51 protein-coding genes, 1 tRNA gene and 5 pseudogenes (1 of these 57 cut by a window edge) are annotated in these 56,026 nt (G+C 70.5%); 30 read left to right on the top strand and 27 right to left on the bottom strand.

The features are described 5' to 3' along the window. Positions 1-95: 95 nt before the first annotated feature. From AB0I52_RS05455 to AB0I52_RS05465, 3 genes are all read right to left on the bottom strand, one after another. Positions 96-1,049, bottom strand: coding sequence for a DUF4429 domain-containing protein (locus AB0I52_RS05455; RefSeq protein ID WP_363069170.1), 954 nt, complete (start codon positions 1,047-1,049; stop codon positions 96-98). A gap of 85 nt (positions 1,050-1,134) precedes the next feature. After that, complete coding sequence (locus AB0I52_RS05460; RefSeq protein WP_363069172.1) at positions 1,135-2,346, bottom strand: alpha/beta hydrolase; 1,212 nt, start codon at positions 2,344-2,346, stop codon at positions 1,135-1,137. Positions 2,347-2,481: 135 nt separating this feature from the next. Continuing rightward, positions 2,482-3,222, bottom strand: coding sequence for a TetR family transcriptional regulator (locus AB0I52_RS05465; protein WP_363069174.1), 741 nt, complete (start codon positions 3,220-3,222; stop codon positions 2,482-2,484). A gap of 115 nt (positions 3,223-3,337) precedes the next feature. Between AB0I52_RS05465 and AB0I52_RS05470 the strand changes: the two genes are divergently transcribed. Together AB0I52_RS05470 and AB0I52_RS05475 are read left to right on the top strand one after the other, a co-directional pair. Further along, entirely contained in the window at positions 3,338-4,948 is a 1,611-nt protein-coding gene (locus AB0I52_RS05470; RefSeq protein ID WP_363069176.1) for an MFS transporter, read from the top strand. Between the two features lie 179 nt (positions 4,949-5,127). Continuing rightward, complete coding sequence (locus AB0I52_RS05475) at positions 5,128-5,490, top strand: peptidase inhibitor family I36 protein (protein ID WP_363069178.1); 363 nt, start codon at positions 5,128-5,130, stop codon at positions 5,488-5,490. Positions 5,491-5,559: 69 nt separating this feature from the next. Here the strand turns inward: AB0I52_RS05475 and aceE are convergent, their stop codons facing one another. Next, complete coding sequence (gene aceE, locus AB0I52_RS05480) at positions 5,560-8,301, bottom strand: pyruvate dehydrogenase (acetyl-transferring), homodimeric type (RefSeq protein WP_363069180.1); 2,742 nt, start codon at positions 8,299-8,301, stop codon at positions 5,560-5,562. 529 nt (positions 8,302-8,830) lie between these two features. On the opposite strand from aceE, the gene AB0I52_RS05485 reads away from it, so the two are divergent. The 6 genes from AB0I52_RS05485 (at position 8,831) to AB0I52_RS05510 (ending at position 13,481) form a co-directional block, all read left to right on the top strand. Continuing rightward, positions 8,831-9,271, top strand: a complete 441-nt coding sequence (locus AB0I52_RS05485) for a DUF3052 domain-containing protein (RefSeq protein ID WP_362958640.1) — start codon at positions 8,831-8,833, stop codon at positions 9,269-9,271. 198 nt (positions 9,272-9,469) lie between these two features. Then, complete coding sequence (locus AB0I52_RS05490; protein ID WP_362958642.1) at positions 9,470-9,928, top strand: peroxiredoxin; 459 nt, start codon at positions 9,470-9,472, stop codon at positions 9,926-9,928. A 150-nt stretch (positions 9,929-10,078) separates the two neighbouring features. Next, the gene (locus AB0I52_RS05495) at positions 10,079-10,654 is read left to right on the top strand and encodes a TerD family protein (protein ID WP_363030743.1); all 576 of its coding nucleotides are present in this window, start codon (positions 10,079-10,081) and stop codon (positions 10,652-10,654) included. 133 nt (positions 10,655-10,787) lie between these two features. Next, positions 10,788-11,363, top strand: coding sequence for a TerD family protein (locus AB0I52_RS05500; RefSeq protein WP_123470656.1), 576 nt, complete (start codon positions 10,788-10,790; stop codon positions 11,361-11,363). Between the two features lie 70 nt (positions 11,364-11,433). Beyond that, positions 11,434-12,591 carry a DUF475 domain-containing protein gene (locus tag AB0I52_RS05505; RefSeq protein ID WP_363069183.1) on the top strand — a complete coding sequence of 386 codons (1,158 nt, stop codon included), beginning with the start codon at positions 11,434-11,436 and terminating at the stop codon, positions 12,589-12,591. Between the two features lie 155 nt (positions 12,592-12,746). Beyond that, positions 12,747-13,481 (top strand): Tellurium resistance, encoded by a 735-nt coding sequence (locus tag AB0I52_RS05510; protein WP_363069185.1) that lies wholly within the window; start codon positions 12,747-12,749, stop codon positions 13,479-13,481. Between the two features lie 79 nt (positions 13,482-13,560). On the opposite strand, the gene AB0I52_RS05515 is transcribed toward AB0I52_RS05510, so the two are convergent. Then, the gene (locus AB0I52_RS05515) at positions 13,561-14,397 is read right to left on the bottom strand and encodes a TerD family protein (protein ID WP_363069187.1); all 837 of its coding nucleotides are present in this window, start codon (positions 14,395-14,397) and stop codon (positions 13,561-13,563) included. Positions 14,398-14,617: 220 nt separating this feature from the next. On the opposite strand from AB0I52_RS05515, the gene AB0I52_RS05520 reads away from it, so the two are divergent. The 4 genes from AB0I52_RS05520 (at position 14,618) to AB0I52_RS05535 (ending at position 20,188) form a co-directional block, all read left to right on the top strand. Continuing rightward, entirely contained in the window at positions 14,618-15,781 is a 1,164-nt protein-coding gene (locus AB0I52_RS05520; protein WP_363069189.1) for an HpcH/HpaI aldolase/citrate lyase family protein, read from the top strand. A gap of 135 nt (positions 15,782-15,916) precedes the next feature. After that, positions 15,917-18,547 (top strand): phosphoribosyltransferase, encoded by a 2,631-nt coding sequence (locus tag AB0I52_RS05525; RefSeq protein ID WP_363069502.1) that lies wholly within the window; start codon positions 15,917-15,919, stop codon positions 18,545-18,547. Further along, the gene (locus AB0I52_RS05530) at positions 18,544-19,392 is read left to right on the top strand and encodes an HAD family hydrolase (RefSeq protein ID WP_363069191.1); all 849 of its coding nucleotides are present in this window, start codon (positions 18,544-18,546) and stop codon (positions 19,390-19,392) included. Before AB0I52_RS05525 ends, AB0I52_RS05530 begins: the two co-directional genes overlap by 4 nt. A 136-nt stretch (positions 19,393-19,528) precedes the next feature. Then, entirely contained in the window at positions 19,529-20,188 is a 660-nt protein-coding gene (locus tag AB0I52_RS05535; protein WP_363069193.1) for an O-methyltransferase, read from the top strand. A 50-nt stretch (positions 20,189-20,238) separates the two neighbouring features. Here the strand turns inward: AB0I52_RS05535 and AB0I52_RS05540 are convergent, their stop codons facing one another. The 4 genes from AB0I52_RS05540 to AB0I52_RS05555 all read right to left on the bottom strand — a co-directional run bounded on the left by AB0I52_RS05540 (position 20,239) and on the right by AB0I52_RS05555 (position 23,653). After that, positions 20,239-20,457, bottom strand: a complete 219-nt coding sequence (locus AB0I52_RS05540) for a zinc ribbon domain-containing protein (RefSeq protein WP_363069195.1) — start codon at positions 20,455-20,457, stop codon at positions 20,239-20,241. Between the two features lie 191 nt (positions 20,458-20,648). Next, positions 20,649-21,251, bottom strand: a complete 603-nt coding sequence (locus tag AB0I52_RS05545) for a DUF4383 domain-containing protein (RefSeq protein ID WP_363069197.1) — start codon at positions 21,249-21,251, stop codon at positions 20,649-20,651. A gap of 141 nt (positions 21,252-21,392) precedes the next feature. Then, positions 21,393-22,805 (bottom strand): hypothetical protein, encoded by a 1,413-nt coding sequence (locus AB0I52_RS05550; protein ID WP_363069199.1) that lies wholly within the window; start codon positions 22,803-22,805, stop codon positions 21,393-21,395. A gap of 71 nt (positions 22,806-22,876) precedes the next feature. Beyond that, positions 22,877-23,653: a DUF4097 family beta strand repeat-containing protein gene (locus AB0I52_RS05555; RefSeq protein WP_363069200.1), complete on the bottom strand. Its 777-nt coding sequence runs from the start codon at positions 23,651-23,653 to the stop codon at positions 22,877-22,879. 236 nt (positions 23,654-23,889) lie between these two features. On the opposite strand from AB0I52_RS05555, the gene AB0I52_RS05560 reads away from it, so the two are divergent. Then, a tRNA-Val gene (locus AB0I52_RS05560) sits at positions 23,890-23,964 on the top strand. A gap of 251 nt (positions 23,965-24,215) precedes the next feature. Further along, positions 24,216-25,019, top strand: a complete 804-nt coding sequence (locus AB0I52_RS05565; protein ID WP_363069202.1) for a hypothetical protein — start codon at positions 24,216-24,218, stop codon at positions 25,017-25,019. Here the strand turns inward: AB0I52_RS05565 and AB0I52_RS05570 are convergent. Continuing rightward, positions 24,994-25,298: pseudogene (locus AB0I52_RS05570) on the bottom strand (transposase family protein); the annotation flags it as partial. The gene AB0I52_RS05565 and the pseudogene AB0I52_RS05570 overlap by 26 nt on opposite strands. Positions 25,299-25,479: 181 nt before the next feature. Between AB0I52_RS05570 and AB0I52_RS05575 the strand changes: the two are divergent. Further along, a pseudogene (locus tag AB0I52_RS05575) lies at positions 25,480-26,520 on the top strand (MFS transporter); the annotation flags it as partial. An 80-nt stretch (positions 26,521-26,600) separates the two neighbouring features. Here the strand turns inward: AB0I52_RS05575 and AB0I52_RS05580 are convergent. Next, on the bottom strand, positions 26,601-27,011 hold the full coding sequence (locus AB0I52_RS05580) for a Rid family hydrolase (RefSeq protein ID WP_362958686.1): 411 nt from the start codon (positions 27,009-27,011) through the stop codon (positions 26,601-26,603). Between the two features lie 164 nt (positions 27,012-27,175). On the opposite strand from AB0I52_RS05580, the gene AB0I52_RS05585 reads away from it, so the two are divergent. Next, the gene (locus tag AB0I52_RS05585) at positions 27,176-27,580 is read left to right on the top strand and encodes a signal peptidase I (RefSeq protein WP_363069204.1); all 405 of its coding nucleotides are present in this window, start codon (positions 27,176-27,178) and stop codon (positions 27,578-27,580) included. Between the two features lie 201 nt (positions 27,581-27,781). On the opposite strand, the pseudogene AB0I52_RS05590 reads toward AB0I52_RS05585, so the two are convergent. After that, positions 27,782-28,040, bottom strand: a pseudogene (locus AB0I52_RS05590) (hypothetical protein); the annotation flags it as partial. 343 nt (positions 28,041-28,383) lie between these two features. On the opposite strand from AB0I52_RS05590, the gene AB0I52_RS05595 reads away from it, so the two are divergent. From AB0I52_RS05595 to AB0I52_RS05625, 7 genes are all read left to right on the top strand, one after another. After that, positions 28,384-29,301, top strand: coding sequence for a ribokinase (locus tag AB0I52_RS05595; RefSeq protein WP_363069206.1), 918 nt, complete (start codon positions 28,384-28,386; stop codon positions 29,299-29,301). Then, positions 29,298-30,335 (top strand): ABC transporter permease, encoded by a 1,038-nt coding sequence (locus tag AB0I52_RS05600; RefSeq protein WP_362958693.1) that lies wholly within the window; start codon positions 29,298-29,300, stop codon positions 30,333-30,335. The genes AB0I52_RS05595 and AB0I52_RS05600 overlap by 4 nt, the downstream gene beginning before the upstream one ends. Before the next feature lie 130 nt (positions 30,336-30,465). Then, complete coding sequence (locus tag AB0I52_RS05605) at positions 30,466-31,491, top strand: substrate-binding domain-containing protein (protein ID WP_363069208.1); 1,026 nt, start codon at positions 30,466-30,468, stop codon at positions 31,489-31,491. Beyond that, the gene (locus tag AB0I52_RS05610; protein ID WP_363069210.1) at positions 31,491-33,059 is read left to right on the top strand and encodes a sugar ABC transporter ATP-binding protein; all 1,569 of its coding nucleotides are present in this window, start codon (positions 31,491-31,493) and stop codon (positions 33,057-33,059) included. Before AB0I52_RS05605 ends, AB0I52_RS05610 begins: the two co-directional genes overlap by 1 nt. A gap of 95 nt (positions 33,060-33,154) precedes the next feature. Beyond that, on the top strand, positions 33,155-33,610 hold the full coding sequence (rbsD, locus tag AB0I52_RS05615; protein WP_362958702.1) for a D-ribose pyranase: 456 nt from the start codon (positions 33,155-33,157) through the stop codon (positions 33,608-33,610). Positions 33,611-33,734: 124 nt separating this feature from the next. After that, positions 33,735-34,448, top strand: coding sequence for a deoxyribose-phosphate aldolase (gene deoC / locus AB0I52_RS05620; RefSeq protein ID WP_363069212.1), 714 nt, complete (start codon positions 33,735-33,737; stop codon positions 34,446-34,448). A 103-nt stretch (positions 34,449-34,551) separates the two neighbouring features. Next, positions 34,552-35,310 (top strand): GntR family transcriptional regulator, encoded by a 759-nt coding sequence (locus AB0I52_RS05625; RefSeq protein ID WP_363069214.1) that lies wholly within the window; start codon positions 34,552-34,554, stop codon positions 35,308-35,310. 189 nt (positions 35,311-35,499) lie between these two features. On the opposite strand, the gene AB0I52_RS05630 is transcribed toward AB0I52_RS05625, so the two are convergent. After that, positions 35,500-35,634: a hypothetical protein gene (locus tag AB0I52_RS05630; RefSeq protein ID WP_363069216.1), complete on the bottom strand. Its 135-nt coding sequence runs from the start codon at positions 35,632-35,634 to the stop codon at positions 35,500-35,502. 535 nt (positions 35,635-36,169) lie between these two features. Between AB0I52_RS05630 and AB0I52_RS05635 the strand changes: the two genes are divergently transcribed. Beyond that, positions 36,170-37,399, top strand: coding sequence for an MFS transporter (locus tag AB0I52_RS05635; protein ID WP_363069217.1), 1,230 nt, complete (start codon positions 36,170-36,172; stop codon positions 37,397-37,399). Positions 37,400-37,463: 64 nt separating this feature from the next. On the opposite strand, the gene AB0I52_RS05640 is transcribed toward AB0I52_RS05635, so the two are convergent. From AB0I52_RS05640 to AB0I52_RS05655, 4 genes and pseudogenes are all read right to left on the bottom strand, one after another. After that, complete coding sequence (locus tag AB0I52_RS05640) at positions 37,464-38,789, bottom strand: MFS transporter (RefSeq protein ID WP_363069218.1); 1,326 nt, start codon at positions 38,787-38,789, stop codon at positions 37,464-37,466. Positions 38,790-38,947: 158 nt separating this feature from the next. Continuing rightward, positions 38,948-39,313 carry a methyltransferase domain-containing protein gene (locus AB0I52_RS05645; protein ID WP_363069504.1) on the bottom strand — a complete coding sequence of 122 codons (366 nt, stop codon included), beginning with the start codon at positions 39,311-39,313 and terminating at the stop codon, positions 38,948-38,950. A gap of 160 nt (positions 39,314-39,473) precedes the next feature. After that, positions 39,474-39,780, bottom strand: a pseudogene (locus AB0I52_RS05650) (dihydrofolate reductase family protein); the annotation flags it as partial. A 198-nt stretch (positions 39,781-39,978) separates the two neighbouring features. Further along, entirely contained in the window at positions 39,979-40,485 is a 507-nt protein-coding gene (locus AB0I52_RS05655; RefSeq protein WP_363069220.1) for a GNAT family N-acetyltransferase, read from the bottom strand. 220 nt (positions 40,486-40,705) lie between these two features. Between AB0I52_RS05655 and AB0I52_RS05660 the strand changes: the two genes are divergently transcribed. The 3 genes from AB0I52_RS05660 to AB0I52_RS05670 all read left to right on the top strand — a co-directional run bounded on the left by AB0I52_RS05660 (position 40,706) and on the right by AB0I52_RS05670 (position 42,083). Further along, entirely contained in the window at positions 40,706-41,146 is a 441-nt protein-coding gene (locus AB0I52_RS05660; RefSeq protein WP_363069222.1) for a hypothetical protein, read from the top strand. A 128-nt stretch (positions 41,147-41,274) separates the two neighbouring features. Continuing rightward, the gene (locus tag AB0I52_RS05665) at positions 41,275-41,820 is read left to right on the top strand and encodes a methyltransferase domain-containing protein (protein WP_363069224.1); all 546 of its coding nucleotides are present in this window, start codon (positions 41,275-41,277) and stop codon (positions 41,818-41,820) included. A 38-nt stretch (positions 41,821-41,858) separates the two neighbouring features. Continuing rightward, a complete protein-coding gene (locus AB0I52_RS05670; RefSeq protein WP_362958731.1) occupies positions 41,859-42,083 on the top strand; it encodes a DUF2277 domain-containing protein in 225 nt (74 codons plus the stop codon). Here the strand turns inward: AB0I52_RS05670 and AB0I52_RS05675 are convergent. The 4 genes and pseudogenes from AB0I52_RS05675 to AB0I52_RS05690 all read right to left on the bottom strand — a co-directional run bounded on the left by AB0I52_RS05675 (position 42,070) and on the right by AB0I52_RS05690 (position 45,240). Next, positions 42,070-42,753, bottom strand: coding sequence for a VTT domain-containing protein (locus AB0I52_RS05675; protein ID WP_363069226.1), 684 nt, complete (start codon positions 42,751-42,753; stop codon positions 42,070-42,072). The genes AB0I52_RS05670 and AB0I52_RS05675 overlap by 14 nt on opposite strands. 306 nt (positions 42,754-43,059) lie before the next feature. Beyond that, on the bottom strand, positions 43,060-43,536 hold the full coding sequence (locus tag AB0I52_RS05680; protein ID WP_363069228.1) for a DoxX family protein: 477 nt from the start codon (positions 43,534-43,536) through the stop codon (positions 43,060-43,062). Between the two features lie 82 nt (positions 43,537-43,618). Then, positions 43,619-44,432 (bottom strand): annotated as a pseudogene (locus AB0I52_RS05685) (alkaline phosphatase family protein); the annotation flags it as partial. 163 nt (positions 44,433-44,595) lie between these two features. Next, entirely contained in the window at positions 44,596-45,240 is a 645-nt protein-coding gene (locus AB0I52_RS05690; protein WP_363069230.1) for an HNH endonuclease family protein, read from the bottom strand. Positions 45,241-45,561: 321 nt separating this feature from the next. Here AB0I52_RS05690 and AB0I52_RS05695 point away from each other — a divergent pair, with 321 nt between their 5' ends. Continuing rightward, positions 45,562-46,323: an ABC transporter permease gene (locus AB0I52_RS05695; protein ID WP_363069232.1), complete on the top strand. Its 762-nt coding sequence runs from the start codon at positions 45,562-45,564 to the stop codon at positions 46,321-46,323. Here the strand turns inward: AB0I52_RS05695 and AB0I52_RS05700 are convergent. Both AB0I52_RS05700 and AB0I52_RS05705 read right to left on the bottom strand, forming a co-directional pair. Further along, on the bottom strand, positions 46,310-46,972 hold the full coding sequence (locus AB0I52_RS05700) for an HAD-IA family hydrolase (RefSeq protein ID WP_363069234.1): 663 nt from the start codon (positions 46,970-46,972) through the stop codon (positions 46,310-46,312). The two genes, AB0I52_RS05695 and AB0I52_RS05700, sit on opposite strands and share 14 nt — an antisense overlap. A 177-nt stretch (positions 46,973-47,149) precedes the next feature. Further along, positions 47,150-48,289, bottom strand: coding sequence for a peptidoglycan-binding domain-containing protein (locus AB0I52_RS05705; RefSeq protein ID WP_363069236.1), 1,140 nt, complete (start codon positions 48,287-48,289; stop codon positions 47,150-47,152). Positions 48,290-48,424: 135 nt separating this feature from the next. Here AB0I52_RS05705 and AB0I52_RS05710 point away from each other — a divergent pair, with 135 nt between their 5' ends. Beyond that, positions 48,425-50,470 carry an MDR family MFS transporter gene (locus AB0I52_RS05710; RefSeq protein ID WP_363069238.1) on the top strand — a complete coding sequence of 682 codons (2,046 nt, stop codon included), beginning with the start codon at positions 48,425-48,427 and terminating at the stop codon, positions 50,468-50,470. A gap of 36 nt (positions 50,471-50,506) precedes the next feature. On the opposite strand, the gene AB0I52_RS05715 is transcribed toward AB0I52_RS05710, so the two are convergent. Together AB0I52_RS05715 and AB0I52_RS05720 are read right to left on the bottom strand one after the other, a co-directional pair. Continuing rightward, positions 50,507-50,995 (bottom strand): GNAT family N-acetyltransferase, encoded by a 489-nt coding sequence (locus tag AB0I52_RS05715; protein ID WP_363069240.1) that lies wholly within the window; start codon positions 50,993-50,995, stop codon positions 50,507-50,509. A gap of 188 nt (positions 50,996-51,183) precedes the next feature. After that, a complete protein-coding gene (locus AB0I52_RS05720; RefSeq protein ID WP_363069506.1) occupies positions 51,184-52,242 on the bottom strand; it encodes a DUF2330 domain-containing protein in 1,059 nt (352 codons plus the stop codon). Positions 52,243-52,585: 343 nt separating this feature from the next. On the opposite strand from AB0I52_RS05720, the gene AB0I52_RS05725 reads away from it, so the two are divergent. After that, the gene (locus tag AB0I52_RS05725) at positions 52,586-54,628 is read left to right on the top strand and encodes a bifunctional glycosyltransferase 87/phosphatase PAP2 family protein (RefSeq protein WP_363069242.1); all 2,043 of its coding nucleotides are present in this window, start codon (positions 52,586-52,588) and stop codon (positions 54,626-54,628) included. A gap of 41 nt (positions 54,629-54,669) precedes the next feature. Here the strand turns inward: AB0I52_RS05725 and AB0I52_RS05730 are convergent, their stop codons facing one another. After that, positions 54,670-55,641: an AEC family transporter gene (locus tag AB0I52_RS05730; protein ID WP_363069244.1), complete on the bottom strand. Its 972-nt coding sequence runs from the start codon at positions 55,639-55,641 to the stop codon at positions 54,670-54,672. 115 nt (positions 55,642-55,756) lie between these two features. Further along, on the bottom strand, positions 55,757-56,026 hold the 3' portion of the coding sequence (locus AB0I52_RS05735) for a cytochrome P450 (RefSeq protein ID WP_363069246.1). 981 nt of this gene lie beyond the right edge of the window; the window shows 270 of its 1,251 coding nt (coding positions 982-1,251); the start codon falls outside the window, past its right edge; it ends in the stop codon at positions 55,757-55,759.

Below are 56,026 nucleotides of genomic sequence, written 5' to 3' on the forward strand. Positions count from 1 at the left end.
CGCCCTGGTAGCTCCGCTACAAGGGCGCTCCGGCGCCTTGCGATCGCACGCACCCAGCCCCGCTCCTTCTTCCGCGTGACAACCCAATACAGGCCCTAGAGCTCGGCGAGCAGCTGGGCCTTCTTCGCGCTGAACTCGTCGTCCGTCACCAGACCCGCCTGGTGCAGCTCGCCGAGGTGGTGGATCCGCTCCGCGATGTCCGCCGGGTCGCGCCGCCCGGCGGAGGCCAGGGCCGTCGTCGCCGGCGTGGACTGCTTCCTGCGGACGGACTCCAGTACGGCCGCGGCGAACGGCAGCGACTCGTGCACCGGACCGTAGCCGAGGCCGAAGATCACCGCGGCGGGGTCCTCGTCGGCCCGGGTGGGCCGCCCGGCCGACTGCACGCTCCGGGCGGTGCCCGTGCACAGTGCCGCGCCCGGACCGCCGCCGAGGACGGCGCCATCGGCCGAGGCCGGACCCGTGCCCTCCAGCCCTCTCGGCACCAGCCGCAGATAGCCCTCGAAGGCCTCGGGCGAGCGCCACTCGACGCCGCTCAGCTCGGTGACCGGGAACGTCTGGTCGCCCGCCTTCCACTTCTCGGACGACGCACCCGTCCAGAACCACCGGAAGGAGATCCGGTCGCCGTCGAAGCTGGCCCGGCCGTCGTACGCCTTGAAGCGCATGGGCGCCTCGGGCGCCGCGACCATGAAGCGTTCGGCGGGTTCACCGGCGTCGGGGCCCAGCCGGGCCCGCAGCTCGTCCGCGTAGTACTCGGCGAGCGTCTCGCGTTCGGCCGGGAGCACCAGGCGGTACGGATCGCAGCCGTCCTTGAGCTGTCCGGCCGCGGCCTCCAGCAGTGGATCGGCACCGGGTCTCGGGACGGCACGCAGCACCACCGTGCCCCGCTTGCCCGGGGTCAGCGTCACCGACGACAGCGCCGCGTGCGGGACGCGGCGTTCACGGAGGCTCTGGAAGAGCCTCGGCGTGCGGATACCCCGTTCGAAGCGGATGAGCACGGAGTCGGTGTCGAACTCCCAGGTGGCTTGAATTCCGGCCAGCACATCACCCATGTGCCTCATCGTATGCGGCACTTGCCCGCACGTCCCCCCTCGGTGTCGACCGCAATCCGTGATCGATCACGGCTTTCTACGCGCGTCAGACCGTCTCGTTGCCGGAAATCTGTTCGTGGCAGGCGCTGTCGGCCTGCGCACAGGTCACCGAACCGTAGGTGCCCACACCGATCGCGGCGAAGTTGCCCAGGCTCTCGGTACCCGGCTCGAAATAGCCGCTGTGGCCGACCGCGTCGCCCGCCGACGCGATCCGCGCGCCGAAGTCCGGATCGACCGGATCGGCCCCGTGGCCGAGCCCGGCGACCTCCAGGTTCGGCACGTCCGCGATCCAGTCGTCGTGGTCCCGCATCGCCCACACGTTGGCCCGGGTGTGCAGCTGGCCGGCGTTGTCGGCCCGCATGCCCGGACTGCCCGCGACCGCGATGTCGGTCACCCGGGCGGGCAGTTCCCGCGCGGCCACGCCGCACAGGACGGAGCCGTAGCTGTGGCAGAAGAGCGAGACGGGTGCGAGGCCCGGGAGGGCGCCGACGAGCGCGTCGAGCCGGACCGCCCCGCGCTGGGCGAGATTCCCGAGGGCGGCGTCCATGCCGATGCCGGCGGGCGCGGTGTAGTCGGCCCAGGCGATCACGGCGGTCCGCATGCCGGGGCGGGCGGACCGCTCGGCCGCGTACAGGGACTTGGCCATGCCGACGGGGGCGGCGTTGGTCTTGTCCCCCGTCCGCTCCAGCGTCAGCAGATTGGTGTCGACGCCGGGTACGACCACCGAGACCCGCTCGGCCCGGTCGAGATCACCGAAGACCTCGGCGGCGTGGCCCCGGCCGGACGGGTCGAACGCGAGGAAGTGCCGGCCGTCGGCGAGCATCGACCGGAAGCGGTCCGTCCGGTGGACCGCATCGGCGCGGCCGGCGGGGGAGAGCCTGCTGTCGTGGACCCGTTGCTGTTCGACCGCGCTCGCCTGTACGAGCGCGAGCCGGTTGGCCCGGTAGCGCAGGGTGACCGGCGCGCCGTTCAGATTCCCCACCACCAGCGGGTACTTGTCCGCCAGCCGGATGCGCTGCGCGGCCGTGAGCGTGGCGAAGAAGTGCGCCAGCCTGGACGGCTGGGCATCGGCCGGGGGCAGCGCGCGGCCCGCTATCGATCCCTTCGCCCAGGAGGCGAGTGCGACCGTGCGTGGCTCGTCGGAGCGTTGATGACGCACGGCGGTCCAGCCAGTGGTCGCCAGCATCACGAACACAACCGCGAGGGCGAGCAGAGTGCGCCACGCGGTGAGCGTCGGGGAGGAATCGAAGGAAGTCACTCCGGCCCACCCTAGGAGACGCGCGCCGGAGCTCGTTGAGCGGGTGACACACATCACCCGGCTGTGGGGAATGGAACGCCTCTTTCCTCACGCTCCGTACGGAGCAGCCGTACGCTCCGCCGAGCTGTGTGCCCCTCAGCCGGCGCATCCGGGCGGCGTGGCCCGGGTGTTGTGACCTTGGCCATACGCCGCGTCCGAGACGTGCGGCACATGGCCCTGTCCGGGCGTGTGCCAGTTCTCGGCGAGGGCCGGGCCCAACTGGTCGAGATACACCTCGGTCAGCGTCCGCAGCGAGTCGATGCTCGTCTCCCGCCCGTGCCCCCACAGCTGGCCGGTCACCCGCATCACCCCGCAGAACGCGGCGACGGCGACCCTCGGCCGCGGATCCAGCTCCACGTGCAGACCCTCGCGCTCGGCGATCAGCAGGGCGATCTGGTTCTCCAGCTCACTGCTGCGCCGCAGGTGGGCGGCGAGCAGGGAGGGCGTCGACTCGATCATTTGGTACGTACGCATGTGGAGTTCGACCGGGATCAGGGCCTCGATGGCCTCCCCGATACTGTTCCAGGCGCAGAGGACCGCGCGGCGCATGGCCTCGAAAGGGGCTTCCGACGCGGGCCGTTGGCGCAGTTCGGTGATGAAGCGCGACTCCACCATCTCCTGGACGGCGAAGGCGGCCGACTCCTTGCCGGCGAAGTAGCGGAAGAAGGTGCGCTGGGAGACCTCCACCGCGTCGACGATCTCGTCGACGGTGGTCTCCTCGTACCCCTGGGTGGTGAAAAGATCGAGGGCGGCATGGAGCAGTGCGTCCCTGGTGCGTCGCTTCTTGCGCTCGCGCAGCCCGGCCGGATACTCGGCGGCTGGTTGCCCGTCGGTCACTGAGCTGGTCCTCTTTTCCCGCTTTGTCCAGCTCAGCGTACCTGTGAGCTACGTGACAGTTACCGACTTGTGAAACGGTTTGTCAACTGTCAGCGACTGACACTAATCTCCGGGTATGACTAGTCAGACCACCGTCGAAAAGGCACCGCGGGAGCCCCGGGATGTCCCTGTTCCCGCACCTGCCAAGGGGCTGCGCGGCCACCCCTGGCTGACGCTCTTCTCCGTGGCCATCGGCGTGATGATGGTCGCGCTCGACGGCACGATCGTCGCGATCGCCAACCCCGCGATCCAGAAGGACCTGGGCGCCTCGCTCGCCGATGTCCAGTGGATCACCAACGGCTACATGCTCGCCCTCGCGGTCTCCCTGATCACCGCGGGCAAGCTCGGTGACCGGTTCGGCCACCGCCAGACCTTCCTGATAGGCGTCGTGGGCTTCGCCGCGGCATCCGGGGCCATCGGCCTCTCCGGCAGCGTCGTCCTGGTGATCACCTTCCGGGTGCTCCAGGGCCTCTTCGGCGCGCTGCTGATGCCGGCCGCGCTCGGCCTGCTCCGCGCCACCTTCCCGGCCGAGAAGCTGAACATGGCGATCGGCATCTGGGGCATGGTGATCGGCGCGTCGACCGCCGGTGGCCCGATCCTGGGCGGCGTGCTCGTCGAGCACGTCAGCTGGCAGTCCGTCTTCTTCATCAACGTGCCGGTCGGCGTGATCGCGCTCGTGCTGGGCGTACTGATCCTCAAGGACCACCGCGCCGAGAACGCGCCGCGCTCCTTCGACATCGCCGGCATCGTGCTGCTCTCCTCGGCGATGTTCTGCCTGATCTGGGCGCTCATCAAGGGCTCGGAGTGGGGCTGGGGCGACCTCAAGACGGTCGGCTTCCTGGCCGCCGCCATCGTTCTGTTCGTCGCGTTCGCCCTCGTCCAGCAGCGCGTCAGGGAACCGCTGATCCCGCTGGCGATGTTCCGCTCCGTGCCGCTCTCCGCCGGTGCGGTCCTGATGGTGCTGATGGCCTTCGCCTTCATGGGCGGGCTGTTCTTCGTCACCTTCTACCTCCAGAACGTGCACGGCATGAAGGCCGTCGACGCGGGCCTGCACCTGCTGCCGCTGACCGCGATGATGATCGTCGCCTCGCCGCTGGCCGGAATCCTGATCACCAAGTTCGGCCCGCGGGTCCCGCTCGTCGGCGGCATGGTGTGCACCGCGGTCGCGATGTTCGGCATGTCCCAGCTGACCATCGACACCGGCACCGTCACCATGTCGATCTGGTTCGCCCTGCTCGGCCTCGGCCTCGCACCGGTCATGGTCGGCGCCACCGAGGTCATCGTGGGCAACGCCCCGATGGAGCTCTCGGGTGTCGCGGGAGGTCTCCAGCAGGCCGCCATGCAGGTCGGCGGCAGCCTCGGTACGGCCGTACTGGGCGCGATCATGGCCGCCAGGGTCGACGCCGAACTGTCCGGCAACTGGAAGGACGCGCAGCTTCCCCCGCTGTCCGGGGACCAGCTGGAGCAGGCGTCCTCGGCCGTCAAGGTCGGCATGCCGCCGGTCGCCCCGGGCACGCCGCCCGAGGTCGCCGGCAAGATCGTGGGCGTCGCCCATGACACGTTCGTGTCCGGCATGAGCACGGCGTTCATGGTCGCGGGCATCGTCGCGGTGATCGCGGCCCTGGTCGCCACCCTGACCAAGCGCGGCGAGAACGCCGAGGCGGGCGCGGGCGCCGGTCACATCTGATCCGACCGGCCGCCCGGACGCCGGAAGACGTCAACACAGTGCGCGCGACAGCCCCGCCGGAACGTTCCGGCGGGGCTGTCGCCTATCAGGGTGGTACCGCCCCCGGCCCCTTCCCGATCCGTTGCCCCGCAGCTCAGGGTGGGTGTGGAAGATCCACATCACCACGGGGGTTCATTCACATGCGTACAACCGTCGTCGCCGCCGCCCTGGCCGTCACCGCCCTGATCCCGCAGGCGGTGGCCCAGGCCGCGCCCGTCCGGCTCGGCACCTGCGGGGCCGGTCAGCTCTGCCTCTGGGCGAAACCGGGGTTCACCGGTGCCCGGCAGGTCCACGAGCTGTCCACCATCGACATCGACAGCTGCGTGCCGCTGCCGGCGGGTTCCGCCGTTCAGGCGCTCGCCAACCGCACCGGCCGCCCGGTCACCACCTACCAGTCGGCCGAGTGCGCCGAGACCGGCGAGTTCGAGACCTACCCGGGCGGCGGCACCTGGGTGCCACAGTCCCCGTACCAGGTCCGCGCCTTCAAGGTCTGGGAGAACTGACCCGGAAAACGCAGCGGGGCGGCGGGACCCCTGAGGTCCCACCGCCCCGCGTCACCGCTCCGTGCGTGCCTACGCGTCGCCGCCCGCGGCCCCCGGATCGGCCGCGGCCACATTCAGCAGGTCATAGCGGTCGACCGCCGTCTTCAGCGCCGAACGGTCGACCTTCCCGTCCTTCGCGAGCTCGGTGAGCACCGCCAGGACGATCGACTGCGCGTCGATGTGGAAGAACCGGCGCGCCGCGCCCCGCGTGTCCGCGAAGCCGAAGCCGTCCGCACCCAGCGACTGGTACGCACCGGGCACCCAGCGCGCGATCTGGTCCGGTACGGACCGCATCCAGTCCGAGACCGCCACGAACGGCCCCTGGGCACCGGAGAGCTTGCGCGTCACGTACGGGACGCGCTGCTCCTCCTCCGGGTGCAGCAGGTTGTGCCGCTCCACGTCCACGGCCTCGCGCCGCAGCTCGTTCCAGGAGGTCGCCGACCAGACGTCCGCCCTCACGTTCCACTCGTCGGCGAGGATGCGCTGCGCCTCGACCGCCCAGGGGACCGCCACACCGGACGCCATGATCTGGGCCGGGATCTCGCCCTTCTCGCCGCTGCTGTAGCGGTACACGCCCTTCAGGATGCCCTCGACGTCCACATCGGCGGGCTCGGCCGGGTGCTGGATCGGCTCGTTGTAGACCGTGAGGTAGTAGAAGACGTCCTCGTTCTCCTCGGGCGTCCCCCCGTACATCCGGCGCAGACCGTCCTTGACGATGTGCCCGATCTCGTACCCGAACGCCGGGTCGTACGCGACACAGCCCGGGTTGGTCGAGGCGAGCAGCTGCGAGTGGCCGTCCGCGTGCTGGAGCCCCTCGCCGGTCAGCGTCGTACGGCCGGCGGTGGCGCCCAGCACGAAGCCGCGCGCGAGCTGGTCGGCCATCTGCCAGAACTGGTCGCCGGTCCGCTGGAAACCGAACATCGAGTAGAAGACGTACACCGGGATCAACGGCTCGCCGTGCGTGGCGTACGCCGAACCGGCGGCGATGAGCGAGGCGGTACAGCCCGCCTCGGAGATGCCGTCGTGCAGCATCTGGCCGGTCGGCGACTCCTTGTACGCGAGCAGCAGATCGCGGTCCACCGACTCGTACTGCTGCCCCAGCGGGTTGTAGATCTTCGCGCTCGGGAAGAAGGCGTCCATGCCGAAGGTCCGGTACTCGTCGGGTGCGATCAGCACGAAACGCTTGCCGATCTCCTTGTCCCGCATGAGATCCTTCAGGACGCGGACGAACGCCATGGTGGTGGCGATCGACTGCTGACCCGAACCCTTCTTCGCACTCGTGTACGCCTTGTCGTCGGGCAGCGGCAGCGGCTTCGCCCGCACCACACGAGTCGGGACATAACCGCCCAGACTCTTGCGGCGGTCGTGCATGTACTGGATCTCCTCCGAGTCGCGGCCCGGGTGGTAGTACGGCGGGTTCCCGTCCTCCAGCCGGCTGTCCGCGATCGGGATGTGCAGCCGGTCCCGGAAGCGCTTGAGGTCCTCGGCCGTGAGCTTCTTCATCTGGTGGGTCGCGTTGCGGCCCTCGAAGTTCGGCCCCAGCGTCCAGCCCTTGACCGTCTGCGCCAGGATCACCGTCGGCTGGCCCTTGTGGGCCTTGGCCGCCGCGTAGGCCGCGTAGACCTTGCGGTGGTCGTGACCGCCGCGGCCCAGGTGCAGGATCTGCTGGTCGGACATGTCCTTGACCATGTCCCGCAGCCGGGCGTCGTCACCGAAGAAGTGATCACGGATGTACGCACCCGTCTCGGTGGCGTACGTCTGGAACTGGCCGTCCGGCGTGGTGTTCAGCTTGTTGACCAGGATGCCCGTGCGGTCCTGCGCCAGCAGCGGGTCCCAGGAGTGGTCCCAGACCAGCTTGATGACGTTCCAGCCGGCGCCGCGGAACTGCGACTCCAGCTCCTGGATGATCTTGCCGTTGCCGCGTACCGGGCCGTCGAGGCGCTGGAGGTTGCAGTTGACGACGAAGGTCAGGTTGTCCAGGCCCTCGCGGGCGGCGATGGAGAGCTGGCCGAGCGACTCGGGCTCGTCCATCTCGCCGTCGCCGAGATACGCCCAGACGTGCGACTTGGAGGTGTCGGCGATGCCGCGCGCCTCCATGTAGCGGTTCATCCGCGCCTGGTAGATCGCGCCCAGCGGGCCGAGGCCCATCGAGACGGTCGGGAACTCCCAGAAGTCCGGCATCAGCCGCGGGTGCGGGTAGCTGGACAGGCCGTTCGGCGCCTTCGACTTCTCCTGGCGGAAGCCGTCGAGCTGCGCCTCGCTCAGCCGGTCCAGCAGGAAGGCGCGGGCGTAGATCCCCGGTGAGGCGTGGCCCTGGAAGAAGATCTGGTCGCCGCCCAGGCCGTCGTCCTTGCCGCGGAAGAAGTGGTTGAAACCCACGTCGTACAGCGAGGCGGAGGAGGCGAACGTGGCGATGTGACCGCCCACGCCGATCCCCGGACGCTGCGCCCGCGACACCATCACGGCCGCGTTCCAGCGCGTCGCGTTGAGGACCTTGCGCTCGATCTCCTCGTCGCCGGGGAAGAACGGCTCGTCCTTCGTGGCGATGGTGTTCACGTAGTCCGTGCTGCGCATCTCCGGCACGGCGACGCGCTTCTCGCGCGCGCGCTCGATGAGCCGGAGCATGAGGTAGCGGGCCCGCTCGCGGCCCCGCTCGTCGACGGCGGCGTCGAGGGAGTCGAGCCATTCCTGGGTCTCTTCGGGATCGAAATCCGGGACCTGACTCGGAAGGCCGCCAATGATGATCGGGTTGCGGTCGGATCCGGAAGCCACGCTGTTCCTTCGCTGTTCGGTGCTGCGCTACGGGGCCTGGGTGAGGGAGTCACGCCCCCGGGATGTGTACACGTACGCCATCCCATCGTGTACCGCGAGGGCGCAAACGTCATCTCTACCGAGAGGTAACCAGAGGCTTCCGGGACGCCGGGTCCCGGAAGTCCGGATGGGCCGCGGCAGAGCGGGTATCGGGGAGGCGGGACGCGCCGGGAGGACGCGTCGGGCAGGATGGGTCGGGCGAAACCGCAACCATACGCCCAAGGCGTCCAAGTGTTCCCAAACGCTGCTCGACTCCGATTGCCGGACCGAAACGGCATAAGCTGTTCAAGGACGTAAAGGGTGTGGACGGTAGCGCAGGCTCCGGCAAGGGGCCGCCGACAGTGCGGCGACGTGGCACGAAACGTCACCGTTTAGGCGGTCTCGTGCGCTGGGTACTTGCGCGATCCGCCGCTCCCGTGTGGACTACGGCCAACGCCCCGCGTACGCGCGTGGCTGCAGCATTTTCCGAAACATGATCAGGAGGCAACCCGTGAGCGCGACCGCGGACCACGCGGAGGAGCGGACCAACCCGGCAGCACGCCTGGGGTTCGAGCCCGGACAAGTGGTCCAGGAGATCGGCTACGACGACGACGTCGAGCTGGAGCTCCGTGAGGGCATTGAGGCCACTATCGGCCAGGATCTCGTCGACGAGGACTACGACGACGTCGCAGACGTCGTCCTGCTCTGGTTCCGCGACGAGGACGGCGACCTTACGGACGCGCTGGTGGATGCCATCGGTCTGCTCGAGGAGGGCGGCACGGTCTGGCTGATGACGCCGAAGACCGGCCGTGACGGATACGTCGAGCCGAGCGACATCAACGAGGCGGCCCAGACAGCCGGTCTCGCCCAGACCAAGAGCATCAGTGCGGGCAAGGACTGGACGGGCAGCCGTCTGGCCACACCGAAGGTGGCGGCCAAAGCCAGGCGCTGAACCGCATTTCGCCACTGAAGGCCCCCGACGGCAGTAAGCCGCCCGGGGGCCTTCGTACACCCACGGGTGCGCCCGTGGCACGCGAGGTAATGCGCGGGATGGGCTTCTGTGGGTGCTGCACGGCCGCCAGAGGCCTCTGCGTAGGGTGGGAGCCACCCGGACAGCCCAGCCCGGCGACGTAGCGAAGGGACGCGTTTCATGGCGATCGAGGTCGGCACCAAGGCCCCGGATTTCGAGCTGAAGGACAATCACGGCCGGACCGTGAAGCTCTCCGAATTTCGCGGCGCCAAGAACGTGGTGCTGCTGTTCTACCCGTTCGCTTTCACCGGCGTCTGCACGGGTGAGCTCTGCGCCCTGCGCGACGAGCTGCCCACGTTCGAGAACGACGACACGCAGCTGCTGGCCGTCTCCAACGACTCCATCCACACCCTGCGCGTCTTCGCCGAGCAGGAGGGCCTCGAGTACCCGCTGCTCTCGGACTTCTGGCCGCACGGTGAGACCTCGCGGGCGTACGGCGTCTTCGACGAGGAGAAGGGCTGCGCGGTGCGCGGCACCTTCATCATCGACAAGGAGGGCGTGGTGCGCTGGACCGTCGTCAACGGCCTGCCCGACGCGCGCGACCTCAACGACTACATCAAGGCGCTCGGCTCGCTCTGATCCGAGATCCGGTGGATCTCCGGGCGACCCCCGGCCAAAAGCCTGTTTTGGCCGGGAACCGGTCACTAGGATCCACTCGTTGATCCGATGCCAACGCAACGTGGAGGCGCCGGCACCGGCCGGCCCCCAATGAAACCAATGGGAGGACTCGTGGGAGTCAGCCTCAGCAAGGGCGGCAACGTCTCGCTGACCAAGGCCGCGCCCAACCTGACCGCGGTCATCGTGGGTCTGGGCTGGGACGCTCGTACCACCACCGGTGGAGACTTCGACCTCGACGCCAGCGCTCTGCTGACGAACGCCGAGGGCAAGGTCGGCAACGACGGAAACTTCGTCTTCTTCAACAACCTCAAGAGCCCCGACGGCTCCGTCGAGCACACCGGTGACAACCTCACCGGTGAGGGCGAGGGCGACGACGAGATCATCAAGGTCAACCTGGCCGGTGTCCCGGCCGACGTCGACAAGATCGTCTTCCCGGTCTCGATCTACGAGGCCGAGTCGCGCCAGCAGAGCTTCGGCCAGGTGCGCAACGCGTACATCCGCGTGGTCAACCAGGCCGACAACAGCGAGCTCGCGCGCTACGACCTGAGCGAGGACGCCTCGACGGAGACCGCCATGGTCTTCGGCGAGCTGTACCGCAACGGTGCGGAGTGGAAGTTCCGCGCCATCGGTCAGGGCTACGCCTCGGGTCTGCGCGGCATCGCGCAGGACTTCGGCGTCAACGTCTAGACAGCCGATCCGGGTCCGTGCCGACAGCGGCGCGTCCCTGGGCAGGCAGCAGTACGTCCCGTCCGGCGCCGCACTCCGTGCGGCGCCGGACGCGCTCAACAGACGGTTCATTCACTCGGGGAGGACACACACCATGGGCGTCACACTCGCCAAGGGAGGCAACGTCTCCCTCTCCAAGGCCGCACCCAATCTCACCCAGGTGCTGATCGGGCTCGGCTGGGACGCACGATCCACCACGGGGGCCGACTTCGACCTCGACGCCAGCGCGCTGCTGTGCCAGTCGGGACGGGTGCTCGGCGACGAGTGGTTCGTGTTCTACAACAACCTCACGAGCCCCGACGGCTCCGTGGAGCACACCGGCGACAACCTCACGGGTGAGGGCGAGGGGGACGACGAGTCGGTCATCGTGAACCTCACGCAGGTGCCGGCCGGCTGCGACAAGATCGTATTTCCGGTCTCGATTCACGACGCGGACAATCGCGGGCAGACATTCGGGCAGGTCAGCAATGCGTTCATCCGGGTGGTGAACCAGGCCGACGGCCAGGAACTCGCGCGTTACGACCTGAGCGAGGACGCCTCGACGGAGACCGCGATGATCTTCGGTGAGCTCTACCGTTATGGCGGCGAGTGGAAGTTCCGTGCAGTGGGGCAGGGGTACGCGTCGGGGCTGCGCGGCATCGCTCTAGACTTCGGGGTCAACGTTTCGTAAAGCCGCGCCCGGCGCGGGGGAGCCCCGTACTCACCGGGGGAGACCCGTTACATAAATGATGGGGTAGCCAGTGCTTCTGAAAACCTTCGGCTGGTCGTTCGCGATTACCGCGATCGGCCTGGTCGCAGCGTGGTTCTACGGGGGGTGGGAGGCCTTCGGAGTCGTGGCGATCCTCTCCGTCCTGGAGATCTCGCTGTCCTTCGACAACGCGGTGGTCAACGCCGGAATCCTGAAGAAGATGAGTGCCTTCTGGCAGAAGATCTTCCTCACGGTCGGTGTGCTCATCGCGGTCTTCGGTATGCGGCTGGTGTTCCCCGTCGTGATCGTGGCCATCACTGCCAAGCTGGGTCCGATCGAGGCTGTTGATCTTTCCTTCAACGACCCGGACCGCTACAAGGAACTGGTCACCGACGCCCACCCGGCGATTGCCTCCTTCGGTGGGATGTTCCTGTTGATGATCTTCCTCGACTTCATTTTCGAGGACCGTGACATCCAGTGGCTGCGCTGGATCGAGCGCCCGCTCGCCAAGCTCGGCAAGGTCGACATGCTGTCGGTCTGCATCGCGCTGATCGTCCTGCTGGTCTCGGCCCTGACGTTCGCGGCCAACGCGCATCAGCACGGCGGCGGGCACGCGGACAAGGCGGAGACGGTCATGCTCGCGGGTATCGCGGGTCTGATCACCTACCTCATCGTCGGCGGACTCTCCGGCTACTTCGAGAACAAACTCGAAGAGGAGGAGGAACGCGAGCACGAGGAGGAGGAGCAGGCAAAGAAGACCGGCAAGAAGCTCTCCGCGGTCGCACTCTCCGGCAAGGCCGCGTTCTTCATGTTCCTCTACCTGGAAGTGCTCGACGCGTCCTTCTCGTTCGACGGTGTGATCGGCGCCTTCGCCATCACCAACGAGATCGTGCTGATGGCGCTGGGCCTCGGTATCGGTGCCATGTACGTCCGTTCGCTCACTGTCTACCTGGTCCGCCAGGGCACCCTGGACGACTACGTCTACCTGGAGCACGGCGCGCACTACGCGATCGGCGCGCTGGCTGTCATCCTGCTCGTCACGATCCAGTACCAGATCAACGAGATCATCACCGGTCTCGTCGGCGTCGTCCTGATCGGCTGGTCGTTCTGGTCGTCGGTCCGGCGCAACAAGGCCCTGGAGGCCGAGGGCGGCGGCGGGGACGGCGGCGGAAGCGGCGGTTCCACGTCGGAAGTCGCCGCCGGGGTGTGACCCGGTAGGGAATGAGGAACGCTCTCTGCGGGGCGGCTCGTACGGTGAAGGTCCTCGGGAACACCCGGACCCGGCCCGGAGCCGCCCCGCAGCGGTGCGTGCGTCGTCTGTGCCTCGTGCGACGGGTGCGGGGCCGATATGTGTGGGGGTAGGGGATGGCGTTCTGGGACAGCCTGTGGCCGGGGCGGGAAGCACAGTTCGAGTCGGGCAGCGCGGCGACCAATTCCATCGTGCTGTCCAGGCGGCACGCCACGGTCTCGCTGACCAAACAGGGCGCGCTGACCGGCAACCTCCGGGTCAACCTCTCCTGGCGGATGCGCACCTCCGACATCAAGGGCCGGTCGTCGCAGAGCGGCCGGCTGCTGCGGCCGTTCAAGCTCTTCAAGCCCGATGTGGTCCAGGCGCACACCCAGGGCATGGTCAACGTCGACCTGGACCTGGGCTGCATGTACGAGCTGGCGGACGGCACCAAGGGCGTCGTGCAGCCGCTGGGCAACCTGCTCGGCGATCTGAACGGGCCGCCGTACATAAGGCTCAGCGGGGACGACCGCTTCGGGGCGCCCTCCGGCGAGACGCTCTACGTCAACCTCGACCAGCGCGACCAGATCAAGCGGCTGCTGTGCTTCGTCTACATCTACGACCAGACGCCTGCCTTCGACCGCACGCACGCCAAGATCACGCTCTACCCGGGCAACGGGCCGCGCATCGAGATCGAGCTGGACGAACGGGCCCCGGAGGCCCGCTCGTGCGCCGTGTTCACGGTGGAGAACGTCAAGGGCGAACTGATCGTGCGGCGCGAGGTGAAGTTCGTGTACGGATTCCAGTCGGAGCTGGACCGGCTGTACGGCTACGGGATGCAGTGGGGACGCGGCTACAAGTCCCGCACGTAGCGGCGGGCCCCGGGGCGGGTCGCGGGCCTGTGCGGCTTTGGACCGGGCAGGGCCGGTGTGGCGGGCCGGCTGCGGTGGGTCAGGGGCGTATGAACTGCGGCCCCTGCGGCGGCAGGACGAAATTCGGGTCCGGCGCGTACGCTGCCGCCGCCGCGGGCTGCGGATAGCCGTAGGCGGGCTGCGCGGAGGCCGGCTGGGGGTATCCGTAGGCGGGCTGCGGCGCCGCTGCGAGCGGGGCCGCGGCGGGTTGCGGATAGCCGTAGGCGGGCTGCTGGTGCTGCACCGTGATCTGCGAGTCCGGCGCGGGGGCCGGTGCGGGCGGGAACGCCGGTGCGGGCGGCAGCGGCGTCGGGCCGGGCTCGGCCGCGGCCTCCGTCTCGTCGACCGAGATGCCGAACGCGGTCGCGAGACCGACGAGGCCGGTCGGGTAGCCCTGCCCCACGGCCCGGAACTTCCAGCCGTCCCCGCGCCGGTACAGCTCGCCGCAGATGATCGCGGTTTCCTCGCCGGTCTCCGGCCGTACCTCGAACACGGCGAGCGGTTCCCCGCCCGCCCCGGCCGCGTCGAAGAGCATGATGCACAGATCGCGCACCTGTTCGAAGGCGGCTCCGTCGGAGGACGCGGCGATGACCACTTGGTCGACCGAGGGGTCGAGTGCGTTCAGGTCGGCCTCGATGGTGTCCGTCAGCCCCTCGGCGAGGCTCCGCTTCGGCAGCCGTCGCACCAGGCCGGACGGGTGACGGGGCTGGTTGTAGAAGACGAAGTCCTCGTCGGAGCGCACGCGGCCGTCGGAGCCGAGCAGCAGGGCCGAGGCGTCCACGTCGGGGACCCCGGCCCCCGGGGTCCAGCGCAGCACGGCCCGTACGGCCATGGCGTCGAGTGGGACGTTCGAACCTTTCACCATCGCGTGCGTCATGGCGGTCATCCTGCCTGCTGGCCGCCCCGCGGACAATGCGGGGGTCGGGCGCCGTGTCGCGGCGGAATGACGGAAGCGCCGCGTCCGCACCCTTCTGAACCGTCGCTAAATGGACGAGTTACCCGGAATTCATGCGGCCAGGGAACTGCCGACACCCGTCCGTACGTACTATTACCGGCCACACGTTGTCCGATCAGTCAGGTAGCACGGGGGGAATTGGATGCGTCATTTCGGGCATATTGCGCCCAGTGTCAGGGGCGACCTGTTCTTCCAGCAGCCGTGCGCCTTCGACGCCGACGCGCCGGCCCGAGTGCTCTCGGCCGCTCTGGGAGCCACCCTCTACAGCCCGGCCACCCGGCCGGCACTTGCCGACGACGTCATCAAGCAGGCCGGCCGGGGTGTCGTCTCGATGGTGCTGTGCTTGGAGGATTCGATCGACGACTTCGAGGTGACGGGCGCCGAGGAGAACCTGGTCGGACAGTTCGCCGAACTCGACGCGCGCGGCGGCGAACTCCCGCTGCTCTTCATCCGGGTCCGTGAACCGCACCAGATCACGGACCTGGTGCGCCGGCTCGGCGATTCCGCCCGGCTGTTGTCCGGTTTTGTACTTCCGAAGTTCACGCAAGAGCGTGGCGTGCCCTTCATGGAGGCGCTCACGAAGGCCGAGAGCGACGGCGGCCGGCGGCTCTTCGCCATGCCCGTACTCGAATCGCCCGAGCTGCTCCACCTGGAGACCCGGCAGGAGGCCCTCCAGAAGATCGCCACCACCGTCGGCTCGTACCGGGACCGCGTCCTCGCGCTGCGGCTCGGTGTCACCGACTTCTGCTCCGCGTACGGACTGCGCAGACCGCCCGACATGACGGCGTACGACGTCCGGATCGTCGGCGACGTCATCGCCGACGTGGTCAACGTGCTGGGCCGGGCCGACGGCACCGGCTTCACGATCACCGGACCGGTGTGGGAGTACTTCAGGCTCCAGGAGCGCATGTTCAAGCCACAGCTGCGCCGCAGCCCCTTCCTGGAGGGCCGGGCCGAAGAACTGCGCACCGCGCTGATCGAGCACGACCTGGACGGTCTGCTGCGGGAGATCGAGCTGGACCGGGCCAACGGCCTGCTCGGCAAGACCTGTATCCACCCCTCGCACGTCGCGCCCGTGCACGCGCTGTCGGTGGTCAGCCACGAGGAGTTCAGCGACGCCCAGGACATCCTGCGGCCGGAGAGCGGGGGCGGCGGCGTGCTGCGCTCCGCGTACACGAACAAGATGAACGAAGTGAAGCCGCACCGGGCCTGGGCCGAGCGCACCCTCCAGCGGGCCGAGGTCTTCGGAGTGGCGAGGGAAGACGTCGGCTTCGTGGAACTGCTGGCCGCGAGCCTCGCGGAATGAGCCCGTTCGGGTGAGGCTGGTCCGGTGACGGCGTTCCGGTCACGGCGTTCCGGTCACGGCGTTCCGGCGGCGGTGCTCCACCGGCGCTGCCCCGGTGACGTCGTGCCGGACGGGCGTGACCCCGAGTGCGACCCGATGAGCGGGCGCACAGCTGAGGAAAGAGACGCGAACGTGGTGTGGTCGGGTAGCTGGGTCGGGGAGCGGCTGGGCGTCGAGCTCGTGGGCGACGGTGAGCTGCGGGAGCTGCTGGGCCTCGCCCTGCGGCGCAACCCCAAGCGGGCGCATCTGCTCGTCTCCCATGTGCTCGGCAAGCATGTGCCGCAGTACCCCTCGGTGGTCTACGGCGCCGGATTCGAGCTGGGCCGCCGGGTGCGGGAACTGCTCGGGGAGGCCGGGACACGGCGTGCGGTCGTGCTCGGCTACGCGGAGACGGCCACCGGCCTCGGCCACGCGGTCGCCGACGGGCTCGGCGCCGCACCGTATCTCCACTCGACGCGACGCCCCGTGGCGGGCGTGGCGCGTGCGGGCGGCTTCGAGGAGTCGCACTCGCACGCCACCTCGCACCTGCTCCTGCCGGAGGACCCGGACCTGCTGGCGGGGGACGCGGTCGGCGCGGCGGAGACCGGTGGCGCGGGGGAGGCGCACGCGTCCGACGCGGTCCTGGTGCTGGTCGATGACGAGTTCTCCACCGGCAACACCGTCCTCAACACCATCCGCGACCTGCACGAGCGCCACCCCCGCAACCGCTACGTGATCGTGGCCCTGGTCGACATGCGTTCGCCGGCCGACCGCGGCCGACTGGCCGGGTTCGCGGCGGAGATCGGCGCCCGGATCGACCTGGTGGCGAGGAACTCGGGCACGGTGCGCCTCCCGGACGGCGTCCTGGAGAAGGGGCAGGCGCTGGTCACGGCGGAGGAGGCGGCGCAGACGGCGGCGCAGCCGACAACCGTTGGGCCCGGCCCCCACCCCCCTCCCTGCCCGCGGGTGGAGCTGGGGTGGCCCGTCGGTGTGCCGGACGGCGGAAGGCACGGCTTCACCCCCGCGCACCGCGCCCGGCTGGAGGCGGCGCTACCCGCCATGGCGGACCGCATCGTCGCGGCGCTGGACTTCGGAGCGCAGGGGGAGGACACAGCGCGGGACGACAGGGCGCTGGACGACAGGGCGCGGCGCGTGCTCGTCCTCGGCTTCGAGGAGCTGATGTACGCACCCCTGCGCCTGGCCACCGCCCTGGAGGACCGCATCGGCGCCGAGGTCCGCTACTCCACCACGACCCGCTCCCCGGTCCTCGCGGTGGACGACCCGGGCTACGCGATACGCACCCGGCTGGTCTTCCCGGCCCACGACGACCCGGCGGACGGCCCCGGCGACCGGTACGCGTACAACATCGCCGGCGCCGGCTTCGACGCGGTCGTGGCCGTCGTCGACTCCACCGCGGACACACCCGAACTGCACGCCCCCGACGGACTGCTGGCGCGGCTCGCCCCGCACACCCATCAGGTGCTGCTCGCGGTCGTGCCCTCGTACATACCGCCGGACGCGCCCCCCGCGGCGGCCATCCAGCCCGAGGCCTCCGTCGCCGCCCCCGAACGCCAGGAAGAACCCCGCATGCTGCCCGAGCCCCTCCGCGGCCCCGCCTTCTCCTCCTACGCGCCGGACGAGGTCGGCTGGCTGCTCCAGGACCTCTCGGACACCGAGCTGGAGGCGCCCACCGAGGAGCGCGAGGAGGCGATACAGAGCGGTGGCGCGCACTACGCCGAGTCGCTGCCCGTCGAGTACCAGCCGTCCGAGCAGTACCAGGACCTGTTCAAGGCGGCGCTGGACCTGTCGGCCGCCCGCATCGCCCGCGCCGTCGGCGCCGTCACCGAGACCGTCCTCGCCGAGCGCGGCCCCCGTCCCGTGCTGGTCTCGCTGGCCCGCGCCGGCACCCCCGTCGGCGTACTGATGCGCCGCTGGGCCCGCCACCGGCACGGCGTCGACCTGCCGCACTACGCCGTCTCGATCGTGCGCGGCCGCGGCATCGACGCCAACGCCCTGCGCTGGCTGGCCGCCCACCACAACCCGGCCGACGTCGTGTTCGTCGACGGCTGGACGGGCAAGGGCGCCATCACTCGCGAACTGGCCGCCGCCATCGCCGAGTTCGAGGACTCCGACGGTACCGAGGGCTTCAACCCGGAGATCGCGGTCCTGGCCGATCCCGGCGGCTGCGTCCGCACGTACGGCACCCGCGAGGACTTCCTGATCCCCTCGGCCTGCCTCAACTCCACGGTGTCCGGCCTGATCTCCCGTACGGTCCTGCGCGCCGACCTGGTCGGGCCGCAGGACTTCCACGGCGCGAAGTTCTACCGCGAGCTCGCCGGATCGGATGTCTCGGGCCACTTCCTCGACACCGTCACCGAGCGGTTCGGTGCGGTCGCTGACGCGGTCGACGCCGACGTCAAGGAGCTGCTCGCCGCCGACCGCGCACCCACCTGGGAGGGCTGGGCCGCGGTGGAACGCATCAGCGAGGAGTACGGCATCCACGACGTGAACCTGGTCAAGCCGGGCGTCGGGGAGACGACCCGGGTCCTGCTGCGCCGGGTCCCGTGGAAGATCCTCGCCAAGCGCGGCGCCGGCGCGGACCTGGAACACATCAGGCTGCTGGCGCAGCAGCGCGGCGTGCCCGTCGAGGAGGTCGACGGACTCCCGTACACCTGCGTCGGGCTGATCCACCCCAAGTACACGCGCGGGGCGACCGGTGCGGACGGCAAGGCGGTGGAGTCCAAGTGACGTTCCACGCGACCTCCCCGGTCACGCCGGTCACGCTGGTCGCCAGCGACCTCGACCGCACCCTGATCTACTCGGCGGCCGCCCTCCAGCTCCCGATGCCGGACGCGGAGGCGCCCAGGCTGCTCTGCGTCGAGGTGTACGACCACAAGCCGCTCTCGTATGTCACGGAGACGGCCGCCGCACTCCTCGTCGAACTGGCCCGCTCCACCGTCTTCGTGCCGGCCACCACCCGTACCCGCGAGCAGTACCACCGCATCCACCTGCCGGGACCCGCGGCCCGGTTCGCGATCTGCGCCAACGGCGGACACATCCTCGTGGACGGCGAGTCCGACCCGGACTGGCAGCGGACGGTGACCCGCAGACTGGCCGACGAGTGCGCCTCGCTCGCCGAGGTCCGCGCCCACCTCATATCCGCCGCCGACCCCGCCTGGCTGCTCAAGGAGCGGGTCGCCGAGGATCTCTTCGCCTACCTCGTCGTCGACCGGGCACTGCTGCCCCCGGACTGGAGGCAGGAGCTGGCCGAGTGGGCGGAGCCGCGCGGCTGGACCGTCTCGCTCCAGGGCCGCAAGATCTACGCGGTACCGCGGCCGCTCACCAAGAGCGCGGCAATGCACGAGGTCGCCCGTCGCACGGGCGCCACGCTCACGCTCGCCGCCGGTGACTCCCTCCTGGACGCAGACCTGCTGCTCGCCGCAGACCACGGCTGGCGCCCCGGCCACGGCGAACTCGCCGACGCGCGGTGGAGCGCCCCGCACGTGACGGCGACCGCCGAGCGGGGCGTGGCCGCGGGTGAGGAGATCCTGCGGAGCCTCCTCCGGACGGCGGGCCTGCGCCGGGCCGCCTGACGGGCGGAGCGGGCGCGCCGAGGGGCTGTGCCGCGCGGCGCGCCGCCGAATCCGCTCGGACCGGCGGTGCCCGGCGGTTACAGTCACCGCGTTCTCGCCCGTCGGGAGAGCGCTCGGCCGACCAGGGAGTAGTGCGATGACCAAGGGAAACGAAACCAAGATCACGGACGAGCTGTACGCGTACATGCTGGCGCACAACCCGCCGCTGGACGCGGTGCAGCGCGAGGTCGTCGAGACCACGTACGCCCGTCTCCCCGACCACGCGGGCATGCAGTCGGCCGAGGAACAGGGCCCGCTGCTGGCCTTCCTCGTCCGGCTGACCGGAGCCCGTCACATCGTGGAGGTCGGGACCTTCACCGGCTTCTCCGCCCTGTCGATGGCCCAGGCCCTGCCTGCCGACGGACGGCTGATCGCCTGCGACATCTCGGAGGAGTGGACGGCATACGGCCGTGAGGCATGGGAGAAGGCGGGCGTCGCGGACAGGATCGACCTGCGGATCGCCCCCGCCCTCGACACCCTGCGGGCGATGCCGGCCGAACCGCACATCGACTTCGCCTACCTCGACGCGGACAAGGACAACTACATCCCGTACTGGGAGGAGCTGGTGCCCCGGATGCGTCAGGGCGGCGTCATCACCACGGACAACGTGCTGTTCCACGGCCGGGTGACCGACGCGCACGCGACCGGTGGAGCGGCGGCCATCAAGGAGTTCAACGACCACGTGTCCGCCGACCCGCGGATGGACAGCGTGCTGCTCACGGTGTCGGACGGCCTGACCCTGTCACGCAAGCGGTAGCGGTGGCGGCGGCACGCGGTGCGGTCGGCGGTGTGCTTGTGCCGGCCGGGTCAGCCGCAGCAGCCCCCACCGCAGCAACCGCCGCCGCCGCCACCGCCTGACGGCGCGGGCGCGGAACCGGCCGCGCCGCCCACGGCGACGGCGGAGAGAAGCTTCACGGTGTCCTCGTGCCCGGAAGGGCAGGAGGCGGGGGCCGAGGACTCAGCCATCGGGCGGCTGAGTTCGAACGTGTCTCCGCAGGAGCGGCAGCGGTACTCATAACGAGGCATGCCCCCCAGGCTATCCGCCAGGAGCGAATCCCAGGCAGAAGCAGAGACAGCGAAGAAAAGAGGCAGGCGGCAGGCAGCAGGCGTCCGAGCCCGAGCCCGAGCCCGAGCCCGAGCCCGAGCCCGAGCCCGAGCCCGAGCCCGAGCCCGAGCCCGAGCCCGAGCCCGAGCGCGAGCGCGGCGGGAAGGCGGCCCTACACCCACCGTCCGGAGGACGGCGGGACGACAACGGGCATCTCCTCGACCTGCCTGCGCCGCCCGAGTCGTTGCTCCTCTGCGGCTTCCTCGGGATGGCGGGTCCGCCAGTACGGGTTGTCGTGGGGGAGCCCGCCGCTGACGCGCCCGTACATCCCGAACAACATCAGCAGCAGCCCGACGACGAAGCTGAACAGGACGTTCTGGATCTGGAAGGCGAGGAAGTTCATCCCGGTGTCCAGCAGCGCGAGGTTCACGAAGCCGCTGAGGATGAACGCGATGCCGATGACCATGTTGAGGGTCGAGGCGAAGTTGCCGCCGATCACCATCCCGATGAACAGCAGCAGCCCGACACAGATCGACAGCACGCTGAGCGCGCCGTTGGTGCTGAGACCTGCGACGGTGTCACCGCCGGTGTCGAAGAAGCCGATCTTGTCGATCAGCCCGAGAATGCCGAAGGCGAGCAGCACCAGACCCATCAGCCCCGCCCCCACCCGGTAGACGCGGCTGAGCCGGTGATCGACGGGCAGATGCTCATCGAGCCGGGTGGCCTTGCGGTGAGCTGCGGGCCGTCGGGCGGGACGCAGTACGTGGGTGGCCATGAACGGGCCTCCTTCAGGTACTAGACCGGGCCTCCTTCAGGTACTACCAGGATCGCTCCGCGACGGGCACGGCGCACGCCAAACACCCACCGGCCGGTACCCGGACCGGCCGGTGGGTGACGCGGCGGGTGGCGGGACGACTCAGATGCCGGCCCCGCGCTCCTCACGGATCTCGGAGACCACGCGCGCGGCGGTCTGCCGTACGCCCTCCGTCACGGTCAGGAAGTGCCAGTAGTCGGGATGGCGTCCCTCAAGACCGGCGACGGCCTGATCGAGCCGGGCCACCGCGTCGTCCAGCGGACGGGCGTGGCGCGGATCGGGGGTGTTGCGCCCGGCCATGGCCAGCCGCTGGGCGTCCCGGATCGCGAACCGGGTCCGCTGGATCTCCTGCTGCGGGTCCTTGGCCACCTCGTTCAGCCGGTGCAGCCGGTCACCGGCTGCGGACACCGCCTCGTCGGTGGCGTTGAGCAGGGCACGTACCGTGCTGAGCAGGGACGTCGCATCGGCCCAGTGCTGCTCACTGCGCGCCTTCGCGGCCTCCTTCAGCTTCTCCTCGGCCTGGCGGACGTTGACCGCGGCCTGCTCCGGAACGGGCTGGAGGTCCTGCCAGCAGGCGGCCGAGAACCGTCGTCGCAGCTCGCTGAGCACGGGCTCGACGGAAGCGGACCGGGTCGTCAAGGCCTGGGCGCGGGTACGCAGTGTCACCAGCCGGCGATCGATCTCGGCGGCCCGCTCGGGCAACTGGGCCGCCTCGGCCCGTACGGCCTCGGCATCACGCAACACCTGATCGGCACGCTGGATGGTCTCGGCCACGCCGTGCCGGCCGGCGCCCTGGTTGAGCTTGGTCAGCTCGGGGGCGAGGGCGGCGAGCCGCGCGGCGAGATCGTCCGCTCGCAATCCGGACTCCCGCACCGTGTCGAGAGCATTGCTCGCGGACAGGAGCGCCTGCCGCGCCCGCTCCACAGCGGGCGCGAGCCGCGCGAGCTGGGTCTCGGCGCTGCCGAGCAGCGGCCCGAGACCGGCCGCGAACCGATCCAGCTCGCCCTTGACCCGTACGAGATCGTTCTTGGCGGATGACAGCTGGGCCTTGGCCTGTGTGGCGATCGACGGTTCGAGGTCGTCGCGGTCCAGATCGTGGGCGTCGACTGCGGTGATGTAGGCGCTGCTGGCCGCGTCGATGCTTCGCCCCAGCGCGGCGAAGTCGTCGACGGCCTTGCGCGCGGCGGGGGAACTGTCCACCGCGGTGATCGTCTCGATCGAGATCCGCAGATCGCGCTGAGCCGTGTCCAGCTCGTAGAAGGCCTCGGCGGCCGCGTCCTTCGCGGCCTGCGCCTCGGCCCGCTGCCCCTCACCGCGTCCGCCGAACCAGCGCCGCGTGCCGCCACCGGCGAAGGCCGCCGACAGCGCGCCCGCAAGCAGTGGCACCGGCAGAAGCATCAACACGAGTACATCGCTGACATCTCTGAGGGCGCCGACGGCGCGGACATCGCGGACGTCTCTGACGGCGGAACTCGCACCCGCTCTCGCCCGCGGCTTCGCGTGTGTCGCCGTCACATCCCTCTCCCGTGCCGATCGTCCCTGCCCGGTACATTCTCCCACCTGGTAAGGACGAACACACGGGCCGGTTAGTTCGCGCTTCGAACCGTGACTTCGCCGTTGTTGCTCCGGGCCTTCACGACATGGGGGCTGTCGTCGCTGCGCGGCACCTCCACCGACGTGTTCCCGTTGTCGGTCCTGGTGCTCACCGCGTACGAGGTGCTGCCGCCCGGCAGCTCGATGGTGACCTTCCCGTTGTCACTGACGGTGTCCACCAACGTCGGCACAGCAGTGAACGCCAGCCGCACCGCACCGTTGTCCGATTCGGCCTTCACGGACGAGCCGGAGATCCCCTCGGCGAGGATGCCGCCGTTGTTGCTGTCCAGCTTCAGCGGCCCGCTGGAATCGCGCACGGTCACATTGCCGTTGTCGGAGCGCAGGTCGAGCGGGGTGTCGAACCCCGACGCCGCGATCTTCCCGTTGTCCCCGTGCACGGTGACCGCCACCCCGCGCGGCACCTTCACCTGATGCCTGGAGGCACAGTGACTGACCAAGGCCTCGCACTTCACCTTCAGCGTCAGCGTGCCGCCCCGAATCTCCCAGCGCGGGTCGGGCCCGTTCCCGAGCACCACCCACCCGTCGACCTGCCGGGTCACCTCGACCTTCTTCACATCGGCCGGCACGAGCTCCAGGGTCGTGTTGCCCGCCTCGATGGTCAGCGTCTTCCCACTGAACGCGAACGACTTGTGTTCGACCGGTGCGTCGTCGGTGTCCGCACTGCCGCAGCCGGTGAGAACAAGAGCGGCAAGCACCGCTCCGCCGGACGCGATGAGTGTGCGGGCGCGGGTGCGGGTGCGGAGTGCCACGGTGATCGTTCCCCCAGATCGTGCGACGGTCGGTTCGTCGCTCAGCGTTCCGGCTCACGGTAGGTGCGCGCCGACACCCGGGGGAATCAGGACGGCTACCGTATGCGGGGTGGGGATATCCCCCGCCTCCGCACACTTTCGGCGGGCCCGCGCCGCGTGGTCCCACCCGGGCCGCTGCCGTCGGCAACCGTTTGTGACCAGGAGGCGTAGTCCATGTACGCTGTTGCCTCATCCACGGGTGCGTAGCTCAGGGGTAGAGCGCTGCTCTTACAAAGCAGATGTCGGCAGTTCGAAACTGCCCGCGCCCACCATGGCAAGTAGCAGGCGAACGCCTGTTTCCGACCCCTCAACCGGTCACGGTTGAGGGGTCTTCTCCTGGTGCCGTCGGCGCCGGAGCGCCCGCAGGGCAGTGTCCGATGCCGGCGCGGAGACCGGGCGGTTCTGGCCGCGATCATTTTCGTGGCCACGTCGGCATGCATATGGAACGATCCGAAAACTGCCCGATTGATGCCGGATACCTCCGACAGATCCGATGTCAGTGCGGTGAGCTTCACTGTCTGCCATGAAGCTCACACAGGCGACCGTCAGCGATCTTCTGGCCCAGCTCGACCCGGCAGGCGGCTACATGTACCTGCCTGGCGACCTGGACCCGCAGGCTCTGGCCGATCTGCTCGCCGACAGGTTCGGAGCCCCACGCACCCTCGTCCTCGACGGTTTCACCGATCCGACGGTCGACGGTTCGAGGGGTGCGGCTCTCCTGGTCCCTTTCGGGGACCGGGCCGTGAAGATACGGGCGTGGGCGTACGGGGACCAGTGGGTGGGCTCGGGCACGTCGCGAGATACCGAAGGCGTGGAGCGGCCGGTACTGGTGGTCGCTCAGAGGCAGGTGCCGGAACCTTTGGCGGTCGCTCCGGACGAGGGCGCGGACGTCGACTGGATGGAGCGGCTCGTACAGATCACCGGCTGGACGCAGCCCGCCCAGCGACCGGACGTGCAGTGGGCGGAGGTGGAGTCGCGCCTGGGAACCGCGCTTCCGACCGACTACAAGCGCATGGTCGAAACGTTCGGCGACGGCGCCTTCGACGCGTATCTGAGCCTGAACCAGGAGCCGTGGACGGATCTCAGGGAGGACGGACTGCTCATCTGGGCGGGTACGGAGCACGAGGACCTGTACTGCTGGAGAGCCGACGGCGATGACCCTGACCGTTGGCCCGTCGTCGTCCGGTCCTTTGACGGCGAGGATGCCTCTTTCGACTGCAACGCCGCGCAGTTCGTCTGTCGCATCCTCATCGACCCGCATCACCCGTTCACGATGGCCCGCTATTTCGACACCCACTGGTTCATGAACTACCGGATGAGGGACTGACCGCACCCGCACCGCCAACAACGCCCGCAGCCAGAGCTGTCAACCGGTGATGCGGATGGCGGATGGTCGAGCAGCGCAGCTTGCGCAGGAGTCGCCGGGTCTTGAGGGTGGCGATGGCCCGCTCGACGGGTGCGCGGGGTTTGGCGTGTGCGCGATTGACGGCCTGCTGGTCTGTAGCCAGTGGCCCCGGTGGCCCCCGTGGGGAAGCCGGATGGTGCCGACGGCGCCTCGGTAGCCTTTGTCCGCCCAGCACGGCATGTCGGCGGCGGTGCGGTCGACGGGGCGGCAGCGCGCCGTCCAGCATCGGATACGCCTTCGTAGAGGCGGCCTTCATCCCGCCCGGACCGCTCGGCTGCCTCCAGCCACAACAGCGCCCGGAATTCCCGACGTTCGGCGGTCAGGCGGCCCCACGCAGATGTCGCGCACGGCGGGTTCTGCATATCAGCCCAGGTCAGCGACCAAAGCGTTGCAGCCAAAGATACCGGCGGCGGCCGTGCTCGACGTGCTGAGCAGTCCGCTGCTCGCTGCCGTCGCCTTCCTGCTCGGCCTCGGTGGACTCTTCTTCGACACGACCGCCACGGCCTGTCTGCCGCAGCTGCTCGGCCGCGACCGCGCACTCCTGGCCCGCGCCAACTCCCGTCTGCGCGGCGCCCAGACCGCCGCGTCCGGCTTCGCGGGGCCGCCCGCGGGCAGTGCGCTGCTCGCGTTCGGGCGGGCGGTTCCGCTGCTCGCCGACGCGGTGTCGTTCGCGCTCTCCGCGGTGCTCGTACGGTCGTTGCCCGCCGCGCCCCGGCCCGCACCGGAGGCCCGGGAGTCGCTGCTTCGGCAGGCGCGGGCCGGGGCCTCGTACGTCTTCCGGGACCGGTTGCTGCTCCGGCTCGCGCTCCGTCCGGCGGTCGGGAACGTCGCCTTCCTCGCCGTGGAGACCGTACTCGCCCTCTTCGCGCACGACCGTCTCGGCATCGGCACCTTCGGCTTCGGCCCGCTCCTCACGGCGGAGGCCACCGGCGGCCTGCTCGGCGCGGGCATCGCCTCCTTCCTCGGCCGACGACTCGGCACCGGCACCGCGCTGACCTGTACGGCCGCGGTCGAGGGGCTTGCCATCCTGGGGCTTGCCGCCGCCCCGAATCCGTACGTGGCCGGGCTCGCGCTCGCCGTCTGCGGTGCGGGCATGGGCGCCACGATGGTGCTCGGGCCCTCCCTCCGGCAGGCGATCGTCCCGGCCCACCTGATGGGCAGGGTCGCCTCCACCTCCCGCATGCTCGCCATGTGCGCCGCCCCGTTCGGCGCCTTCCTCGGCGGCTGGCTGGCCACCACGTACGACATACGCACCCCGCTCTACGCCGCCGCCGGCCTCCTCCTCACCATGACCGCCGTCACGGCGAGCATGACCGGCAATCGCCGGGTCGAGGCGGCGCTGCGTGGAGCGGCCGCGGCCGGCGGTCCGGGCCACCCTGAATCCGCGGATTCCGTTCGGGAGGGCGCCCCCGTAAAGTTGTGACGCTTTCACTCGACTTCGTGGCCTCTGCCGTGGTCACGTGCACCTTGGTCGGAGCACATGGGGCCTGGCGGCGAACAGCCTCAGTCAGGCAGTGCCACGGTGAGATCCACCTCGACGAGTTGTCCGGAAAAGCCCAACTGGGCGACGCCCAGGAGAGTGCTGGCGGTTGTGAACGCCTGGCTGATGGCAGATTTGGTGAGCTGCTGCCACGCGGCTCCCAGAACGTCCCTGTCATCGCTCCGCACGTAGATCACTGACCGCACCACATGTCGGGGCTGGGCGCCCACGGCCGCGAGGGCGGCGAACGCGTTCGCCGCGACCTGGTCGATCTGCGCCTCAAGAGAGCCGGAACCGACGAGGTCGCCGTTTCCGTCAAGCGGACACTGCCCTGCAAGGTAGGCGGTGCGGCCGGGCTCCACCACGGTGACGTGGTGGTAGCCAGGCGTTTTATGCAACTGCTCGGGGTTGATGCGGGTGATCTTCTCAGTCATGTCCGCGAGTCTGACCAACGCGCTGCCGGCACGCATCGCAATTTCTGCCACCGGTGGACAACCGGCAGCGGCCCAACGTCGAAGAACAAACTCGGGGGCCGTTGTAAAGGTGCTGGTCAAGCTTCTGTGATCGGCGGAACGGGCGGCTGCTAGCGTCCGGATTCATGAACGACAGCGTGTACGTGGGCCATGCGGGCGAGGACGCGGCACTGGACCGGGGATGGCTGCTCGGTCACTTCAAGGACGCCGCGGACCCTCGCCACAGTGAGGCTGTGGAGGTCAAATGGGGCGTTCACCCGCGTGGCGACGAGCGTATGCAGTGGGTGAGGGGCGAGGAACGCACAGCTCTTCCGGTGCTCATCAGCGGTCGCTTCCATGTCCGGCTTCCTGGACGCAGTGTGCTTTTGGCACGGCAGGGCGATTACGTCGTCCGGGGCCACGGAGTCGACCACTCTTGGTTCGCGGAAGAGGAATCGGTAGTACTGACGGTTCGGTGGCCATCCGTACCTGGCTACTCCGTTACGCAAGAGGCGGAAAAGGGGCGACTGCCGGCCTGGCGGCGACGGTAGGGCGTAGTCGCTCGTTGGATCGACCAAGAACTCCTGTGCGGGCACCGGTTGTTGTCGGTGCCCCGGCGCTGGACCACGCGCCGGACGGGGCGCGGTGGGCGGGAGCAGAGTTCGCCGGGAGCGGCCTGGCCGGTCCTTCCAGTCGGACTTCCGGCGCTCGGCGAGGTCCCGGAACCACGGCCAGTTCCGGTCCGCGTACACGGAGTTGACGGTGGCGACGCCGGCCCAGGCGACGACGAGGCCCTCGATACCGACGTTGGCGGCGCCGATCGCCGATCGTCGACAGCGGGACCGCCGGGGCCCGGTGAGAAGGCTCCGAAGCCGAACCGTTCACCGAAGTTGCTCATGGACGGCTGTGATGACCAGGCGCCCCGGGCGACGACGACGCGCTGTTCCGCGAGATGGCGCCGGACGAGGGCGGACTCGTACTCCGCCCCGGCTCGCTGCGGGCGTGCAGGATGGCATCGAGCTCCCTTTTGAGCTCCGAGTCGCGGGCTTGCGTGGTTCGCCACCGTACGAATCAGAGGTGCGCCGGCCAGTAGGCCCAGCACTCCTGTTTCACCCCGGGTTCCCCCGTCCGCATCGCGCCGGGCACGGCCCGCCCCGGTAGCGGAGCGGAGGGGCCCGCGACGGCACGCCCGGTGACGCGGGCCTCCGAGGAGTTCCGCGGGGCGGCGGGCGGGGCTGCTTACTCTCGGGTGGCGATGTCCGACATTCGGCTTCCGTCCGACCGTTGACTATGGACATCCCTATACATAGGCTCTGGCTTGTCCATGGTTGTCCATACACAAAGCGGTGTGTCGATGAAGATCGCAGTTGTCGGAAGTTATGGAGCCGGCCTCACCATGCGGGTGCCCAAGGCCCCTGCGGCGGGCGAGACCGTCTCGGGCGGTCTGTTCGATCCGGGTGCCGGCGGCAAGGGCAGTAATCAGGCCATCGGCGCCGCCCGGCTGGGGGCCGAGGTCTCCCTGCTCACCGCTGTGGGCGACGACGAGTTCGGAAGGTCCGCACGGGAGCTGTGGCGGCGTGAGGGAGTCGGAGCCGGGCATGTACTGACCGCGGGGGCGCCCACCATGGTCGGGTTCATCCTGGTCGAGCCGTCCGGGGAGAATCGCATCGCCATCGCCCCGGGCGCCCTGGACGAACTGGACGCCGCCGCTGTCGAGTCCTTCCGTGCCGAGATCGCCTCCGCCGACATCCTGGTCGTCTCGATGGAGATCCCCGAGGAAGCCGTGGTCGCCGCGCTCCGTGCCGGCCGCGAATCCGGCACGCGGACCCTGCTCAACCCGGCGCCCGCCCGGCCGCTCCCGGATGAGTGCTGGCCGCTCATCGACGTACTCACGCCCAACCAGACAGAGGCACCCGTCATCCTGGGCCTCGATGAGGGGCACAGCCTCGGCGACGAGGAACTGGCCCGCGCGCTGCACGAGCGCACCGGGGGCATCGTCGTCATCACCCGGGGTGGTGAGGGTGCACTGGTCGCCCAAACTTCCGGGATCACCCGTGTACCGCCTCACCCGGCCCGGACCGTGGTCGACACCACGGGGGCGGGCGACTCCTTCACCGCCGCGTTCGCCGTCGCGCTGGCCGAGGGGCAACCCGTCGACCGGGCCGTGGAGTTCGCCGCCGTCGCGGGCTCCCACACCGTGTCGATCGCGGGCGTCGTACCCGCCCTCCCCAGCAGAGACCAGCTGCACGCCCTGATTGGAAACGCCTCGTGACCTCGACAGTCTCCAAGCCGCCGACCACCGGGGCGCCATCGCCCGGTGAGTCCGCCCGGCAGTTCCCGCTCGCCCTGCGCCGGATGCTGCACGCGCGTGAGGCCGGTGTGTTCGCCGCGCTCGTCCTGCTCTTCCTGCTGGGCACCGTGCTCTCGCCGAGCTTCGCCCAGTCCGACAACCTGCTCTCGGTGGGCCAGCAGATCGCGCAGATCGGGATCATGGCCGTCGGGGCGACCTTCGTCATCCTCAACGGGGAGATCGACCTCTCGGTCGGCTCCACCTACGCGCTGTCCGCGATCTCCACCGGAATGCTCATCTCGGACGGCTGGAACTGGCCCACGGCCATGCTCGTCGGACTGGCGGTGGGAGCCCTGGCCGGGCTCCTCAACGGGCTGGCCGTGGTGGTGCTGGGCGTACCGTCCTTCATCGTCACCCTGGGTACGCTCAGCGTCTTCCGCGGTATCGCCCTGCTCATCTCTGACGGCGCCCCGATCTCGCTGAGCTCCTCCCAGTCCGGCGTTGCGGACTTCAACCTCCTCGGCCAGGGACGGCTGTTCGGCCTGGTGCCCATGCAGTTCGTCTTCTTCGCGGCCGTAGCCGCGGTCGGTGTGGTCCTGCTGGCTCGTTCGCGCTTCGGCTTCAACACCTACGCGGTCGGCGGCAACCAGGAGGCGGCCCGGCTCGTCGGCGTCAACGTCAAGCGGGTCAAGCTCACCGCCTTCGTCCTCTCCGGCTTCACCGCGGGACTCGCGGGAGTCCTCGGCCTGTCCTTCCTCTCCTATGTGCAGGGCGTGACCGGCCAGGGACTGGAACTCACCGTCATCTCCGCCGTGATCATCGGCGGTGCCGCACTCTTCGGCGGCTCGGGCACCATGTGGGGCACCGTCATCGGCGTCGCCTTCATCGGTCTGCTGCAGAACATCCTCAACATCAAGGGGATCTCCTCCTTCTGGCAGACCGTGGTCACCGGTCTCGTCATCGTCGCCGCGGTCGCGGCCGACACCTGGCAGCGAAAGCGCAAGAGCCGCGCCTGAGTACGCCCCTGAGACGGGTGCCCGCCCTGAGACGGGTGCCCGCCCCGCCGGTGCCGCCGCCCCCGAGAGCCGGTCACCGCCGCCCCACCTCCGCACTTCCCCGTCCCACGGACATGACGAAGGAGTCACGATGTCCCCGCGTATCCTCCTCAGATCCCTCAGCGCCGCGACAGCCGCCGCCGCGGCCCTCGCCCTCACCGCGTGCGGCGCCATCACCGCCGACGACGCCACCGGCTCCGACGACGGCTCCTTCAAGATCGCCTCGTACATCCAGCAGCGGATCGACGACGACAAGCCGATGCGCATCAAGCTGAGCTACCACGACCCGTCCCTCGCCTTCGCCACACCGATCAGCTCGGGCATGAAGCGGGCCGGCAAGGAGCTCGGGGCCGACGTCTCCCTCATCGGTCCCACCGGTGGCGACGCCGCCAAGCAGGTCTCCGAGATCCAGACGCTCATCCAGCAGAAGGCCGTGGACGGGCTCGCCGTCTCCTCCGCCTCCAGCGACGCGCTCAAGCCGGTCATCAGCCAGGCCCACAAGGCCGGCATCCCGATCGTCTCGTTCAACACCGACAACCCCGACTCCCAGCAGATGGGCTTCGTCGGCCAGGACCTCAAGGGCTCCGGCAAGTCCCAGGCCGAAGCGCTCCGCAAGAACCTGAACGGGGACGTCAAGGGCAAGTCCGTGGTGGTCTTCTCCGTCGACACCGGTGCCGGCTGGTCGCACGATCGCTTCAACGGCTTCAAGGAGGGCCTGGACGGAAGCGGCCTGAAGATCGTCGGACCGGTGAACGTCGGCAACGAACCCAGCTCCGCCTACAACACCGTCGAGTCCACCATGTCCGGCCAGTCCGGCGTCGTCGCCATCGCGGGTCTGGACTGCTGTTCGACCACGGCCGCCGCCAAGTGGGTCGCCCAGTCCGGCCAGGCGGACGACATCACGATGGGCGGCTTCGACCTGCTCACCCAGACGGCCGAGTACATCAGCCGCGGGGTCCTGAACTTCACCATCAGCCAGAACCCGTCCGAACAGGGCTACCAGGCGGTGAAGGTGCTGCACGACTTCCTCTCCAAGGGCACCGAGATCAAGGGCGTGGACACCGGCGCGGAGTTCATCACCCGCGACAACCTCGCCGACGCGACGCTGGAGGACTGATGACCACCGCACCCCGAGACGCCTCCCCGGGGGGCCCGGCCCGCCCCGAGGACCCGGGCGCCGCCGGCCAGGCCGTCCGTGTCCGCGGACTCTCCCGTAACTTCGGCCCGGTCCGCGCCCTGCACGACGTCTCCTTCGACGTCCCCGCGGGCGATATCACCGCACTGCTGGGGGAGAACGGAGCCGGCAAGTCGACCCTGCTGAAGATCCTGGCGGGACTCCAGCCCCCCAGCGAAGGCAGCGTCACCGTCTTCGGCGACGAGGTCACCTCCTTCGAGCCGAGCACGATGCTCGACCGGCACGGAGTCGCGATCGTCCCCCAGGAACTGTCGCTGCTGCCCGACCGCACCGTGGCGGAGAACGTGCTCAGCGGCGTCGAGCCGGGCAACCGCTGGTTCCCCTCGCGGCGCCGCATGCTGGAGCGCACCACCGAGCTCCTCGCCGAACTGGACCTCAGCCTGGACCCGAACGCCTCCGTCCGCACTCTGGACCTGGCCACCCAGCAGCTCATCGTGGTGGCCCGCTCCATCGCCCGGGGCTGCCGCCTGCTGATCCTGGACGAACCGACGGCGATGCTCACCCCGGCCGAGGCCGACCGGCTGTTCAGCCTGATGGACAATCTCAAGAAGGGCGGGACGACCATGCTCTACGTCTCGCACCGTATGCCCGAGGTCTTCCGCCTGGCCGACCACATCCAGGTGCTGCGCGACGGCGCCCACGTCGCCGGCTGGCGCAGCGCTGACACCACCCCCGATCAGGCGGTGGCCGCGATGGTCGGCCGCGAACTGGGCCAGTTCACCCGCCGCGCGGTGCGTGAGACCGGACCGGCCGCCGAGCCTGCCCTGAAGGTGAGGGAACTGAGCGGCAGACGACACCGCGGTGTCACCTTCGACCTGCGCCCCGGTGAAATCCTCGGCGTGGCCGGACTGCCCGACTCCGGCCGGGTGGAACTGCTGCACAACCTCTTCGGAGGGGACCCCGGCACCGGCGGCACCGTCGAACTGCTGGGCGAGCCCTACGAACAGCGCAACCCCATCGCCAGCGTCGAACGCCGACTGGCGTTCGTCCCCGGTGAGCGCCGCGCCCAGGGCCTGCTCACCACCATGAGTGTCGGCGAGAACATCGGCGTGCTCACCACGAAGACGTTCAGCCGGCTCGGCCTCGTGCGCCGCCGCGCGTTCGACTCGGCCGCGACCGAGCAGGCGCAGCGGCTGAGGGTGAAGACGGCCACCATGAGCCAGCCCATCACCAGCCTGTCCGGCGGCAACCAGCAGAAGGCCGTGCTGGGACGCTGGCTGGCGATCAACCCGGGGGTGCTGATCCTCGACGAGCCCACGCGCGGCGTGGACATCGGCGCGAAGGCGGAGATCTACGCGCAGCTGTCCGCGCTCGCGGAGAAGGGCCTGGCGATCCTCTGCTCCTCCTCCGATCTGCCCGAACTGCTCACCCTGACCGACCGGATCGCGGTGATGAGCGAGGGCCGCCTGGTGGCCGTCGTCGACACCGCCGAGGCCACCGAGGAATCCGTCATGACCCTCGCCACCGGTGCGGTGCCGTCCGCGGCCTGAGACGAGCCGTCCGGGGACACCGCACCCGAGAGCCCCGGCCCCCGACATCAGATGGCCACCGGGCCACGACCGCCCCTGCTGAAAGGAATTCGACCATGAAACGCTCCGGCATCCTCAACGCCGAACTGAGCGGGGTCCTGGCCACGCTCGGCCACACCGACCTGCTGCTCGTCGTGGACGCGGGCTTCCCCGTGCCGCGCGACACGCACCGTATCGACCTCGCCCTCGCCGAGAACCTGCCCGACCTGCGGACGGTGCTCGGCCTGATCGCCGACGAACTCGTCGTCGAGGGCGTGGTCCGGGCCGAGGACGTCCCCACCCACAACCCCCGGCTCGACACCTGGCTGCACGAACGCTTCGCCGACGCCGAGTTCACCACCCGTCCGCACGCGGAGGTGCTCGGAGACCTGGCCCGGCAGGCCAAGGCCGTCGTACGCACCGGAGCCTTCGAGCCCTGGGGCAACATCGGCCTGTACTGCGGTGTCGACGCCCCCCGGTGGTTCGGTGGAGAGGGCGTCGTCGTGTCGGAGCAGTACGCCTCCAAGCTCTGAGCCACCCCGGCCCGTCCGCGGGAGCCGTGCCGGCTCACGTCAATCCGCGGCGGGCCGCATGGAGAACACCCGGCGGCCGATCCGCCGGCCCCCCGTCGCTTTCGACCCTACGGAGATCACCCCCATGTCCGAGACCATCGCCACCCCCGCCGAACTCACCCTCACCCCGGCAGAGATGGCGCCCTACATCCAGCACACCAAGATCGATCCGGACGCGACCCGCGACCAGATGATCGCCCACGCCCAGGAGGCCGTCACCCACGGCTTCAACGCCGCGATGGTGCCCGCCTCCTGGCTGCCCGTCGTGGTCGCGGAGCTGAGCGGCACCGGCATCGAGGTGGCCTCCGCCCTGGACTTCCCGACCGTCGGCGTCATGACCAGCGCAGGAAAGGCCGCCGAGGCCGCCGAGATCGCCCGGCTCGGGGCGACCCAGCTCGACATAGGCGTCCAGGTCGGCTGGCTCAAGAGCGGACGCTACGACGACTTCCGTGAGGACATCGCCGGCGTCGTCCGCGCCTCGGGCCTGCCCGTTAAGGTCATGCTGGAACTGCCGCTGCTCACTGACGAGGAGAAGGAGGCCGCCGTCGAACTCGCCATGGAGGCCGGCGTCGCCTTCCTGAAGAACGCCAGCAGCGGACAGATCGAGACAGCGAACCCGGCCAGCGTTCGCTACCTTGTTGACCGAGCGCGGGACGGAGTCCGGGTGAAGGCATCCGGTTCGATCAAGAGCTACCGGCAGGGGCTTGATCTCCTGCGCGCGGGTGCCTCCCTGCTCGGGACCAGCGCCGGCCTGGCGATCATCACCGACACCGGTGACGAGGAGACCGTCAGCTACTGACCAGCCACCACCGCCGTACCCCGGCCGCCCCACCGGGGCCGGGGTGCGGCTCCCCGTCCACACCAGTCCTCCGGTGAAACCGGAAAGAGGAGATGCGACCACTGTGACGGCCGACAAAGGGGTTCTCCCAAGCATCAAGCGGGATGTCCCCACGGCGATCCACGTGCAAGTCTCGGAACACATCCGACTGCGTATCGCCAGCGGCGAGTGGCCGCCGCATTACCGCCTCAAGAGCGAGCCGGAACTGGCTCAGGAGTTCGGCGTCAGTCGCGGCACCCTGCGACGCGCGCTGACCACGCTCACCGAGGAGGGCCTGCTACGGCAGGTACGGGGGCGCGGCACCTTCGTCACCTCGACGGTGATCGAACCCGCCATCGCCCAGAAGCTGAGCACTCTGTCCGAGGATTTCGCCAGTCAGGGCGTCGTCACCACCACCTCGGTGCGGGAGTGCTCACTGATCATTCCGCCGCAGCCCGTCGCGGCCCTGCTGGACGTCGCTCCCGGTACCCAGGTACTGCGTTTGGTGCGGGTCCGCAGGACCGAGCAGGGGCCGGTCGCGTTGCTCTTCAACTTCGTACGCACCGATCTCGCACCCGGGATCGAGGAGGTGGACTTCACGTCCTCCAGTCTTTTCGGTGTCCTGGAGGACACCTACGGACTGAAGATCGCCACGGCCCGCCGCACCTTCAGCGCCGAGGCCGCCACCACGGGCGTCGCCGCCGCGCTCGATCTGAGCGAGGGCGACCCCGTGCAGTACCTCCAGCAGGTCACCTACCTCGCCGACGGCCGGCCGGTGGAGTACTCCGACGTCTGGATCCACAGCGGCCGGCTGCGGGTCACCTCGCTGCTGCTGCGCAGATGAGCGAGAAGGAGGGTACCGGACCGGCCCAGGGCGCCCGCCGCACGATCCGCCGGGCCGACCCGTGTCGCTCAATTGAGCGGCCAAATCGGGCTGTGGGAGTCGGAGCAGCCCAGGTAGGGGCACACTGGGCGTATGGCCCTACCTAGAACGCACCATTGCTCGGCCTGCGCGGACGGTGCCGCGCCGGACTCAGTCCACGAAGACCTTGTCGTCGGAGCACCGCTGTCCATGGAGGATCTCACCGACGCGCAGCGCCTCGACCGGTTCGCCCACAAGTATGCGCACGACGGCTGCCAGGTCAGAGAGGTCCGGCGGGTCTCGCATGACAACCTGAGCGGTTACGCCTGGTGCGTCCGCTTTGTCGAGAGTGCCTGACGGCTCTCGAAGAGACGGCTGCCGGATAGCCCGGGGGAGCTGCGCGAGTGAGGACCCCGGGTGCCTCGACGGTCCGCCGGGCGGAGCGGAGCCTGCTTCGCCCGGCGGCGGACGTCTCGGCGCAGTGCCGTCGTGAACGCGGCGCGGTGGGCTGTTGTGATTCCGGGATCGTGGTGGCAGACCGTCGGGTGCGCTCCGGCGAGCGCGCTGCCTCGGGTGGCGTCGTGCAGGTCCCGTAACAGGGCGCCGGCCGCGGCCACTTGCGGATGGGTTCACCGCTGGAATCGGGACGGCACCCAGCCGGGAAGGTAGCTGAGGACGTCGCGGCCCACCGGATCGTGGCCGAGATGGCGCGGTGCGCCGGTGAAGCCCTGGCGTATTCGACGTACTCCACCTCCTCCGCGCCCTTCACTGGGCCATTCTGTCGATACGCCGCTCCGTCGTTCTCCCGGCGGCGGGATGCGGTGCCATCGGCAGGAGGGCCATGACCACCACCGCCCGGCAGGAGCAGGGGGCACGCGGCGCGTCCCCGCTGCGGATACCGGCCTTTCGCCGATTCCTGCTCGCCCACCTCGTATCCGCGTCGGGTTCGGCGATGGCGCCCGTGGCGCTCGCGTTCGCCGTGATCGACCATGGCGGGGGCGCGCGGTCGCTCGGGATCGTGCTCGCCGCGAACACCGTGCCCACCCTGGTCTTCCTTCTCCTGGGCGGCGTGCTGGCGGACCGGATGTCCCGTAGCCGGATCCTCTTCCTCGGGAATCTCGGTGCCGGGCTGGCGCAGGCCACGGTCGGATTTCTGGTGGCGACGGGTGCGGCGACGACACTCGCGATCAGCGTCTGTGCCTGCTTCTCCGGGGTGTCGGCCGCCTTCATCGCGCCCGCTGCCCAGGGGATCGCGACTCGGCTCGTACCGAAGGAGCAACTGCAACAGGCGAATGCGCTGGTCCGGGTTCCCGGGAACGCCGTCAAGGTCATCGGGCCGGTCGCCGGCGGATTCGTCGTGGCGTTCTCGGGCCCTGCCTGGGCGCTCGGGTGGGACGCGGGTACGTTCGTGGCCGCCGCCCTTCTCCTGCTCGGGCTCCGGCTCGTCGGCTCCGTGCCGACCGGGCGCGGTGTGGTGGGCGATCTCCGTGCGGGCTGGGCCGGGTTCCGCTCGCGGAGCTGGTTGTGGAGCTACACCGTGGCCGGAACCGCGGTCGTGGCGGCCTGGCTGGCCGGTTACCAGGTGCTCGGGCCCCTCGTGGCGGCCGACAGCTATGCGGGTGCCCGTTCCTGGGGGCTGGTGCAGGGCGCCTTCGCCGCCGGACTTCTCGCGGGCACGTTCCTCTGCCTGGCCTGGAAGCCGCGACGGCTGATGCTGGTCTGCGTGGTGACCAGCGCGGCCATCATGCTTCCCCTGGCCGCGCTGGGACTGGAGCTGCCCCTCGCCTGGGTGGTCATGGCCGCCGTTCTCGCCGGGATCGGGCTGGACGTTGCGATCGTCTCCTGGTCCACGGTCATGCAACAGCAGGTACGCGACGAGGAGTTGGGGCGGCTCGGTGCGTTCAACGCGGTGGGCGAACACATCGCCGTCCCCATCGCTTACCTGCTGGTGGCGGTGGCCTCGAAGCACTGGGCCAGTCAGCACATTCTGTTGGTGTGTGCGGGAATCATCCTCGCCGCCACCCTGGCCAACGCGTGCGTGCGCGATGTGTACCGGATCAACCGGGCTTGAATCGCCGGTGGGACGGCGCGTGAGTCCGGCGGCCGCCCGCAGGTGTGGCTCTCCTGCTGGGCCGTCAGGTGCTTCCCGGCTGTCCGGCTGCCGGCCTTTGCTCCTCCGGGAGCGACTTCCCCAGGCGGGCCAGCGGGGACAGGGCCATGAACAGCGGGGACAGCGCCATGGCGGCGGCGGTGAGGAACAGGCTCGTACGCAGCCCCCACTGAACGGTCAGAAAGCCGCCCAGCAACGAGCCGAGCGGCGTCAGGCCCATGCCGGCGAAGTTGATCGTCGCCACGACCCGGCCCTGTATCCGGAGGGGCGTGACGGCCTGGCGTACGGCCATCGTCGTGACGTTGACCAGCTGACTGAACGTACCGAAAAGGAAGTTGACCCCCATGAGCGCCGGAAGTGTCAGGGCAGTGGAGCCGGGCAGCGCAGGTACGCAGAGCATCACGCCGTCGGCCAGTACCGCCGATGCCACCAGCACCGGGCCGAACCCGAGTCTCCCCGGCAGCCTCGCCGCCAGCAGCGAGCCCACGACCGCCCCGGGGCCCGTCGCCGCGAGCGCCAGGCCGACGGCCGTGCCCGACAGATGAAGTCCGCGGGGGAGGTAGAGCAGATAGACGGTCATCAGAGCGGCGAAGGAGAACTGATAGAGCGCCGAGGCCAGGCCGACTGCCCGCAAGGAGCTGTTGCCGGCGACGAAGCGGAGACCTTCGTGGATCTGCCGCCGGATGCGAGCAGATCCTTCGGGGTGCACCGGGAGCGGCTCGAGTGTGCGGATCCGGCAGATCGATACGGACGACACCACGAAGAAGAACGCACCGGCGAGGGTGGCGAGCGGTGCCGAGAACAGCGACACCAGCGTGCCGCCGAGCGCCGGGCCGCCGATCTGCGCCGCTGACCTGCTGCCCTCCAACGCGCTGTTGCCCTGCGCCAACTGGCCGCGTGCCACCAGCCGTACGAGCGAGGCCTGGTACGCCACGTCGAAGAACACGCTCAGTACGCCGACGAGCAGAGCGACCACGAGCAGTGCGGGCAGTCCGAGGGCGCCGAGCACGTAGGCGGTGGGAACCGCTGCCATCGCGAGCGCCCGGCCGCAGTCCGCCATGACCATCACCGTGCGGGAGCGCCTGCGGTCCACCCAGGCGCCGGCGAACAGCGAGAGCAGCAGGATCGGCGCCTGTTCCACCGCGCGCAGGGCGCCGAGCTGACCGGCCCCCGCGTCGAGAGACACCACAGCGACGAGCGGCAGGACCACCTGACCGGCCTGCGCCCCGAACTGGGAGGCGGTCTGGCCCACCCACAGCCGGCGGAAGTCGGCATCCCGCCACAGACTCGGCGGAGTGGGGCGGCAGGGGGGAGCGGGGTGGGGTTTGTCGGAGGTTCTGTCTGGAGACACGGGCGGCACGGGGACCCCTTGAGCTGCGGAGGGCAACGCTCGCCGGGCGGTGCGCGAAGAAGCGCACCGCCGAATCGGGCGAGAAAGGCTCGCTGTGCCGCGGAGTCAGACGGAGTCGGAGGCAGCACGCGATGACGGGTCGATCACGACCTGCAACGTCAGCGCGCGCTCGGGCGACCGGGCATCTCCAGCTCCTCAATAGCCGGTTGGTGATCGAAGGGTAGCCGCCGGTCCGCTTCGGCGGGAGCGAATCCGGAGGAGTGAATCGGGCGGCGGCGGAGGGTGTGGAACGTGGCGGCCATGGCGTCGCCCGGCTCGACGCCGATCACGTCAGCTCCGCGCTCACGCAGCAGGGCGGTGGCAATGCCGGTGCCCGCACCTACATCGGCAACGCGGGCACCTGGCAGGGGACGGCGCGTGAACTGTTCGACGAAGTCGAAGAGCGCGGGCGGATACGAAGGGCGGCCGGCCGCGTACTGGTCAGCGGCCGCGTTGAAGGAATGGGCGCGTGGGCCGACGGCTATTCCCGCATCATCGTCCCCCGCCCCGCCGAACGCCCGCCCCCGTGATCGTTCCCGGTCGTGATCCGCCGGACGGGCCCTGAGCCGGCTCACGGCCCGGCAGTGGCCGGCCGTCACCGCCGGCTACCGCCGGCAACCACTGGCCATCGCCGGTCACCCCTGGTCATCGCCTCCAGAACAGGAGGTGGGTGACTCCGCTGGGGCTCGGCACCGACTCGACGTGGAAGCGGTCGCGCAGGTCGGTGTGGCTCTCCCACAGCCGTTCGCCCCGACCCAGGTCGACGGGCGCCACGGCGATGTGCATCGTGTCGACCAGATCGGAAAGCATCGAGGAACTCGCGGATGGTGGCGACCCCGCCACCGAGGCGCACGTCCCGGCCGTCGGCGGCCTCCTTCGCGCGTGCCAGGGCCTCGGCCGGCTTCGCGTCGAGGAAGTGGAAGGTGGTGTCGGCCAGGGTGAAGGAGGGGCGAGCTCCGCGCCATGCACCTCGAAGGCCGTCCGCAGCCTGCCGACGGCGTCCTCGCCGAGCTCACCCTGGCCTACGAACGCGCTGTCTCCGAGAGCTGAATGCTGCCGAGTGCCGAGTGCCGAGTGCCGAGTGCCGAGTGCCGAGTGCCGGGTTCCAGGTGTGGGGTGCCGGTGGTCGGGTCGCAGCAGGGTCGGCCGTCTATCCGGCCGGCGGGGCCCCGCCGAGGTCCCGGGCCATCTGGGTACACATCGTCTCGTAACGGCGAACCGAGCCGTCCGGGGCCGGCTCGTCCCAGGAATCGGGCTGCCGGCCGTACGCCACGTACCCCAGGCGCTCGTACAGTGCGCGGGCACGCGGGTTGTCCTCCTCCACGCCGAGTTCGGCCCGCCGCAGGCCGCGGGAGGCGATCCGGCGCTCGGCGGCACCGATCAGGAACGTGCCGATCCCGCAGGACTGGAGCGCGGGATGGACCGCTAGTCGCCACAGCGTGCCCACGCCCTCCCGGGCGCCGTAGTCGACCCCGCCGATCGCCACCGGGATGCCCGACGGCGGACACACCGCCAGGTAGTCCACCTCGCCGCGCCGGGCCCGTGCCAGCTGTCCCGCGATGTTCTCCAGGTGGAGCGGCGAGCCCGACCACCCGCAGGAGTCCAGATCGCCGGGAACCAGATCGCGGGCCGAGAGCCTCAGTACGACGTCGGTCATCGTCACCACCTCCGGCCGGAAAGGATTCCTTCCGGGAGAGGCCCGTGACAAGCGGCGGATTTCCCCGGCCGGGCCGGGCGCCCCCGCACTCCGCCCGGCTCCGCGCCGCCCGCACCGGTTCCGTAGCGCCCTCACTCGTTCGGCTGCGCCCAAGTGGCCGCCTCCGTACGTGCCTACCAGGGTCGGTCTGACGTGCAGTTCCACCGGCCAAGGAGTTCCCATGGCACAGTCCGCGCCCACACCGGGTACGTCTCACTCGCATACGGCCGATCCGGGGGGCGTCAACCCCTGGGCGGCCGGCGGGACCATGTTCGCCGGCGTCCTGCTCATGGTCGACGGTGTTCTGGAGGCGATCAAGGGCATCGCCGGAATCGTGTCCAACACGGTCTACGCCCGGATCGACGACTACGTCTTCAAGTTCAATGTGACCGCCTGGGGCTGGATCCACGTGGCTCTCGGCATTCTCCTCGTCATCGTCGGCTGGGGAATCCTCAGGGGCTTCGGCTGGGCCCGCGGGATCGGCGTGGGGCTGGCGGCGCTCAACATGATCGCCAACTTCATGTGGCTGCCCTACCAGCCGATCTGGGCCGTGGTCTCCCTCGCCATCGACACCTTCGTGATCTGGGCCCTGTGCACGGATCGCTCGAAGGTGCTCATCTGAGGGCAACTTTTGAATGTTCATGGGAACGGCGTCGGCGTGCGGAGCCGGAGTGTTTGACCGGCACGCATGCCGGCGACTCTTGGTGTGGCCCGACCCGACCAGACCTCCTACATGCCCGTGACCGGGCCATGCTCACCCGGGCCCGTGAACGCACGGACGGCCTGCCTCGGGTGGAGATCCGTGAAGGCGACGCGCACGGCCTCCCCATCGAGTCGGGAACGGTGGACCGGGCCAAGATCGACCGGGTCCTCATGCATGTCGCCGAACCCGCGGACGCTCTCGCGCGGCTCCATCGCGTGACCCGGCCAGGGGCCCGGATCGGCCTTGCCGAGCCCGATTGGGACACCTTGATCGTCGATTCCGAGGATCTTGGGACGAGCCGTGCCTTCACCCGGTACACCGCTGAAGAAGCGGTCCGCAACGCGACGATCGGGCGGAGTCTCGCACGCCTCGCCGAGCAAGCCGGCTTCCGCGTGGAAACCGTGCGCGCGGCGGCGCCCGTCTTCCGGGACTTCCAGGAGGCCGACCACACCCTGGGCCTCGGCGGCAACATGCAGAAGGCCATCGACAAGGGTCTCGTCGGCCGGGACCGCGGCCACCGCTGGTTCACCGGCCTCGCCGCGGGGCCGTTCTACGCGTCGTTCACGCTCGTCAGCGTGATCTGCTCCCGCTGACCCGGGCCGTTGTCAGTGGCGCGGTCCACACTTGAGACATGTGCCGCAGTATCAAGACCCTTCGCCCGCCGGCCCTCCCCGAAGAGGCCACCGAGGAGGACATCCGCGCCGCCGCCCTGCAGTTCGTGCGCAAGGTGTCCGGCTTCCGTGCCCCGGCCGCGCACAACAGGGAAGTCTTCGACCGTGCCGTCGACGAGATCGCCGCGTCGACCGCCAGGCTGCTGGACGGTCTGGAAGTGCGGGGAGGTGTCAGGACGCCGTAGGGACGGAGGCCGGGGCGACGGTGGCAGCGGCAGCGGCGGCTGCCGCGGCGGGGCGCCGCATCAGCAGTGCGGCGAACGCACCCGCGACGAACAGCGCGAGGACCGACACCGCCGTGCCCAGCCAGCTCGCGCCGAGCCACTGGGCGCCGAAGTAGCCGAGGCCCACGCTGTAACCGGCCCAGGCCACACCAGCCACCGCGGACCACGGCAGGAATTCCTTCACCTTGCGGTGCGAGGCGCCCGCGCCCAGTGAGACGACCGAGCGTCCGGCCGGGGCGAAGCGGGCGATGACGACGAGGGCGCCGCCGCCGCGGCTCAGCGCGGCGCCGAGACGTTCCTGCGCGGAGGTGAGGCGGCGGGAACGGGCGATGGCGCGGTCCAGGCGTGCGCCACCGCGCCAGGCGAGCCGGTACGCGACGAGGTCGCCGATCACCGAGGCGCTGGCCGCACAGAGGATCAGGGCCAGGAGCGAGGGGACCTCGGTGACGTGGCGGGCGGCGCCCGCGGCGTCGGCGGCCACCGTGGTGGTGCCCGCGGCGGCGGCCGTGGCTGCCGTGATCACGAGGACACCGCTCGGCAGTACGGGGAGGAAGACGTCCAGAAGCACCGAGAGGGCGACCACAACGTAGATCCATGGGCTGCCGGTCAGCGCACCCACACTCTCAAGCACCTTCTACTCCCCGTATTAGTGACAACGCCGCGACGTCGCAGGGGAGCGGCAGGAGCGGCAGGGCCAGCTGTACAGCGTACGCCTGCCGTTCACCTGGAGATCCATATATATGCGTGATGTTGGGCACCCCACGTGTGTGCCACATGAGCCTGGTGTGTGCCTCGGGTGCGCGCCGGGAAGCGGTGCCTCGGGGGGTACGCCGGGAAGCGGCATTCCCGGTGTACCCCCCCGAGACGGCGTGGCGGGCCCGGTCGGCGCGGACCCGGCGGGTCGGACGGGTCAGGCGAGTCAGGCGGGTCGGACGGGTCAGGCGGCTACCGGGGCGGCCGGTTCAGCCGGTTCGGCCGGTTCGGGCGCGCGCTCCTCGGCGCGCCGTGCGACGGAGCGGGACGTGAACAGCCGGTCCAGGGCCAGGGCGCCGGGGCCGGTGAAGACGAGCAGCAGGAACACCCAGCTGTAGACGGCCGAGGGCTCGCCGCCGTTCTGCAGCGGGAAGAGCGCCCCGGGCTGGTGGACCTTGAAGTACGCGTACGCCATGGAGCCGGATGAGACCAGGGCGGCGACGCGGGTGCCGAGGCCAAGCACCACGAGGCTGCCGCCGACGAGCTGGATGACCGCCGCGTACCAGCCCGGCCAGGTGCCGGCGGGTATCGATCCGCCGCCCATGGCGCCGCCGAGGACGCCGAAGATCGAGGCGGCGCCGTGGCAGGCGAAGAGCAGGCCTACGACGATTCGGAAGAGCGCGAGGGCGTAGGGCTGGGCCCGATTCAGGCGTGTGTACATGGGGGGAGGCTCCTTCGGTCTAGTGGGGACGTGAACCGACTGAGCGCTACAGGTTAGGCAAACCTCACCAATACTTGCAAGTTCAACGTTTAGTTGACTGGCTGAAAGTAGACGGTCCGTCATCGGTCAGCGGGCGATCGAATACTGTCTGGAGCTGGGCCCCTGTCCTCATTGACGTGGCCTGAACCAATGGCGGCGCAGCTTTCCGGCCATGCGGTGTGAGCGTCATCAGCTGATTGCCGAACCGCGGCCCGTCCGTCTTGTGCCACCGGACCGGCGGTGTACCAGTGCGCCCGTGCCGTGCCGGCAGTCGGCCGAGCGGCCGCCCGGCCCGGCTCCGTCCGAAACGGGAGGCGGCCTCGATCGGGCCGGGGGGCGTGTTGTGCACGGGAGGGCAGGTCAGTCGCGGGACGCGGGCATCCGGCGCACCGCCGTGGGCCTCGGCGGGCCAGGTGGGTTCCGTGGTGTACGGCATGGTGCACATCGCCCGACAGCACGCATACCGTCGCCGGTGCGTCCGGGCCGCCGCCTGCCTCCCGGATCAGCGCTGTCAGTTGCCCGAACGAATCGGGGAAAGCGGCCCGATGCTCCAGGTCGGAGCGCTGCCGCAGGTACGCGCCGACGCGTGCCCGGCGGCCGTCCGGCCCGCCCCGCTCGCCCCGGCACGGCGCGGAGCTCCACTGTTCCCCGTCGTGTACCAGTGGAGGCGGCGGCCACGGAAGCGAGGCGCCGATCAGGGGATGGCCGAAGGAACCGGGCCCGGACGGCGCCTCCTCGCGCGGCCACCGCGCCTCCCGCGGGCGGGGCGTCGCCCGCTGCTGCTCGTCGGGCACCCGGGCCGCGCGGCTGTCCACCACGAGCGCCCGTACTCGGCCGAAAATGCGTCGGTGGCTCCGGTGGGGCGGCGGCCCGGCCGCGCGGTGCTCCTCGCGTCGTTCCGTACGGACGGATTCCGTACGCGTTGATCGTGCGGCGGGTTCGTGCCGTACGGAACGACGGGGGAGCGCGGGGCGGTTCCGGGGGTGGCGGTCAGCGGGACGGCCGCCGTTCAGTGATCGTTCAGCAGCCGTTGAGCACGGACTGCAGTGCGGACTTCTCGGCCGAGTCGACGGTCAGGTCGTAGTAGTGCTTCACGTGCACCCAGGCGCGTGCGTACGTGCACTGGTACGCGGTGCGCGACGGGAGCCACTTCGCGGGGTCCTTGTCGCCCTTGGACTGGTTGACGTTGTCGGTGACCGCGATGAGCTGGGGGCGCGTCAGGTCGTTGGCGTACGCCTGGCGTTGGGCGGTGGTCCAGCTCGATGCGCCGGACCGCCAGGCCTCGGCCAGCGGGACCATGTGGTCGATGTCCAGATCGGATGCGGCGGTCCAGGTGGCCCCGTCGTACTCCGAGTACCAACTGCCGCTCACGGCGGCGCAGCTGGAGTCCTGCGTCACGTTGGTGCCGTCCCGCTTCAGCACCACCTCGCGGGTGTTGCAGGTGCCGGACTGGGTGATCCAGTGCGGGAACTTGGCCCTGCTGTATCCGCTCGACGAGCCCTCTGCCTGGACGGTCAGCTGGCTCAGATAGGTGCGGGCGGTGGACGCGGCCACCGGGGTGGGCATAGCGGCCTGGGCGCCGGGAGCGTTGAGCAGCCCGGTGCTTGCGGCGAGGGCGGCTGATGCGGCGAGGACGGCGATGCGACGCGCGTAGACACCTGACATGCGAACTCCCTTGATGTGGGGGGACCTTGGGCGGGCCGTCCGGAACGGCCCGGCCATCGTGGCGGCGCGAGGTTTCCGTGGGGTGGGCGCCAGGTAACAGAGTGGCGACATGCGCACGTCACATCAAGGGTTCTGACGAAGAGGGTCGGTGTGCGGGGGCGTACGCATGTGTGTGCGCGGGCGTACGGAACTGATGAGACGGCAGTTCCGCGCTGGGGGAAGGGGGCTGGGCCGGTATCCGGTCGCGGCTGAGGAGTGGCCGGGGTCGGTCTTACGACCTGGTGCGCGATGGGGAGCGGATCAGGTCGTTAGGGTGGCCGCGTGCTGCTACCGGTCAACATCACGCTCGGGGTCGTTCTCGCCCTGCTGCTCGCGGCGGCCGCGGGCGTCGCCGCTCTCGCCTCGCTCGGCCGGTCGCGTCAGATCGTTCTGGCGGGGCTGCGGGCGGCGGTCCAGCTCGCCGCGGTCTCCTCGCTCATCGGCTGGGTGGTCCATGCCTCCGCGCCGACCTTCGCGTTCATCGCGTTGATGTTCGGCGTGGCGGTGTGGACCGCGGGCCACCGCGTCACCGACAACCGCAGCTGGCGGTGGGCGGCCGTGCCGATCGGGGTGGGGGTCGTGCCGGTGGTCGCGGTGCTGCTGCTCACCGGGCTGGTGCCGGTCCGGGGCATCGCGCTGATCCCGGTGACCGGCATCCTCATCGGGGGCGCCCTGACCGCGACCGTGCTCGGCGGGCGGCGGGCGCTCGACGAACTCGCGACCCGGCGCGGGGAGGTGGAGGCGGCGATGGCGCTCGGCTTCCCGGACCGCGACGCGCGGCTGGAGATCGCCCGGCCGGCGGCGTCGGACGCGCTGCTGCCGGGGCTCGACCAGACCCGGACGGTGGGGCTCGTCACGCTGCCCGGGGCCTTCGTCGGCATGCTGCTGGGCGGCGCCTCACCGGTACAGGCGGGCGCCGTACAACTGTTCGTGCTGGTGGCGCTGATGGCCGTACAGGCGGCGGCCGTCGCGACCGTGCTGGAACTGGTGGCGCGGGGACGGCTCCGCCGTGACGGGGCAGGGGCCTCGGCTATCGGGCGCTGATGTGCAGCAGGACCGAGCCGTCGGCCGCCGCCTCCACCCGGAGCTGCGTCAGGTCCTCGACGTGCGCGTCCGGGGAGAGTGCCGCCGCGCGCGGGCCCACGCCCACGACGCGCATCCCCGCCGCCCGGCCCGCCGCGATGCCCGCCTCGGAGTCCTCGAAGACGATGCAGTCCGCCGGGTCGAAGCCCAGCCCGGCGGCGCCCTTGAGGAAGCCCTCCGGGTCCGGCTTGCTGGCGCCCACACTCTCGGCGGTGACCCGGAGTTCGGGCATCCGCAGTCCGGCCGCGGTCATCCGGGCCTGGGCCAGTGCCCGATCGGCCGAGGTGACCAGGGCGTGCGGGAGCGCGGCGATCGCGTCCATGAAGGCGCCGGCGCCGCCGATCGGGACGACGCCGTCGGTGTCGGCGGTCTCCTCGGCGAGCATCACCCGGTTGTCCGCGTGGTTCTGTTCCATCGGACGGTCCGGGAGGAGCACCGCCATGGTGGCGTACCCCTGGCGGCCGTGGACCACCTTGAGCGCGGCCTCCGGGTCCAGGCCCTGCCGCAGCGCCCAGCGCCGCCAGCAGCGCTCCACGACGGCGTCGGAGTTCACCAGGGTCCCGTCCATGTCGAGCAGGAGGGCACGGGCGGTGAGGACGGTGGCCGGCATGGGCGGGCTCCAGGGCGGGGGTGACGGTGCGGGACACGTGGGACCGGCCCCGGGAAGAGAACAAGCGGCCCCCGCCCGCCGGTCAGGGAGTGCGTTTGGGGGCCACTTTGTTCCATCACGATACAAAAACCTGCCCGGGAAAGCGAATCCCTGGCCGGGGCGGGTGTGCGGTGTCGGTCAGTGGCGTCCACGGCCCGTCGTGACCGCCTCCAGTGCCCGCCGGGTGTGCGGCCCGTAGACCCCGGCGTCGTCGCCCTGGATGTACATGTATCTCTGGTAGCGGTACACGGCGTCCTCGACGCGGTCCGTGTAGTCGGCGTCGTCGGGGCTCATGAACAGCCCGATCTCCTGGAGCCGGCGCTGCAACTCGGCCACCTCCGGGCCGTGGTCGCCGCGCCGCAGCGTGGAACCGTCCTGCGGCGGGGCGGGCGGGGCCACCGGCTGCTCCGGACCCCTGGTGTCCTCCGTGGCCGCCGGGGAGGACGCGGCGGCCGTGCCCGAGGGTCCGGCGGTCGCGGAACGGGACGCCGAGGCGCTCGCCGACGGCGACGCGGTCGCGGATGCGGTCGCGGTCGCGGAGGCCGACGGTGACGCCGTGGCCGGCCGGGACGGTGACACGGAGGCGGACGCCGTCGTGGAGGCCGAAGGCGCGGCGCTCTCCTCGGGGAGGCTGGTCACCGTGGAGGGCAGGACCGGATCCAGGGTGGTGTCCCCGTCGCCGTCCCCGTTGAACAGGCCGCCGATGAAGGCCGCCGTGCCCACCACCGCGACGACGGCCGCCCCCACGGCCAGCGCGGCGAAGGGCCCGCGGCGGCGCGGCTGCACGGGGTCCGGACCGGCCGTCAGGAGCGGGGCGTGCGGGTGGCCGTACCGGGCGTCCGGGGCGTCCGGACCGGCGGCGTCCGGCAGCGGGGCCGGCCCCGCCGGGGCCAGGAACAGCGGCATCGTGGTGGCCGCGTCCCCCGTATGGCCGTCCCCCGCACGGCTGTCCGTCACATACCCCTCCGGCTCGTCCCCCGCGTACCCCTCCGGCTCGTCCCGGCCGGCCACTGTCTCCTCGCCCCCCAGCGTCACGTACGGCCGAATGCGCAGCGGGTCGAAGTCCTCCGCGGCCGCGAACTCGGCCGACCGCCCGGCGTGGTGCTCCTCGACGACGCGGTGCTGCTCGGCGGCCCGCTGGTCCTCGGTGACGTGCTGATGTCCGGCGGGCTCCCGCCGCCCGGCACCGTGCCGGGCCGCGCGTTCCGCGCAGCCGCAGCCCGGACCGGCGCCGGGTCTGCCGTCCGTACCGCACTCCGGGCATATATGTCCGGCCATTGTGGGTCCCCTCCCCTTGAACTGCCTGCGATTATGCAGCCCGCCGCCGGGAAGCCCAATCATCCGACCCTTCGGCAGGCCATAACGGTGCAGAACGGACAGGATGGGGGTGTAGCGGACCCGAGGAGATGTTTCATGGCCCAGCAGTCGAGCCCTCCGGCCCCGGCCCCCGGCGAGAACCGCTCCACGCGGTCGGTTCTGGTGGCGATCGGCGCGCTGCTTCTCGGTATGTTGCTCGCCGCACTCGACCAGACCATCGTCTCCACGGCACTGCCGACCATCGTCAGCGACCTCGGCGGTCTGGAGCATCTGTCGTGGGTGGTCACGGCCTATCTGCTGGCATCGACCGCCGCGACCCCGCTCTGGGGCAAGCTCGGCGACCAGTACGGGCGCAAGCGGCTCTTCCAGATCGCCATCGTCATCTTCCTGATCGGCTCCGCGCTCTGCGGCATCGCCCAGAACATGCCGCAGCTGATCGGCTTCCGCGCCCTCCAGGGGCTCGGCGGCGGCGGCCTGATCGTGCTGTCGATGGCGATCGTCGGCGATATCGTCCCGCCGCGCGAACGAGGCAAGTACCAGGGCCTGTTCGGAGCGGTGTTCGGCGCGACGAGCGTGCTCGGACCGCTCCTCGGCGGCTTCTTCACCGAACAGCTCAGCTGGCGCTGGGTCTTCTACATCAACCTCCCCATCGGCGTCGTCGCCCTCGCCGTCATCGCCGCCGTGCTGCACATCCCGGTCCGCCGGACGAAGCACACCATCGACTACCTGGGCACCTTCCTCATCGCCTCGGTCGCCACCTGTCTGGTCCTGGTCGCCTCGCTCGGCGGCACCACCTGGGCCTGGGGCTCGACGCAGATCATCGGTCTCGCCGTGGTCAGCGTGCTGCTGCTGATCGCCTTCGTGTACGTGGAGCGGCGCGCGGCCGAACCCGTACTGCCGCTGAAGCTGTTCCGGATCAGGACCTTCAGCCTCGTCGCCGTGATCAGCTTCGTCATCGGCTTCGCGATGTTCGGCGCGATGACCTATCTGCCGACCTTCCTCCAGGTGGTGCACGACATCACGCCGACGATGTCCGGCGTCCACATGCTCCCGATGGTGTTCGGCCTGCTCCTCACCTCGACCGGGTCCGGCCAGATCGTCAGCCGTACGGGCCGCTGGAAGATCTTCCCGATCCTCGGCACCGGCATCACGGCGGCCGGCCTGCTGCTCCTGCACCGGCTCACGGAGCACAGCAGCACCCTGGAGATGAGCCTCTACTTCTTCGTCTTCGGTGCGGGACTCGGTCTGGTGATGCAGGTCCTCGTCCTGATCGTGCAGAACGCCGTGAGCTACCAGGACCTCGGTGTCGCCACCTCGGGGGCGACCTTCTTCCGTTCCATCGGCGCCTCGTTCGGTGTCGCCATCTTCGGCACCATCTTCACCAACCGGCTCACCGACAAGCTCGGTGCGGCGCTCTCCGGCCGTACGCTGCCGCCCGGCATCAGCGCGAACGGGCTGGCCTCCGACCCGCGCGCCGTCAGCCAACTGCCGCCCGCACTCCGCGGACCGGTGCTCAGCGCCTACTCGACGTCGATCACCGATGTGTTCCTGTACGCGGCCCCCGTCGTCCTGATCGCCTTCGTCTTCGCCTGGCTGCTCAAGGAGGACAAGCTGCGCGGCTCGGTGACCGCACCCGACCCCAGCGAGACCCTGGCGTCCAACCCGGTGGAGCGGTCCTCGTACGACGAATGCGCCCGCGCCCTCTCGGTCCTCGCCACCAGGGAGGGACGCCGTGAGGTCTACGTGAAGATCACCGAGAAGGCGGGACTCGACCTGCTGCCCGCCGCGAGCTGGATGCTGCTGCGCATCAAACGGCACGGAACCGTCGAGCCCGTCCGGCTCGCCGAGATCGCCCCGGTGCCGCTGCGGGTGATCAGCGAGGCGGGCCGGCAGCTGGAGGAACGCGGGCTGGCCCGCCGGATCGGCGTGCAGCTGGTGCTCACCGAACCCGGCGCGGAGGCGGTGGTGAAGCTCTCGCACGCCCGGGAGGAGTCCCTGGCCGAGCTGCTGGGCGACTGGTGGGGACCGGACCGGCCGACCGACCTGGTCGCCCTGGTGTCGGAGCTGACCGCCGAGACGAGCGGATCGAGCAAGGAGCGGCCGCACAGCCCGGAGCCGAAGCGGGACCACCATGCCCCCTGAGGCTTCTGCGGGCCTGAACTCAAGGGCGGGGGCCGGTCACGCGGTGGTGCGGAGCTCCTTGGCGAACCAGTGTTCGGCGTACTGGCGGCGGTGGAACGCCGGGACCTCCCGGTAGCCGTGCTTCGCGTACAGCCCGCGCGCCTCGACCAGGTCGCCACGGGTGTCGAGCCGGAGCGTCCGTACGCCGAGGGCCCGCGCCCGGTCCTCGACCGCCGCGAGCAGCAGCCCGCCGCCGCCCGTGCCGCGCACCTCGGGGCGTACGAACACCCGGGTCAGCTCCGCGACCCCCGCGTCCGTCACGACCAGCCCGGCGCAGGCCGCCGCCCGCCCGTCGAACCGGCCGACGACGAACTCACCGGCCGGCGCCACCAGCAGCTCGGCGCCGTCGTCCGTGAGTCCCTCGTCGATCTCCTCGGCCGTCGCGGGCCGCCCCCAGTACCGGCTCGCGACCTCGTCGTAGTAGTCCCGGCGCAGCAGTGCGGCGTCGGGGGAGTCGAAGCGTTCGGGGGTCACGGTCCACGTCATTGGTTCATTCTGACTTCCGCACACCTGTGCGGAGAAGCGAATTGCTCGCAGGGGGCACCGATGACGCAGGCGGCGGGTTCGACGCGGCGGACGTACTGCCCGCGGCCTGGGCGCCGCAGGCTGCGCGCCCCGCTGGACACGGACGTCCTGAGTATCGAGGTCCCGCGATTCACCTCGCGTACGAATGTTCAGGTCATCGACGACGCAGGCCGTCGCCGGGCCCGCACGAGCAGCAGCACCGCCGCGACCGACGCCGCCGCGGCACCGAGCAGCGACAGCACCCAGGCCGGAACGGGCCCCACGGACAGCAGCTCGTCGCGGTAGTACGTGGTCCGGTACGGGGTGTCTGCGGCCGCCGCCCGCAGCTCGTGGTCCCCGTCGATCAGCTCCGGCCGCGGGAACGACTGGTCGATCGCCGTGACGAACACCGGCTTCCCGCCCGTCAGAGCCCCCAGCGCCGGGTACGCACGCTCCTGTCCGGCGCCGACCCGCCCGGCGTAGGTCACCTCGGGCGGCTCGCCGCCGATCGCGCCGCGCGGCTCCATCCGGTTCGCCGCCAGCACGTACAGCCCCAGCGACTGCGGCGTCGTGGCGAGCCGGGACAGCCGCATCGGGTAGACCGGCCCGGCGCTGGCGAAACGCAGCCGCAGCGGGTCGAGCCGGCCGAGCAGCGGACCGCCCTTCTCCTGAGGGGCGAGGCGGATCGCCACGTACTCCCACTTCTGATCGACGTAGGGGCGGAGCGCCGCCGACAGCCGGTCCGGCAGCTCGAAGCCGTTGTCCGTCAGCCAGCCCTCCAGGGCCGCCGGGTCGGTCGCGGTCAGCCGGGCCACGTCGAACGGCCCGAGCCGCTCCCGGCCGACCACTCCGACCGGTGCGGCGGCCGAGGGGGCGGCGCCGGAGCCGGACGCCCGGTCCGGACCGCCGAACGGCCAGTCCTTCGCGCGTGGCCAGAAGTAGTGCCGCGTCTCGTGGACCGGCGCGGTGAGGGTTTCGAGCTCGGAGAAGAGCGCGGCGTCACCCAGCTCGACCGTGGCCCGGTGCGGCACGGGCATGATCCACGCCGCCGCCGGGGCGTTCCCGCGGACGGTGAGCTGCATCACGATCTGCTCGGTGCCGCCGGACCAGCTGACCACGGAGGTCTCCCGGTCGACCGTGACCCGGCTGTTCCGGTCCACCACCATCGCCCCGCAGCCGCAGGCGTACGCCGGTGCGATCAGCGAGCCGAGCTGGAGCGGCACCAGCATCATGAGCAGCGAGAGCGCGCGGACCGCCCACGCACGCGATCCGGCCCGTGCCCCTTGACCTGTTTGATCCGTCCCGGCCCACCGCATGTCCCGGCTCCTCCCCCGTCGGCCCTGGTCACGGGCTCAGACGTGGGGGCGCCCCGGCCGGTTCCGGACGACCGGTCCCGGTCCGATCGAACGGCCGATCATTCTTTCGGACAAAAGCCGGATGACAGTCAGGCGAAGAGGGGGTTGATTGTGTCTACCTCATAGCGCAATGCGAAGGTTTCACAGCATGCCCGGATCGAGGGCCGGCACAAGACGGCGGGAGGGTCGGCGCAGCGTGGCGAATGCGGAGCACAGTATGCGCGGAGATGCGACGACAGGGGCGAGGACCGGGGCGGCTCGGGCAGTTCTCTGGCTGGTTGTGGCCGCGTTGGCCGTACGGCAGATGGCGGTGGTGCTGCGGCAGCCGCCTGGCGAACGGCTCACCGATCTGGAGACCTGGACCGGTGAGAACGGTGTGCTTCATGTGACCGGCTCGCTGTACGACACCGACCGGTTCACCGGTACTCCCTTCGCCGGGCTGGTGCTGAAGCCGCTCACCCGGACCGCCGAACAGAGCCTCGGGGTCGCCTGGACCTTCGGTTCGCTGCTGCTGGTCGCCGCGCTCGGCGTCATCGCGGCCCGCGCCCTGCCCGGCCCGGTCAACCGGCGTACCGCGCTGTTCGCGGCGCCCGTCGCGATCACCCTCCTGATGCTCTCGCTGCCGGTCCGCAACGCCCTCTACCTGGGACAGACCAGCATCCTGCCGGTCCTCCTGGTCCTCGTCGGCTGCTTCGTGGTCCGCGGGGAACGCGCCTCGGGCGTCCTGATCGGCATCGCGGCCGCGCTCCAGCCGACCGTGCTGCTGTTCGCCGCCCTGCTCTGGCTGACCGGGAGACGCCGGGCGGCGGTGACCGGCGGCGCCGCGTTCGCCGCCTGCACGGCACTGGCCTGGACGGCGATGCCGCACGACTCATGGACGTACTGGGTGCACCACGTCGCCGGGGCCGGACTCGGCGACCAGGCGGACAGCCTCGCCAACCAGTCCCTGCACGGCGCGCTGCTCCGGTTCGGGCTGGAGGGCCCGCTGGAGATCGCGCTCTTCGTGGTGCTGGCCGCGGCCGTCTGCTTCGTCGGTCTGCGCCGCGCCGCCCGGTACGCCCGCGACGGTCAGCTGCTGCTCGCCGTGGCCGTGACCGGCTGTGTCGCCGTCGCCGTCTCGCCGACCGCCTGGCAGCACCAGCTGCTGTGGGTGCTGCTCGCGGTGGTCGGCCGGGTGGGCACGCGCGCCTCGGACCGGATGGTGTGGCCGGCCGTCGTCGTCCTCGTGATCACGCTGCCCGGCAAGATGCTGCTGCCGAACATCGAGGCGGTGTTCCCGGTACGCGACAACGTGCTGCTGATCGCCGCGCTCGGGGCCGCGTGCCTCGCCCCGTTCCTGCCGCGCACCTCGCCGTACTGGCAGCAGCCGGTCCCCACCGACTACGCGGCCCCGGTCCCGGCCCGCTGGATCCGGGTGCCGCTGCTGCCGTTCTGGCGGCGCGTGCTCAGCCGGCCCAACCTGCTGCTGGAACTCCTGCTGATCAGGGTCGTCTACTCGGCGTACCAGCACGTCAGGCTCGCCGCGACGGCCGGCCGTGCCACCGCCGAGCACCACGGCCGGCAGATCCACGCGGCCGAACAGTGGCTGCACATCGACATGGAGCACTGGGCCAACCACGCGGTCGTCAAGGTCGGCTGGCTGCGGGACTTCTTCGACTACTACTACTCGACGTTCCACTTCATCGTGCCGCTGACGATCCTCGGTGTGCTGTACGTACGCAGCCCCGCGGACTACCGCTGGGTCCGCAGCTCCCTCGGGTTCGCCACGCTCCTGGCCCTGGTCGGGTTCTGGCTCTACCCGCTGGCCCCGCCGCGGCTGATGCCGGGGCTCGGCTTCATCGACACGGTCCACGGCGTCCAGGACTTCGCGAAGCCCGACTACGGGACGCTGACGGGCGTCACCAACCAGTACGCCGCGATGCCCTCGCTGCACTTCGGCTGGTCGCTGTGGTGCGGTGTGGTGATCGTGATGCTCGCGCCGAAGATCTGGATGAAGCTGCTGGGGGTGCTGCACCCGCTGCTCACGGTCTCCGCGATCATCGCGACGGGCAACCACTGGGTGCTCGACGCGGTGGGCGGGGCGGCGGTGGTCGCGCTCGGCTTCGGGCTGACCTACGCGCTGTCCGGACGGCGCGGGCTCCAGGAGCCCGCGGTGAAGGCGGCGAAGGCCGGACGGCTCCCGGCGGCCGAGGAACCCCCCGGGGCCGGGCGGCCCCCGCTACCGGCGGTGGAGGGCGAAGCGGTGGCCGGCAAGCCGTAGCCGCCGCCGCCCGCCGCCAGCCACCCGGACGGCTCGGAGGCTCAGCGGGCCGGCCCCAGCGCCCAGGCGGCGAAGGACAGCGTGAGCATCGACACCACCGTGGAGGCCACCACGGAATTGCGGGCGAGGCTGGTGTCCAGGCCGTACTCGCGGGCGTAGATGAAGGCGTTCTGCGCGGTCGGGAGCGCCGAGCAGAGCACCACGGCCAGCACCTGGGGGTCCGGCAGGCCCAGGAGCGGACCGGCGACGAGGAAGGCGACCAGGGGCTGCGCCAGCGTCTTCAGCGCGACCGCGGTCCCGACCTCCGCCCGGCCCGCGACGCGTCCGGTCCCGCCGGCCGGGCCGCCGTGCAGGGAGAGGCCCAGGGTGACCAGGGCCGTCGGCACGGCCGCGGCGCCCAGCAGGTCGCAGGAGTGGGTGAGGGCGGCCGGCAGCCGCAGCCCGGTCGCGGAGACGGCGACTCCGAGCAGCGAGGCCATGATGACCGGATTGCGGACCGGCATGGTCAGCATCAGCCGCAGCCCGCCGCCGGGGCGCCCGCCGCCGGGTCCGCCGGCCGCCCGGGTCCCCGAGTCCAGCAGGGTCAGGATCACCGGTGAGACCAGCAGCACCTGGAACAGGATGACCTGCGCGACGAACGAGGCGTCGCCGAGCACCTGCACCGCCACCGGGATGCCCAGGTTGGCGGAGTTGACGTAGCCGGACGCCATGCCGCTGATCGCCCCGTCGGCCCTCCCGCGGCCGAAGAACCGCCGGGCCACCACGTATCCCAGAGCGGACACCAGCGCCGTGGCCGCCGCGAACGCCACCACCGACAGATGGGCGAAGTCGGCCGGCCGGGACCCCGACACCATGCTGAACAGGGCGGCGGGCATGGCGACATGGAAGACGAACCGGCCGAGCACCGCTTCGGCCTGTGCTCCGAGGAGGCCACTGCGGCCGACGGCGTATCCGGCAGCGGTCAGCATCCAGATCGGGGCGAAGGCGGAGAGCAGGGCGTGCATGTCCGCCATGATCCCGCCACGCCCGTCCGCCTTTCGTGCAGGGGTGCGGACGGGCGTACCGGAAGCCGAACGGGCGTACTGGAAGCCGAACGGGCCCCGTCCGGCGGCGCGTTCCGGGCAGGCGTCAGCCGCTGGTGGTGCTCACCTGGAGCTGCTTGATGCCATTGAGCCAGGCCGACCGCAGCCGCCGCGGATCGCTGACGAGCCGCAGGTCCGGCAGCACGTCCGCGATGGCGTTGAAGATCAGGTCGATCTCCATCACGGCAAGGGACTTGCCCAGGCAGAAGTGCGGACCGCCGCCGCCGAAGCCGAGGTGCGGATTGGGATCGCGGGTGATGTCGAACTTCTCCGGGCTCTCGAAGACCTCGGGGTCGTTATTGGCCGAGGAGTAGAA

The organism is Streptomyces sp. NPDC050423, from assembly GCF_040655445.1.
Lineage (GTDB): Bacteria > Actinomycetota > Actinomycetes > Streptomycetales > Streptomycetaceae > Streptomyces.

Excerpts from the sequence above, each read along its gene's own strand:
- AB0I52_RS05455 (WP_363069170.1), bottom strand. The coding sequence starts at position 1,049 with ATGGGTGATGTGCTGGCCGGAATTCAAGCCACCTGGGAGTTCGACACC.
- AB0I52_RS05470 (WP_363069176.1), top strand. The coding sequence starts at position 3,338 with ATGACTAGTCAGACCACCGTCGAAAAGGCACCGCGGGAGCCCCGGGAT.
- AB0I52_RS05475 (WP_363069178.1), top strand. The coding sequence starts at position 5,128 with ATGCGTACAACCGTCGTCGCCGCCGCCCTGGCCGTCACCGCCCTGATC.
- AB0I52_RS05490 (WP_362958642.1), top strand. The coding sequence starts at position 9,470 with ATGGCGATCGAGGTCGGCACCAAGGCCCCGGATTTCGAGCTGAAGGAC.
- AB0I52_RS05500 (WP_123470656.1), top strand. The coding sequence starts at position 10,788 with ATGGGCGTCACACTCGCCAAGGGAGGCAACGTCTCCCTCTCCAAGGCC.
- AB0I52_RS05510 (WP_363069185.1), top strand. The coding sequence starts at position 12,747 with ATGGCGTTCTGGGACAGCCTGTGGCCGGGGCGGGAAGCACAGTTCGAG.
- AB0I52_RS05515 (WP_363069187.1), bottom strand. The coding sequence starts at position 14,397 with ATGACGCACGCGATGGTGAAAGGTTCGAACGTCCCACTCGACGCCATG.
- AB0I52_RS05520 (WP_363069189.1), top strand. The coding sequence starts at position 14,618 with ATGCGTCATTTCGGGCATATTGCGCCCAGTGTCAGGGGCGACCTGTTC.
- AB0I52_RS05525 (WP_363069502.1), top strand. The coding sequence starts at position 15,917 with ATGAGCGGGCGCACAGCTGAGGAAAGAGACGCGAACGTGGTGTGGTCG.
- AB0I52_RS05535 (WP_363069193.1), top strand. The coding sequence starts at position 19,529 with ATGACCAAGGGAAACGAAACCAAGATCACGGACGAGCTGTACGCGTAC.
- AB0I52_RS05540 (WP_363069195.1), bottom strand. The coding sequence starts at position 20,457 with ATGCCTCGTTATGAGTACCGCTGCCGCTCCTGCGGAGACACGTTCGAA.
- AB0I52_RS05545 (WP_363069197.1), bottom strand. The coding sequence starts at position 21,251 with ATGGCCACCCACGTACTGCGTCCCGCCCGACGGCCCGCAGCTCACCGC.
- AB0I52_RS05565 (WP_363069202.1), top strand. The coding sequence starts at position 24,216 with ATGAAGCTCACACAGGCGACCGTCAGCGATCTTCTGGCCCAGCTCGAC.
- AB0I52_RS05580 (WP_362958686.1), bottom strand. The coding sequence starts at position 27,011 with ATGACTGAGAAGATCACCCGCATCAACCCCGAGCAGTTGCATAAAACG.
- AB0I52_RS05585 (WP_363069204.1), top strand. The coding sequence starts at position 27,176 with ATGAACGACAGCGTGTACGTGGGCCATGCGGGCGAGGACGCGGCACTG.
- AB0I52_RS05595 (WP_363069206.1), top strand. The coding sequence starts at position 28,384 with ATGAAGATCGCAGTTGTCGGAAGTTATGGAGCCGGCCTCACCATGCGG.
- AB0I52_RS05605 (WP_363069208.1), top strand. The coding sequence starts at position 30,466 with ATGTCCCCGCGTATCCTCCTCAGATCCCTCAGCGCCGCGACAGCCGCC.
- AB0I52_RS05610 (WP_363069210.1), top strand. The coding sequence starts at position 31,491 with ATGACCACCGCACCCCGAGACGCCTCCCCGGGGGGCCCGGCCCGCCCC.
- rbsD (WP_362958702.1), top strand. The coding sequence starts at position 33,155 with ATGAAACGCTCCGGCATCCTCAACGCCGAACTGAGCGGGGTCCTGGCC.
- deoC (WP_363069212.1), top strand. The coding sequence starts at position 33,735 with ATGTCCGAGACCATCGCCACCCCCGCCGAACTCACCCTCACCCCGGCA.
- AB0I52_RS05630 (WP_363069216.1), bottom strand. The coding sequence starts at position 35,634 with ATGCGAGACCCGCCGGACCTCTCTGACCTGGCAGCCGTCGTGCGCATA.
- AB0I52_RS05635 (WP_363069217.1), top strand. The coding sequence starts at position 36,170 with ATGACCACCACCGCCCGGCAGGAGCAGGGGGCACGCGGCGCGTCCCCG.
- AB0I52_RS05655 (WP_363069220.1), bottom strand. The coding sequence starts at position 40,485 with ATGACCGACGTCGTACTGAGGCTCTCGGCCCGCGATCTGGTTCCCGGC.
- AB0I52_RS05660 (WP_363069222.1), top strand. The coding sequence starts at position 40,706 with ATGGCACAGTCCGCGCCCACACCGGGTACGTCTCACTCGCATACGGCC.
- AB0I52_RS05665 (WP_363069224.1), top strand. The coding sequence starts at position 41,275 with ATGCTCACCCGGGCCCGTGAACGCACGGACGGCCTGCCTCGGGTGGAG.
- AB0I52_RS05670 (WP_362958731.1), top strand. The coding sequence starts at position 41,859 with ATGTGCCGCAGTATCAAGACCCTTCGCCCGCCGGCCCTCCCCGAAGAG.
- AB0I52_RS05680 (WP_363069228.1), bottom strand. The coding sequence starts at position 43,536 with ATGTACACACGCCTGAATCGGGCCCAGCCCTACGCCCTCGCGCTCTTC.
- AB0I52_RS05690 (WP_363069230.1), bottom strand. The coding sequence starts at position 45,240 with ATGTCAGGTGTCTACGCGCGTCGCATCGCCGTCCTCGCCGCATCAGCC.
- AB0I52_RS05700 (WP_363069234.1), bottom strand. The coding sequence starts at position 46,972 with ATGCCGGCCACCGTCCTCACCGCCCGTGCCCTCCTGCTCGACATGGAC.
- AB0I52_RS05705 (WP_363069236.1), bottom strand. The coding sequence starts at position 48,289 with ATGGCCGGACATATATGCCCGGAGTGCGGTACGGACGGCAGACCCGGC.
- AB0I52_RS05710 (WP_363069238.1), top strand. The coding sequence starts at position 48,425 with ATGGCCCAGCAGTCGAGCCCTCCGGCCCCGGCCCCCGGCGAGAACCGC.
- AB0I52_RS05715 (WP_363069240.1), bottom strand. The coding sequence starts at position 50,995 with ATGACGTGGACCGTGACCCCCGAACGCTTCGACTCCCCCGACGCCGCA.
- AB0I52_RS05720 (WP_363069506.1), bottom strand. The coding sequence starts at position 52,242 with ATGCTGGTGCCGCTCCAGCTCGGCTCGCTGATCGCACCGGCGTACGCC.
- AB0I52_RS05725 (WP_363069242.1), top strand. The coding sequence starts at position 52,586 with ATGCGCGGAGATGCGACGACAGGGGCGAGGACCGGGGCGGCTCGGGCA.
- AB0I52_RS05730 (WP_363069244.1), bottom strand. The coding sequence starts at position 55,641 with ATGGCGGACATGCACGCCCTGCTCTCCGCCTTCGCCCCGATCTGGATG.